This is a genomic window from Undibacterium sp. FT79W (assembly GCF_014284215.1).
GTDB classification, from domain to species: Bacteria; Pseudomonadota; Gammaproteobacteria; order Burkholderiales; family Burkholderiaceae_D; genus Undibacterium; species Undibacterium aquatile.
This window is the reverse complement of sequence record NZ_JACOGB010000006.1, coordinates 230,686-288,356: the sequence shown is the minus strand read 5'-3', so window position 1 is coordinate 288,356 and position 57,671 is coordinate 230,686. Positions and strand designations below refer to the sequence as shown.

Genomic DNA, 57,671 nt, shown 5'->3' with positions numbered 1-57,671 from the left:
CATGCTGCCCGTTCGTGCCCGCTTCGCCGAACAAAATCGGCGAGGTCGTGTAATCGACACGCTGACCTTCACGCGTCACAGATTTGCCATTACTTTCCATTTCCAACTGTTGCAGATAGGCCGGTACGCGTGTCATGCGCTGGTGATAAGGCGCAATCGACAAGGCATGCAAACCGAGGAAATTAATATTCCAGACGCCGATCAACGCCATCAGCACCGGCAGATTCTGCTCCAGCGGCGCCTGCGCAAAATGCAGATCCATTTCATGCGCGCCAGCCAGCATTTCTTCGAACTTGTCCATACCAACATACAAGGCAATCGACAGCCCGATCGCACTCCACATCGAATAACGCCCACCTGCCCAGTTCCAGAACGGAAAGACGTTTTCTTCGGCAATCCCGAAATCGGCTGCGGCTTTTACGTTCGTACTCAAGGCAACGAAATGCTGACGAATCTGCTCTGCCGGGCAACCATGCGCCAGCATCCATTCACGTGCGGTGCGGGCATTGGTCAGGGTTTCCATGGTTGAGAAAGTCTTTGAGGCGACCACGAACAAAGTCGTTTCCGGATCGGCATTGGCCAGCGCATCAGCGACATGCCGCCCATCGACATTCGAGACAAAATGCAGCGACAGATTTTTCTGCGACCACGGCGCCAGTGCGATACACGCCATCTGTGGCCCGAGATCAGAACCGCCTATGCCGATATTCACTATCGTGCGGATCGCCTTGCCGCTATAGCCCAGCCAACGCCCTTCGCGTACGGCATCGCTGAAACTGCGCATCTGCGCCAGCACTTTATGCACGTCGGCAGCAATATTGTCGCCATGCAGATAAAAACTTTCACCTTTCGGCAAACGCAAGACCGTGTGCAGCACGGCGCGGTTTTCGGTCAGATTAATCGCCTCGCCGCGCAGCATGGCATCGCGCCGCGCCTCGACATCCTGCTGCCGCGCCAGTGCCAGCAGATTCAGTTTTGCCGTGGTGTCGATGCGTTGCTTGGAATAGTCGAGCAGAATGCCGCAGGCGGAAGCGGAAAAATGGCTGAAGCGTTGCGGATCAGCGCGGAACAATTCTTTCAGGCTGGGCAGATTCGTTGCGCGTTGCTGCAACAGACACCAGATCGGCGTGCGGGAAACAGAAGTGGCCATGAGCGTGCTTTTTTACCTTACCGGATACCGAAAAAACAAAGAAATGAGGGGGTATGCCTCATTTTCACCTTCATCTCCTTGAAAACAAAGGCGCTTAAAAAATACTCCCCCCAGTATATTTTGACCAAATGCAGCCCAAATTCAGCGCTACAGCCACATCTGATCTCACCTTCTGCGGCACAGCAACGTGGCAGAATGTGACGGAGCAATCACTAGCTGCCAGACTTTCCAGCCCCGGCAGCTTTCGCCGCGGCTGCCGCAAGCTGCGCAATCGCCGCCCAGTCACCGCTCTGAATCAGATTCGCCGGACACATCCAGGAACCACCGACGCATAAAACATTCGGCTGCTGCAACAGCACCGGTGTGGTTTCCAGCGTGACGCCACCAGTCAGGCAGAAGCGGACATCGGGAAACGGGCCGCCGAGTGCTTTCGCCATTTTGGTGCTGCCGACGACATCTGACGGAAACAGTTTGACGACATCAAAACCATGTTCCAGCGCCAGCATCACATCACTGGCACCACCAGTACCGGGAAAGTATGGCAGGCCGGATTCTGCTGCGGCTTTTGCCAGTGCCGGTGTAATGCCAGGGCTGATGCCAAAGGCTGCACCTGCCTCTTTCACGGCATCGAGTTGCGCTGCTGTCAGTATCGTGCCAGCACCGACGGTGACTTGCGGGCAGGCTTGCACCACTTCGCGCAATACATTCAGCGCATTCGGCGTGCGCAAGGTAATTTCAACGGCAGGCAAACCGTTTTCTGCCAACGTCGTCACGCAACGAATCGCCTGTTCCACATCATCGGCAACCAGTATCGGTAAGACGCGCACCTGGGCGAGTTGGGTAATGATGTTTTGTCTGGTTAAACTCATGTTGTCCTCTGCTGAATGTCATTGGCGCTGATGCAGCGCTAGTGTGTTGATGTTGTCCGGATGGTGTGTAATGCATACCGCTATACACACCGCGATGCACACCACTATGTATTACTGCTCATACGTGGCGTACTGAGTTCTACCAATATCAGTCGATGAATAAGGTCGATGCACCGTGCTCTGGTGCCGTCACCACACGGCGTTGTGCAGCGAACAGGTCGCGACCATAGCCCGCCATATTTTCTTTGCTCAAGCCACGTGCAGAACGTTGCGACCACTCGTCTTCGCTCACCAGTGCACGCAATTCGCCGGTATGCACATTCAGCTCGATCAGATCACCATCGCGCACTTTACCCAATGGCCCGCCCTGCGCCACTTCCGGACTGACATGCAATGCTGCCGGAACTTTGCCGGAAGCGCCCGACATGCGGCCATCCGTCACCAGCGCCACTTTATAACCGGCCGACATCAGGCTGCCCAGCACAGGCGTGAAATGATGCAGCTCAGGCATACCATTGGCCTGCGGCCCCTGGAAAATCACGACGGCCACGAAATCCATATTCAACTCGCCCGCCTTATACGCACTGACCAGCGCCTCTTGCGATTCAAATACTTTGGCTGGCGCTGTGGTAATCCAGGCGTCTTCAGGTACCGCTGAGGCTTTGACGATCGCACGTCCTAAATTTCCTTGCAGCAGGCGCAGGCCGCCGGTTGTGGCAAACGGCTCTGTGACATTTCTGACCGCCGATGTATCGGTTGATAATGCAGGCTGCGCCTGCCATGCGAGTTGCCCCGCATCGTTCAGCACCGGGCGCACGGTATGCGAATGCAAACCCTCATCGCCATAGACTGTCATCACGTCGCCATGCATCAGACCCGCCGATAATAATTCGCGGATCACAAACGTCGGGCCACCGGCATCTTCAAATGCATTCACATCTGCCGTGCCGTTCGGATAGACCCGCGTCAACAAAGGAATCACGGAAGACAACTCATCAAAATCCTGCCAGTTGATCAGGATGCCAGCGGCGCGTGCCACCGCGATCCAGTGGATGGTGTGATTCGTCGAACCACCGGTCGCCAGCAAAGCAATGACGGCATTGACGATGGTTTTTTCATTGACCAGCTGGCCGATAGGTTTGTAGTTGCCGCTTTGTTCGGTCAGTTGCAGTACACGCTCCACCGCCGCTTCGGTCAGCGCGCTGCGCAAAAGGTCGGACGGATGAACAAAAGCCGCCCCTGGCAGATGCAAGCCCATCGCTTCGAGCAGCATCTGATTGCTGTTCGCCGTGCCATAAAATGTGCAGGTGCCAGCGCTATGATACGCGGCGCTTTCGGCAGCCAGCAATTCTTCTTTCGTTGCTTTGCCCTGCGCATAACGTTCGCGCACAGCGGCTTTTTCTTTATTTGATAAGCCAGAACCCATAGGCCCGGCTGGCACAAAAATCGTCGGCAAGTGACCAAAAGCCAGCGCACCGATCAGCAGCCCCGGCACAATTTTGTCGCAGATACCGAGACACAAGGTCGCATCAAACGCATCGTGCGATAAGGCCACCGCTGTCGCCTGCGCGATCACATCACGCGAAAACAACGACAATTCCATACCCGGACGCCCCTGTGTCACGCCATCGCACATCGCAGGCACCGCACCCGCCACCTGCGCCGTGCCACCATAACGCAACGCGGCATCACGAATCTGCTGCGGGTAAGCTTCATACGGCTGATGCGCCGACAACATATCGTTGTATGCAGTCACGATACCGATGTTCGGCTTCTGCGCCTGATTCAGCCAGATCTTGGTGCCATTGCCCATCGCTGCATTCGCATGCGCCTGATTCGCACACGACAAACTGGCGCGGCGCGGACCACGTCCACGCATTTTCTCCAATTGTTCAAGATAGGCAGTGCGCAGAGGTTTGCTGCGTTCAATAATGCGTTGTGTCACCTGAGCGATAACCGGGTGCAACGCAATCGATGTTGATGAAGAGGATGTCGTCATTTAACTCACCTGATGCCCTGTGGGCGTAATAGTAAAGCGTCTGATCAGGCAGCGAGGCAGTGACACTGCAGATGTTCTGCATCTGCTTCAGCCCACATACAAGACCATCAGAAGGCCGCCTGAATACAATGAGCAGAAAGATACCATAAATCATAAATTTCTGTAACAAACTTTCATAATTTCATTTTTAACGCACTTTTCAATGAAAAATGTTCTTTATTAACGTAATGAAACTACATTTTTGTAGCTTTTCTGGCATAATCAGGCTGTCCATACTGCATTCATCAACTTATCAGCATCATCGGTAACAATGAGAACAACGAAGTATGCGTCAACACATTTCGGGCAATTAATTCAGGCAACTAATCAGAACACCTCACGGAGTCAGCATGACCACTTTTGTCTTATTTGGCGGCACCGGCGATCTCGCCAAACGCAAAATCATTCCGGCGCTGTACAGCGCTTTTGTGAATGGCCGGCTCGACAGCGAATTCAAATTTATCGGTGCGGCGCGTGAAGCCTTAACACATGAGGAATTCCGTCAGCGTGTCAGTGACAGCGTCAGCCAGTACGCCGGAAAAGTGATCGGTGGCAGCGCCGAAAAACTCGCCGCGTTCCTCGCTTGCACGGATTACGCCAAAATCGATGCGCGGGTGCCTGAAGATTTCGCCGTCCTGAAAAGCAGTTTGCACACCTCGGCAAGCAATGCCACGCTGTTCTATCTGGCAACCGGCCCGGACATTTTCATCCCGGTGGTTGAGCAATTATCAAAACACGGTCTGGTCAAGGGCAACGCCCGCGTCGTGGTCGAGAAACCGCTGGGGCGCGATGCGCAATCAGCCAAAGAAATTAACCAGTCGCTGCGTAATTATCTGGATGAACATCAGATTTACCGTATCGACCATTATCTCGGCAAAGAGATGGTGCAAAACCTGCTCGCGCTGCGTTTTGCCAATTCTTTCCTCGAACCTTTGTGGAACCGCAAGTGGATACAGGATGTACAGATTTCAATTTCAGAGCAAGTCGGCGTTGAATCGCGTGGTGATTTTTACGACCATACCGGCGCATTGCGTGACATGGTGCAAAACCATTTGCTGCAACTGGTGTCCATCGTCGCGATGGAGCCGCCAGTCAATGCGAATCCGGATGCGATCCGCGATGAAAAAGTTAAAGTCTTGCGCGCACTGCGTAAATTCACGAATGAAGAAGTCAGCAAAAAAACCGTACGCGGGCAATATCGCGCCGGTGCGGTCGATGGCAAACCTGTCATAGGCTATCAGGCCGAACCCGGCGTACCGCCTGCATCACGCACCGAAACTTTTGTCGCGATCCGCGCTGAAATTGATAACTGGCGTTGGGCCGGCGTGCCGTTTTATCTGCGCACCGGTAAGCGCATGGCGAGCCGCAGCGCTGAAATCACGATCAATTTCAAACCGATACCGTATTCAATTTTTGGTCAGTCGCAAGGGCCTATGCGCTCGAATCGTCTGGTAATTACCTTGCAGCCGGAAGAAAGCGTGCAGTTGTTCATGAAGGCCAAAGAACCCGGCGAAGGCATACGCTTATCTGATGTGGCACTGAATCTGGATTTTGCCGAAGCATCCAATTTACGCCGTGTTGAATCGTATGAACGTTTGCTGCTCGATGCCATGCATGGCGACCTGACGCTGTTTGTCCGCGATGATGAACTCAATGCCGCATGGTCTTGGATAGACCCGATTATGAACGCCTGGCAAAACGATAGCGAAGGCTTGAAATCGTATATCGCCGGTAGCTGGGGCCCCGCAGCGGCCAGTTATCTGCTAGCGCAGCACGGCGCTGCGTGGGGCGAAGAATACGTTGAAAGCTGACGCCATGAGCACTATCCGTTACCACGATTTTGATGACATCGATACGCTGAGCACCAGTCTGAGCCAGCAGTGGCTGGACATCATCCACAGCGCCACGGCACCCGTTAGTTTTGCGCTGGCCGGCGGCACCACGCCAGCACCGGTGTACCGGCGGCTTGATGCTTTGCTGAATGCAAGCACAACACCGAATCAGCCCGTCACGCTGGTCGCCACCGATGAACGCTGGGTCAATGACGACGATGCGCAAAGCAATGAAGGCTTGTTCCGGCGCTGTCTGCCTTTATCCGCAGCAAAGCAGCACTGGCAACTGTTGTCACTGAAAAATACAGCGCCGACTCCGACCGACGCTACCGCCGCGATTGATGCCCGCCTGCGCGAACAATTGCCACAGGCTTTCAGTGCGGTATTGCTGGGAATGGGTGCGGATGGTCATATCGCCTCGCTGTTTCCCGGTGCACCGGTACAGCAGGATCAACGCACCTGCCTCGCTGCCAACCATCCGCAAACCCAGCAAAGTCGCATGTCGTTATCGCTGCCCCGCCTGCTCAATACCGAGCGGATCTGGCTACTGATGACTGGCGCAGAAAAACGTCGCGTATTGGAAGACGCCGACCAACAGCAGTTACCGATCAGCGCATTATTACGCGATGCAGGCTGCCCGATTGATGTTTTCTGGTGTCCCTGAAAAATAAGAAACTATGGCAAATTCGCATTCCACTCCTTCCTCGATAACACCAACGGAAAAAGGTTTGCTGGCCCGCATCCGCGTCGCCAGCACCGCGCTGAGTCGCGCCGAGCGTCAGGTTGCCGAATTCTTACTACAAAAGCCGCATGATGCGCTGGAAATGTCGATACGCGTGCTGGCACAAGCCTGCGATGTCAGCGAACCGACAGTCGCCCGCTTCTCGCAAAGTCTGGGTTTCGATGGGTTCAAATCATTCAAACTGGCATTTGCAAAAAGCCTGGCCACCGGCATTCCGTATCTGCATCTGGATGTGAATCAGGCTGATCATGTGCGTGATGTGTTGCCAAAAGTGTTTGACCGCACCATCGCGGCGCTGATGGAAGCGAGAAATAATGCAAACGTCACCAGCTTTGAAGCCGCCGTACAATTACTTGCCAGAGCGCGCCGGATTGAGTGTTACGGACTCGGTTATTCGGGTGCGCTGGCAATTGATGCGCAACTGAAATTTTTCCGTTTCGGCATACCCACCACGGTTTTTTGCGATGCCCATCTGCAAGCGCAATCAGCAACATTATTGAATAGCGATTGTGTCGTCGTCGCTTTTTCCCGCACAGGCCGTACACGCGATCTGATCAATAGCGTGCAACTCGCCAAACAGGCGGGGGCAAAGATTTTGGTCTTGTGCGCCAGTGGTGGCCCGCTGGCAGAGCTGGCTGATGTGCACATCAGCGTGGACGTGGAAGAAGACCCAGATATCTATACGCCAATGACATCCCGCCTCGCCCATCTGACCTATATCGATGCGCTGGCGGTGGCTGTCACTTTGCTGCGCGGCCCCGCTGCGATCGACATGTTGGAACGGGCAAAAGCCAGCATCAGTGAAAAACGTCTGGTACCTAAAGCGGGCTGAATATAGCGGACTGAATAGCTTAGTAAGTCAGAAAAATGGGCTCGTTTCTGTTAAAGAAATGAGCCCTCTCTACGCTGACAACAGACGTTGCTGAGAACAGAAATGCCCAAATCGGCCTAATCAGCCCAATCAGTCCGATCAGTTCATACTCGCCACATCTTTTGAGATCGGCTTTGATATAGCGGCTGGCATAACTTTCTGAATATTATTTATCTTAATTTCCGCCGCCATTTTCGCTACCATTTTTGCCCGTCGCTTTCTGACCCAGATGATGATGCCGGTCACGCTCAGCATCGCCACCACCAGCCCCATCAATGAAATCAGTATGCGCCCGGTCAGGCCAAGGATACGTCCTGAATGCAGCGGGAACTGCGCTTGCAAAAAAATATCTCCCGCACTGCCAGTACCGGGAATTTTTCCACCAAGAGCGCGGCCATCTTTGCCATCAAAATACAGCCAGGCATTGCCAAGACCGACATCGCCATGATCATTACCGGCTTCAAAAAAGCCCACCCCATACACACCAAACGCAGACGAATAAAAGATACCGCCAGCAGGCAGACTCCAGCCCCGTTGCTGCGCTTCCTGCCTGGCCAGACTAACAATGCTCTCACGACTGATCGCCGGAATGATGGGTTGCTCCAGCGCTCGCGGCACACGGCTGGCAAACACATCCTCACTTAAAGGTGAAAACCATGCGACCACGGGGCGCACTATTTGTGTATTCAGGTTCATCGACACCGAGGTGACAGCCAACAACAGCATGAACAGCCATAGCCACACGGCGCTGGAACGATGCAGATCGAAATTCAGTTTGTGCCCGCCCTGTGTCCAGCGAAAAGCGAACGATTTGCGCCAGCTGCGCCAGTTGGGAAAGGAAATCCACAATGCGATAAAACAATCGAGTACCCACACCACGGCAATCAGCCCCATCAACCAGATACCCAGCTCGACGCCGGACACTTCGGGAAGATGCATGGTGTAATGCAGCTTGTACAAAAACGGCAGCAGATTTTCACGGCTCAGCGAGATTTCCCCCCATTGCCTTTTCCCCTGTATTTCGGCCGTCACCGGATCAACCGCGATCTGATTGAATCCCAGCGCATAAGGCTTCGCCGTGGCAGGATCGATCTTTCCCTCTACCGACATCTGTATGGTGTGACCGGGTTCCTCCTCGCTCAGAACATAAGTCACACGGATACGGGGATCATTTGCCTCGATTTTGTTTGCCAGCTCCAGACCAGACCAGACATGACGCCGGTCTGCATTTGCCTCGCCCGCATCCATCGCACTGCGGGCATGAAACAGTTGCGGATTCAGCCAGGCATCAAGTTCATGATCCCACGAGATGACCGCACCGGTCAGGCCGGAAACAAACAGGAAAACTGCCACCGCCAGCCCAAACCAGCGGTGCAACAACACGAAAACAGGTCGCATCTGCATATATCAAGCCGTCAGTTAATATTTCCAGTTGACCGTCACGCTGCCATTGCGTGGCGCGGCATAGTAAGCCTGGCTCCAGTACAGACTGGTCAGATATTTCTGGTCACTGACATTATTCAGATTCAACGCAACGCTGAGCTTAGGATTCACGTCATAGCGTGCCATCAGATTCAGCACGGCATAACTGCCCTGACGAATAATGTTGCCGGAACCTTCATCACGGAAAATATCCGACTGCCAGTTCAGGCTGCCGCCCACTTTTGCCTGCGGCAGAAACGGTAACTGATATGTCGTTGAAAGACGGAACAGTTTTCTTGGCACATAGGTTTTCACGTCTTTATCATTGCTGCCCTTGAGACTCAACTGAGTATATCCGGCGCTCAGATTCCAGCCCTTGGCAAGCTCGCCACTGGCATCGAATTCAAAGCCTTGCGACGTCGCATCGATACCCCTGTAGTAAGCCTTGGCACCGATATAACCCGCCTGCTCTGCTGCATTCTCTTGCCTGATCTTAAAGACAGCAGCCGAGAGATTCAGCTTGCGTTCAAACAGTTCCGCTTTCACGCCCAGCTCATCTCCTTTTCCCTTGACCGGGTCGAGCGTCTTGCCGCTGGCATCAATTTCACTTTGCGGATTAAATATTTCGGTATGGCTGGCATACGTTGAAACATACGGTGTCAGGTCATACACCAGGCCCAGATAAGGCGTGGTTTTGCTGGCATTCTTTGCGCTGCTGACGCCATACGAATTACCTTTGGTTTCGGCCTTCGTGCGATTTACACCGGCAATCAATTTGAACTCATCAGCAAGGTTAAAACGGGACGCGATAAAGATCGTCGTGCGTTTGTCTTCATAGTCGCTGCCATCAATCGAAGCGTTAAATGCTGGCTCTGGATAATTGCCCGTCCAGTTGCTGATATCCGGTAACGCGGTACCGATGCCCACGCCATAATGGGAAATATCATTCATATTCGATTTCGACCAGTTCGCACCAACGCTCAGATCATGCTTGCGTCCGGCCAATGTGAATTTGCCGCTCGCAGACAGATCGAACATCGTCTGTGTGTTGACACTGTTGTACAGCGAGGGGTAACTGTATAAGCCCAGACCCGTCGCACGGTCTGGTGTGCCATAGACATAAAATAGTTTAGAGTCCCATGCCGACCGGTTACGGCTGACGGTTGATTTCATTTGCCAGTCTTCATTGAGTTGATGACTCAATTCAATAAAACTACGTTCATTCCGCGTCTGCGCATTTGACCAGTCAGCGGCCGTGCTGGCAGATGTTTTGTAATTGGTCGGACTGCCATCGGTGTAATACAAAGGCAGCGCGCCCCACATGCCACCAGTGACATCATCTTTTTGATGGGAATGCCCAAGCGTCAGCAAGGTGGCGTCGCCCAGATTGGCTTCGATCACACCATAGACCACGGTTTTTCCCGGAGAATACCGGTCGAGGTAAGAATCCCCAGCCTGCTTTGCCACCACCAGACGCCCGGCGACCGTCCCAGCTTCATTGAGCGCACCCGACACATCGGCATCCAGCCTGCGCGTATTCCACGAGCCCAGCGTCAGCCCGGACGATGCCTGAAACTGATAGACCGGACGCTTACGAATAAAATTAACCGTGGCTGACGGGTTGCCAGTCGATGACATCAGGCCATTCGCACCACGTACGATATCCACGCGGTCGTAAATCGCCGTATCAATATCGCCATACAACAAGCCAGAGGTGAACGGCAAACCGATACCGTCGTACTGAAAATTGATGATGTCAAAACCACGCGCCATGTAATACGTGCGATCTGTTTCCACTTTTTCTACCGACACACCGGTCGTATTGGCCAGCACATCGTTGGCACTGAGCTGTCTGAAGTCATCCATTTTGGCGCGGGTCACCACCGACACCGATTGCGGCGTTTCCCGCAAGGACATATCCAGCCCCGTTGCCGAAGCGCTCTTACGCGTCGAATAAGCGCCACTCTTTTCTGTCGTAGGCTCATTCACCGCAGCGCCCTTCACCACCACTTCCGGCAACGCGACTTTGTCCTCGCCTGCTGGTGCAGCGTTATCTGCCAACACGGCGGCTGGCGACAGCAACGCAATCGATAATGCCCACGCCATTGGTCGCAGGCGGAAAGCGTTTTCGGGAGTCGAATCAGAGTCTTGCCGGACAGAATGTGAAATGCGCTGAATCATAAATAGCCTTGAAATTGATCTGAGTAGAAAAATGCCTGCAGGCCATGCCCGACAGCAAAATAGGCATGGAAGATGAATGGCAACATTGTACTCACGCAAACAAGTTAACGCAAATCATTCTCATTTGCGTTTTACATTAAATTCATTTCTATGTTTTTTCGGCGCGTGATCCTCAGCCATTGGAATCAAGGGTTCGTCATCGACATACGCAATACTCTGTTCCAGACACTAGCCACATACAAACTTGACGCAAGCCAAATCAAGCCGCATAGAATTTTGCAACGGCCACCCCACCTCTTGTCTTTTTGAGTAATATTAGGGTCTGTTAGCATTTAAATTACGTGTGCGAAAGGGGTAAAACAGTTGCAGGGCTAGGCGCAACCCGCGCCGCAGTGTGATCACTGTCAGCGGGATGCAACAAAGTCATGCGGCTGTTTTACCCCTTTCCCTTCGGGTTCAAACCAAAACGCGCGCTGGACTGCGTTGCGCGTCTTGTCAGGGGCACCAGCCCTGACTACACCGCACGCCTTGCCAGCCCACGTTTTGGTTTGAACGCATCCCGCCATTTAAATGTTAACAGACCCTCGAAGCAAAGGAGTGAGACATGAACCGAATAGCTATTCATCAGATTGTTGAAGAAGTCAAAGACTTGCCGACGCTGCCTGCGGTCGTTATGGAGATTTTGAATAACATCGACAAGGAAGATGTCGATACCCACGAATTAGCCGACAAAGTCACACGCGATATCGCCCTGACCGCAAAAACCCTGAGGCTGGCCAATTCCGCGTATTACGCCACGCAATTCAAAGTCACGACCATACAGCAGGCGATTACCCTGCTCGGGCTGACCACAGTTAAGCAAATTATCGTGACCGCGGCGCTGACCGGCTGCTTCCCCGAAAACAATTGTCAGGGCTTTAGTCACAAAGATTTCTGGCGCCATTCGAATGCCGTTGCCATCGTCGCAAAAATTCTCGCGCGACGCCTGAACCTGAGTCTGGATGTCGCCTTCACCGCAGGCCTGCTGCACGATATCGGCACACTGGTGCTGGTCACTTACCACAGCGCCGAATACGAACACGTCATCGCCTGGCAAACCGAACACCAATGCACACAGTTTGACGCCGAAAGAGAAATTCTCGGCATTGATCATGCCGCCGTCGGCGAAGAGCTGGCGATGTACTGGAATTTTTCTGATCAGATGAAAAACGCGATTGCCGGTCATCACCAACCGGACAAACCCGGGCTGGGTTTTCTGGCAACCATCGTCCACGTCGCCAACGGTATCGCCCATGTCCTGAATGTCACCGAAAGCGCCGATCACACCACCCCCGAAATCACCGCGCTATCGTGGCACAGCCTCGGGCTGGATCAGGAAGTGCTGGATCAGGTACTGCAGGAAGCCGGTGACGAATTTAACAAACTGAAACAGCAAATTGATGTTTGATAACACCAGCATCAGCGCACGAAACAGTCACAAAACAGCGACCCACAATATCACCGCCCGAACGCTGCGACACTCCTCTGAAAAAGGCATTTTCAGGGGAGTATGAGCCAAAAACGCCTTCATCTCCTTAGGAACAAAGGGCTTTTAAATATACTCCCGGGGGTATATTTAAAGCTTAAAAGCCCTCAAAACAGGCTTGGTGGTGAAACAGCAGCGATAAAGCATAGTAATTCAAGAATGAATCCGCTGCGCTTTGTAAAAGTCTCAAACCAAAAGCGCATTTAGCTCCGTCTTTTATTCTTTGCTGACACTTTTTGTCTTGCGTTGTTTGATTGATTTTTTTTACTTGTATCTTTGGGTTCTATTGCTTTTCTTGCCGCTTTCAAAGAACAATCTGTTGCTATGCTTTCTGATTTCAAACTACTTTCACATTTTGAATTGAGTCCGACGAGATATTCACGTAGAGCAGTATGCTTTTCATACAGCTTTTTTAATCTAGCGATGTCATAAATCCCGTATTTATCCACGTTAATATTTTGGCTGTAGGAGAATCGCTTGTGCTTAATGGCATTATTAACTTGTCTAAACTCATCAGCTAACGAATAGCTCACGATACTTGTATGAGTGATTTCGAATACTTTATTTAAGATGATGCCTATGCTTTTCGAGTCTGAAAGTTTCCCGATTAAATATTCAACATCGCGTTTATTTTTGTCATTAACTTTTTTTTGCAATTGCTTAGAAATGATTTCTTTTCGATTGTTTTCGAGTAGCGTGTAACAGTGAACTATTCCAAGCGCATATATGGAAAATAAAGCGTGAATAGCTCGGGGGGCATTGAGCAGCGAGTGCGAATCATATATCTGATGATTATTTAATTCATTGTTGAATTGATTTGCCGAATCTTCAAAGTCTTTATTCGCAAGATCTATAAATTTTTGAATTGATGACGTATCAATCGACAAGTGATTAATGTCGAAGCTAATTTCTTTTATATTAATTGCCATTGATACTTCCTCTTTTCTGTTTCATTAAGCGTAGCATGCGTACACAGTAGAGTGCTTCAAACATGCTGCTCTCACCGTTAAAAAAGGGATTTTACGGGAGTATGCGCCCAAAACACCTTGATCTCCTTAGAAACAAAGGGCTTTTAAATATACTCCCGGGGGTATATTTAAAAGCCCTCAAAAAAGGCGTGGCGCGATAACAGCAGCCATCAGGCAGTGATGCTGAACCCATCAGGATTCAGCTTTTTTAGGCAAGAACAACTCTGATGGTATGCCCTGGATTTGCTTCGGGCTAAATTGGTGGTAAGTCAGGTAGTCGTAATTTTTCGGCAGGCGAATACCAACGTGTGTCAGTTGAGTAGTTCTTTGCATAGGACTCATCCAACGCGTGCTAAATACTTAATCACATTTGGTTGTAGTGTAGATTCCGACTTTGACGGATTTACAAGTTATCTGCGGCGTATCGACTTGGATTACTTGATGCGACTGCTGTGATGGTTGAGGGTTGTTTTGATTGTAGTAATTTCCCTTACCAGCATAATTCAGCACGCCGATGAGAGCCGCAGCTCCTAATTCTGCATTTGCGTTGCTATTTTGAACAAGATCAGCTGGCGGAACTGGTAGTTTGTTTGTTGATAGGACTAGCTGCGCTCGTGGATGCCCATATCTAGCCGACATGGTATAGCAACGTATTGCGCGCTGGCTATCTCCCAGCTTCTCATACGAATAAGCAAGTATGTACCAATTCACAGGCAAATTCTCACCGTTTTGAATGGCTTTAAGAGAAAGTGCTTTTGATGCTTGAAAATTACCGGCCTGCGCTTGAGATAGTGCTTGGTCGCCAGTGGTGGCGCATGCAGCGAGGGCGACAGTAGCCATAGCGATAAATGCTGAATTTTTCATTCTTTCCTCTACCACTGCAAATTTGAAGATAATATTATCATTCAAATATAGCAAATAAGACAAAAGAATAAATATGTATTAGGTGGTGACGTAGCTTGCGCCATTCGCACCGCTCTCATCAGTCAAACAGCACTCACCTGTTCATTCGCCTCTCTGCCTGAAATCTGGCTACGACGCACATATGATTAAACATCTTATGCAGAACCGCTGACTAGCAACCAACAAAATCACCATCGCCTGAATTGGTAAGTATGACGCACCCTACGCTTGCGATGGTGCATCTTGGGACACACAGTGTGATCAGCAAATATGGACGGCCATCAGGGTGAGCAGCGCTACACTTTATTTGCTGGCGTACACCCTGAGGTTTACAAAGACGCCGGCACGAACTGTGCAAAATCCGGCTGGCTGATCACTGTCTATGCATGCTTATTTAAACTTGATCACCTTGTTGAGACGACTAATCACGCTATCCGGCACCTGATTGCTACACATAATGTAGCGAAATTCGCCATTTGGCATATCAGCGGCTTTCAATTGCTTCAAACTGTTGCTGGCAACGCCTGATTGTTCTATCAGATATTTTGATTCTTCTTCCGACGCAAACATGAAATCTGCAGTATGCGCATGGATTAACTGCAGCATTTGGCTCGGCGTGCCATTGGATTTAACTAAGGTGGGTTTGAGTGACTCCAGCTTGCCGTCTATGAAACCACCATAAGAAAAATTTTCTTTGACTAAAACGCGCACGCCTTTTGCGGTGAGCAAATCAGACAGCTTGCTGCCATCCTTGCCCTCAAACTTCGGGTTGGCCAGAATGATGGTCGGTTTGTCGCGATAAATAGGATTGGTGAATTTTGCAAATTGCGTACGCTCTGGCGTCTTAAACCAGCCTATCGCACAATTGTTGCCGCCTTCTTTCACCACGATCAATTGACGATTAGGAGGGACTTTACTCCATGTGACGTCAAGCCCGGCGGCCTTGAATGCCTCGCTGGCAGCAGTACCGATTAAGCCCGATGCCGCACCATCTGTACCTTGTGTTAAATACGGAGGACGCTCATTAAAACTGACCGTGATATTGTCATTTGCATGGGCAAAACCAGAAACCAAAGTACCAAACAAAATTACAGAGCGAAATAAGAAATTCATAATTTTTACAGAACACTTGCGTGTTCTCTCCTATAGAAAATTTATAAAAGTACGTTCTGAAACCGCCTCTCCACTTCGAAAAACAACAGCCTTCACATCCATTTAAAGCGTAATAACAAGTGCAGACAAACTAGAATAAACACAAGCAGCCCGTAACAAAAAACAGAAGCAATGTTTTTTTGTAGATATCGTTCAACACACATTTGCGCTGTTCGCTATTCCGCTGAATCAAGTCTATCGGTACAAAATTCCGTGAGCACTACTTTTCACATTTATTAACGACATGTGTAGTTTTTCTGTGCGTCCGTGGTATGAGGAGTTTGTTATCAGGCTTCACTATTTCATCAGACATAGAATTCAGTTTGCATGTCTGACTTTCCCTATGCATTTCAATCTAAGCAAGCGTAGCGTGCGTACCCCGTAGGGTGCGTCATACGCACTACGCCCCCCCCTCATCAATCAAACTGCACTCACCTGTTCATTCGCCTCTCAGCCTGAGCTGGCCACGACGCACATGATGATTGCGCGTCTTATGCCGGGCTGGATTCTGCGAGTCCACCAAATCATCATCGCCTGAATTGGTGCGTATGACGCACCCTACGCTTGCTATGATTCCTCTCTGAAACAAGCACTTTCAGGGGAGTATGTGGCGAAAACGCCTTCATCTCCTTAGAAACAAAGGGCTTTAAAATATACTCCCGGGGGTATATTTTTGGCTCCGGAAGCCATTTTTTGCGCACTACTGGCGTTACAGGTATAAAAAAAGCGGAACCTGTTGCGGTTCCGCTTGTAGTGGTGCGATGTTGGAGCACATCAAATCAGCGCAGATCAGTTGCTGCTTTTCAGCTGCTTCTTAGCTGCTTTTTAGCCGCCTTATCCACAGTATTTATCCGGCTGATCAGAGTTCCGGTGACAGCATGTGGCCGAGTTTGCTGACCTTGGTATTCAGGTAGCGGTCGTTGTAGGGGTTGCGTTCGATGATCAGCGGCACGTGTTCGGCGATCGTGACTTTTAATCCTTCCATCGCTGACAGTTTGCGTGGGTTGTTCGTCATCAGGCGCAGAGAATGGATGCCGAGATGTTGCAGCATCGGTTCGACCAGACTGTAATTGCGCAGATCGGCGGCAAAACCCAGGCGCTGGTTGGCTTCGACGGTATCGGCGCCATCGTCTTGCAGATGATAGGCACGGACTTTATTCAGCAAGCCTATGCCACGGCCTTCCTGACGCAGATAGAGCAAGGCACCACGGCCTTCGTCAGCGATTTTTTTGAGTGCCATTTCGAGTTGCGGGCCGCAATCACAGCGCAGGCTGAATAAGGCGTCACCGGTCAGGCATTCGGAATGGATACGCGCCAGCACTGGCTTGCCATCGGCGACGTCGCCCAACGTCAGCGCGATATGTTCTTTGCCCGTCGCAGGTTCGACAAACGCATGCATGCGGAAGTTTGCCCATGTCGTCGGTAAGTTGCAGGAATCGACGTATTCCAGCGCCAGCTTTTCTTGTTCTACAGGCGGATTGTTGCTTGACATACAGTGCTCGCGAATTCTGTTGAGTGGATTCCCGTCTTGCGGGGCAACGCAATAGCCGTCTATTGCGCTTATCCTGTTGCGGTAAATGCGTCTGCCGATCAGTTGAGAAATTGAATACAGCTGATACAGCGAAGACCAAGAGTATAAACGACCTGAGGCGGATACGTCCGCTATGCCTGCTATGTGGATCTGAGGCTCTGCGGCGACGTTCTTTGCTTGCCCGAATAAATAGGGATGATGTGGAAAAATTCAAGTTATGCAAAGCTGACAGCACATGGCAAAAAAAAATCAGGAATACGCAACGATAAGATCATCGTCATGCATTCCTGATAGTGGCAATCTGGACGCGATGCCCAGAGCGCCGCCTTTTCTAGTTTTTATTACTCTTTATCGCCCAGCAATAAGCGTTTCAGCTTGTTATCGGCGACGTTATCGCCTAACCAGATTTTCAGAATCGCGTGCATGGTCAGATCGTCTTTCAGCGTTTCGCCGATTTGCCGGTTGTTCGAGCGAAAGACGGTGCCCTTGCCCTGGCTCCAGTCTATCGTCATCACATCGCCGACTTTCCAATCCCCCATTCTGGCGAAGCCTTCGCCAAGCGCCATCAGTTGATAAACCAGTTGATTGCGTTCTTCCTTGGTAGTGCTGGAACGGATATCGGCGAGAAAACGCCGGCTCATCAATTCACTGTCGACCTCTTTCACCATCACCAGTTTCAGACGCACCGGCCCCGGCGACGCCAGCAGATCCGGCGTGTTATTTCTCGGCTTGGTGGTGTACAGACCGATATTGAAAATTTTAACGCGCTTGATGATGTGCGTGCCGCTGCCATTCAGGTTTAAACGTTGCCCCTCAACCTGTACTGTGTCTTCCAATACTTGCGACACCGCTTCATTTGCCGCCTGTGCTGGCGATAAACTGCCAGCCAGACCAACAACGATCAACATCATGCGCACCATCTGCATTATGTGCGTCATCTGCCTTGTGTGCTTTACTGTCTTCATGCGTATCTCCTCAGATTTTTTTATTTGTTATCAGCTGCAATGTCCTGCGATCAGAACATCCGGCTCAGCGTCAGCAGAAACAAATCGCCCTGCGGACGTGAACGTGCTGAAAACTCTTTCAGATACTTGAATTCCACCTGTGTTTTCAGATCATCAGTCTGATAGCTGATCACCGGCCCCAGCGACGCCGCACGTGCTTTATTGCCGTTGATCAGTGGCAGCGCACTGGTGCCGTTCGGATCTTTATCGTAGGTCGTTTGCTTCAGGTAATAACCGTGCAAACCTGCTTTGACGTTATTTGAAAACTGGTAGCTGCCGACATATTCAAGATGCAGATACTGGCCGGATTTATAGTCAGTATCGCGATTCGCGGTGCTAATGTTGTAGGCCAGCGATGCCGCAAAATCAAAGCCAGATTCAGTTGACCATGCAGCCGATACCAAAGGACGGAATGAATAAGAATTCATACCCAGATTCACCTGGCTGTTTCTGTCAAATGAACCGGTCGGCAAATCGACATTCATCGCCGCCACAATCGACAGGCTTTCATATTTCCAGCCGATGAAGCCAGCGAGCTCGATATCACCCAGACCGCTGGTGCTGCCACTGGCCGCTGCGGATGCCTGCGCACCGATTTTTTGCTGAAGTGCAGCAGGCAGCGGCGTTGTTACCGACACCACCACATCGCGCGATTTTTTCAGCAAAGGAATCGCGATGTAGCCGCCATAACGGCCGCCAAGTATTGCTTCTTCGCTGATGTAATTGAGCTTGGGAATAATGCCGTCAACTTTGATTTTTGCATTAACTGTGCCATTCACGGTAACCGGAATGCCGCTGATATTTTTGTGGAAAGCGATGTCATTGCCGTCGCTGCCTTTCACACTGTCAGCGCGATAATTCGCCAACAACACTTGTCCGTATGTGCCGGATAAAGGCAGAATTGCCGAGTCCAGATTCCAGAACCCCATAGGCACGGCCACTTCATTGTTTTCTGCCGCCTGCGCAAACGAAGCAAAGCCTGACGCGCCAAACAAGACGGTGCTGAGCACAACACGGCGCATAGTGGACTGAGGAAATTTCATTTTTTCTCCTGATGATGACGACCGATCACCAATGCGCTGCCTCAGAGTGGTCTGAAGTCAGCCATCACGATCGATCGGAATTTATTATGGGAATACCAAACACGACATGCAGAAAAACTATTTCGGTGAACTGAACCTGATGTCATGACAATGCAAGCGCGGATCAGGTCGCCGATGCGGATCGGCTCAATTGCAGAAGTTGGTGTAATCGCGGGAAATCGCGATTATTCGTTCGTGCTTTTCCACAAAAGAAAAGCAGATGCAAATGATGTAAAAAATAGTTCAGACAAACAGGCGTGCTGCCTGAAGCGAATCATAACGTGAACGCGCAAACTGCCGTAGCAGCTTGATTTATCAAAGAAATATCAGATGTAGACATTGCGTTATCTTCTGCATAATGTCGATCAGACAAAGAAACCTGCGGTTTATCTGCTGCTTCATAGAGCAGAGAGAATTGACTCTGTTTCCAGCTTGTTATCGATTAACATTTTTTAAAACATTTGGGGCGATTCTTCTAATCGCCTATGCCTGTAGCGATCTGAGGAAAATTTACAACGATGGTGCACTATCAACGATGCCTATCCGAACCCGAAACAAACAGAGAGAAAAACAGACACACGATGACGGCCTTTTTTTGTTCCGTCATCATCAACGAATAAAAGCCTTATCCGGAATAAAAAACAGGGTGCAGCTGACGCTATCACCCTGTTGGCATTCCGGCTCATATCAGGCAAAACCCGCATCCGCCGACAGATGTCTGGCGAATGTCCGTTTCAGTTTATTTGCGCTTTAACTGCGACAAATCACGCACGGCACCGCGATCCGCTGACGTTGCCAACGCTGCATACGCCTGCAATGCCTGCGAGACATAACGGTCGCGATTAACTGGCAACCATGCTGCATCGCCACGCGCTTCCATTGCGCTGCGACGGGCGGCGAGATCCGCATCGCTGACACGCAGATGGATGGTGCGTTCAGGAATATTGATCTCGATGATATCGCCCTCTTCCACCAGACCTATCGCGCCGCCTTCTGCCGCTTCCGGCGATGCATGACCGATCACCAAGCCAGACGAGCCACCAGAGAAGCGGCCATCGGTAAACAAGGCGCAGGCCTTGCCCAGACCTTTAGATTTGATATACGAGGTCGGATACAGCATTTCCTGCATACCAGGTCCGCCTTTCGGCCCTTCGTAACGAATGACGACCACATCGCCTTCATGCACGGTGTCACCGAGGATCGCTTCGACCGCCGCATCCTGACTTTCAAAGACGCGCGCTTTACCGGTGAATTTCAGAATACTTTCATCAACACCCGCCGTTTTGACGATGCAGCCTTTTTCAGCCAGATTGCCGTACAACACCGCGAGACCGCCATCTTGCGAATACGCATGCGCTTTATCCCGGATACAACCTGTGCTGCGGTCGGTATCGTTCTGACCGAAACGTTCCGATTGCGAAAACGCGACCTGCGTCGGCACGCCACCCGGCGCAGCGCGGAACAACTGCTGAACGGCAGCATCATTGCTGACCGCGATATCGTATTTCGCAATCGCCTCGCCCATGGTTTTGCTGTGTATCGTCGGTAACGAAGTATCGAGCAAACCGGCACGCGCCAATTCCCCCAGAATACTGATGATGCCACCAGCACGATGCACGTCTTCGATGTGGAATTTATCCGTCATCGGCGCCACTTTGCACAGGCAAGGCACTTTGCGCGAAATGCGGTCGATATCCGCCATGGTGAATTCAACCCCAGCCTCATTCGCTGCCGCCAGCAAATGCAACACCGTGTTGGTGGAGCCACCCATAGACACATCGAGCGCCATCGCGTTTTCAAATGCGGCTTTCGACGCGATATTGCGTGGCAAGACCGATGCATCATCCTGCTCGTAATAGCGTTTTGCCAGATCAACGATCAGGCGACCTGCATGTAAAAACAAATCTTTACGATCAGAATGCGTTGCAACGATGGTGCCATTGCCCGGCAATGCCAACCCCAGCGCTTCAGTCAGACAGTTCATCGAATTCGCGGTAAACATGCCGGAACAGGAACCGCAAGTCGGGCAGGCAGAGCGTTCGATCTCTGCCACGTCGGCGTCGCTGACAGAGCTGTCACCGGCTTTGATCATGGCATCAATCAGATCGAGCTTGATCACTTTTTTCGCGCCATCCACCACCTTCAGCACCTTGCCCGCTTCCATCGGGCCGCCGGAAATAAACACCACAGGAATATTGATGCGCATCGCTGCCATCAACATGCCCGGCGTAATTTTGTCGCAATTGGAAATGCAAACCATCGCATCGGCACAATGCGCGTTCACCATATATTCGACGGAATCGGCAATCAGATCGCGCGACGGCAATGAATACAGCATACCGCCGTGACCCATCGCAATACCGTCATCGACGGCAATCGTATTGAATTCTTTGGCGACACCGCCAGCCGCTTCAATTTCACGCGCAACGAGTTGTCCCAGATCTTTCAGATGCACATGCCCAGGCACGAACTGTGTAAATGAATTGACGACAGCGATGATAGGTTTATCGAAATCGCCGTCTTTCATGCCAGTCGCGCGCCAGAGTGCGCGGGCGCCCGCCATGTTGCGGCCATGTGTGGTGGTGCGTGAACGGTATTGCGGCATAGCTTTCTCCTGCAGAATCAGATGTGGAACAGCGAGAGTGCACTTCAACGTTATATATGTCAAATATCAAATTTAATTCATATTCATACTTTAAATATATTAATTGACAGGAAAAACTGAAAAGTCAGTTGATTCACGCAGCGCCCCGGCGCTGGACTGTCTTGACCAGTTTAAATGAATTCACCAGCGAAATTAAGGTAAGCGATTGCCCTTTTAAGCCATCGGCAGATGCCGCCGCCTGCTCGACTAACGCCGCATTTTTTTGCGTCATATCATCCATTTGCGTCACCGCATCATTAATCTGATGAATCCCGGCACTCTGTTCCTGACTGGCGCTGGTAATTTCATGCATGATGTCGGCGGCACGCTTCACGCTGCTGACGATTTCCTCCATCGTATGCCCGGCTTCATCCACCAAACGTGCGCCTTGTTCTATTTGCGTGACGGACTCTTGTATCAGGTCTTTGATTTCTTTCGCAGCGTCAGCGCTACGATGTGCAAGCTGCCGCACTTCATTGGCAACTACGGCAAAACCACGCCCTTGCTCCCCGGCACGGGCAGCTTCGACGGCAGCATTCAATGCCAGAATATTTGTCTGAAACGCGATGCCGTCAATCACAGTGATGATGTCCGCAATTTTGCCCGAACTCTGTTTAATCGCACCCATCGTGTTAACCACATTCGCCACCGCAACACCGCCCTTTTCCGCCACTTGCGCAGCAGACATCACGATGTGACTGGCTTGTTTTGAATTGTCGGCGTTTTGTCGGACGGTGGAAGTCAGCTCTTCCATGGACGACGCGGTCTCTTCCAACGAACTTGCCTGTGTTTCAGTGCGGGAAGACAAATCAGCGTTACCGGCCGCCACCTGGCTGGCACCGTTGCGGACATGCTCGGTGGTTTGCTTGATCTGCCCGATCAGCAATTTGATATTCGTTTGTAACACGCGTAATGACTGCGTCACGCGTCCGACTTCATTTGCGCCGCCGGCGCGGATCGTGACGGATAAATCGCCAGACGTCATCGTTTGTATGCAGTCATCCAGCATCAGCAAAGGCTGCACCACTTGCCGCCGCAGACGCTGCAATACCAGTAAGGTCGCCGCGCCTGCCGACAAACTTAAACCAGCGATCACATAATCCGTACCGGTAAAATCCGGCCCCAGACTCAGAACGGTAATCACACTCAGCAAGACCAGCATCGCGATCGCATACAAATTCAGCAAGGCACACACACTGAGGCCGGAGAAATAAGCCGCTCCTTTAAACAAAGGAACCGGAACCACTGCACCATCACTGATGCGTACAGATTTGTCGCCAGTCTTTATCGCCAGATAGGCAGATTCTGCCGCGCGAACCTGCTCGCGATCCGGCTTCACACGTATTGAGGTAAAACCGACGATCTGACCGTTGTGCATCAGTGGCGCAGCCGTCGCCTCAACCCAGTAATAATCACCGTTTTTACAACGGTTTTTGACCAGCCCGGACCAGGCGCGCCCACTTTTAACCGTCGCCCATAAATCGGCAAAAGCGGCGGGAGGCATATCGGGATGGCGAACAATATTATGCGGAGCACCGATTAATTCTTCGGCAGAAAATCCGCTGATGCGGACAAAATCATCACTCACATAGGTAATCCGGCCTTTGATGTCTGTTTTGGAAACGATGGTTTCATGATCTTGCAAAACATACTCTTTACCAATAGCCGCAACATTGTCAGACATAAGCAAACCTTTAAACGCAATAAAAACTGGAAGACGGAAAAAATAGCCCGCCATCATGGCATTGCGTAAATTGGTCACCATTGATCATTCGCAAGCTTATGCTGCGACGCTGTTTGCACAGAACAATTTACAACAGCGGTCGAATGTCATCCGTTGATTACTAGATCTGGATCAAGATTTGTACTGGTAAAAAAAACTGATCTGAGATAGGCGACATGTTGGCGGCGAGTTGGAGGCGAAGATGTTCAGTAGCATGAAGACTGCGTCACCAATCAGCCTGAGAGACTCAGGACTGATGCGAAATTGTTACGACCAGCAGCCACAACGCTGCTGGAGCCGTTTTGCATCAGTCTTAATTAAAAGAAAAAGTGTAAGTCACATCCACTGCCGACTCATTGCCTGCGCGCCCAATCACCGTGATGCGGCGGGTTAATTGCCAGCTCAGACGAATCGCACCGCTGGCGTCGCCAAGACCACGCTCCACAGAAAGCACAAGCCCCGGCATCAGTCTTTTTCCAACGCTAACGACCTTATCACTGCCGGAAGAACTACTGGTGCCAGTAGCGCCAGCCACCGTCTGTACCGGAACATGTGACGACGAATTCTGTCCGGCAGCACCAATTGAGAATTCATCAAAGCCCAACCCTTGCACAATATCGCGCGGAATATTCCGGCTGCCATCGCCGCCGAAGATCGCGGTCGCAGCCGACATCAGTAAAGAAGCATCGCCACCGGCTAACTGATCGGAACCACGTCCCAATACCAGCCAGGATAATTTCTCAGCATCAGGCACGGCAGGCTCTGATACCAGGCGAACTTGCGGTGCGGCGACACTGCCCACCACTTCAACGCCAGCCTCCACTGCCAAGCCCTGACGCAAGGCGCGGATATTCAGTCCGGGGTTCGCCGGTGGCCCCTGAAAATTCAGGATGCCGCGCTCTATCGCGAGCTGTTGCCCGTAACCTTCGTACACACCTCTGACCGTATTGATCGTGCCGGTTGCCTGCAAGGGACTGCCATCAATCGAGCGCATGCGCAAACTACCCGCCAGCCCGGTATCGAGTCCGCGACCAACAAAAACAAAACGGGGTCCCATGTCAAAGCTGACATCAACACGGGTTTTCAGGCCCTTCTTCGCTGGCGCTGCATCTGCCGTTCTGGATTCACGTTTATCCGATTTTCGCGTGACGTGAACGTCGCTGGATAAACTTGGTGGCGGCATTTTAGGCAATTTAAAATAGGCGCCATCCGCCATCACTTTTCCGGTCAGACTCCAGATATTTTTCGACTCAATAATACTGGCCTGCCCAGATACCACCAGCCAGCGATCTTTACGCTGCAACATCGGGAACTGCTGCCATTGCGCCTGTATCGAACCGGTTTCTTTACCGATATCAATTTCGCCGCTGGCATTGAATTCCCCGCGTTTGCCAAGCATGTCCACACCTTTAAACTGCGCATGTGGTGGCAACATGGTCACCGTATTTGAAAACTGCAATTGACTGAGTGTCAGTCGATCGTCTTCAACATGCGCTTCCAATATGCCGTTTGGCAGTAACAAGCCCTCAGACGCAAATGCAAGTTCCAGCTCACGACCGCTGACATCCGCACGATAACGTGGCTTGCCTATCGTTCCCATCAGCATACCATCCACATTTAATTTTCCCTTCAGTACAACGCCGGGATTAATCAATGGGCCCAGCCATTCAAGATCAGGAATCAATGCCTTGATGCGTCCGTTTAATCCGGCACCGGACAAGATCGTCCATCGACCGTCTTGTTTGCTCAGAACAGAATCGGCATTCACCTGCCACTGCCCCAGACGAGAGCCATCGGCTGTTGCCGTCAGTTGCATACGTTCGCCATCGGTACCAGCAACCAGACCGCCCATGCGTAATTGCATCAGCACATTACGTATGCCAAGGGGCACTGGGGTACCGGTACCGTCAGGATCATTGAAGCGCAGATCTCCGCTTTGCCGCTCGATACGGATATCGCCGCGCACACTGTCTTTCAGTTGCAGATCCCATTTGGCATTGAGTTTCAGATTTCCGGTGACCGTGTATTGTGGCCGGAACAGGTTGACCACATCCAACAGACGCACGTCGCTCATACTGCCCTTGGTTGTCAGCGTTCCCGGCAACCATTCAAAATGATCCAAGGTCAGCTTCGCCAGTTCACTTTGCAATTGCAGACTGCCAAGGCGCAATGAATCTGGTGTTATCTGCAAACTGGCAGGACTCACTAAACGCAAGTCAGGCTTCCCCGTCAGCGTCAGTGACTGCAATTGTCCTTTCCATTCCCAATGACTCAGATCATTTTTAGCACCGGCATTAAGCGCGCCATTCGCGGCAAGATTCAATTGCTGTTTGCCGCTGAATGCGACCTCAGCCTGCAAGGTATGCGCCGCTTTTTTACCTTTGAGCTGCACATGCAGTTGCCGTATTTTTTCTTTCTGTACGACGCCAGACAGATCGGCATCATTCAAGACAGGAAAATCGCCACCTAGTTGCTGCGCACTGATGTCGCCATCAATCTGACCATCCAGACCTTTACTCAGGCTGAGCTTGCCGGATAATTTTGCAATGGTGTAGGTTTTATTATTTTGCGAGAAACTGAGTTGTTCCGCCTCCGTCGTCAGGCTACCCGCCATGTCATTAAAGCGCCCCTGCAACTGCACATCGGCTTTCAACTTGCCGCCGAAGGCCAGTGAGCCGCTGCCGAACAAGGTATTTAATTCGGATAATTCCGGCGCATCGAGATTCAACGTCAGCACGTCGCCCACAGCGCCCCATGCCCCCTTCCCTTTCAGCACATTTTTACCCCAGCGCAGATCTAGCTGCCGCAATGTTAATTGCTGATCCTGACGCCACAGCAAATCAACATTCCCCTGCACCGGCTGCCCCGCATATTGCCCCTGCAACGCAGGCAGCTTCACCTGCAATTGCAAACGTGGCTGCAATTGTCCATCGGTACTGAAGTCCGCCTGCAAGCGTCCGCCTGGTGTCGCCATCCAACGGGCAGGATCAAAATTACTGAGATTGCCTTTGAAATGAAATACCTGATTGCCGCTGAAAGCTATCTCCCCCTTCGCATCCAGCCGGGAGTCTTCCGCCTGTAATTCAAATTTGCTTAAGCTCAGCAATACTTTATTCAGATCGTAGCTGAGTTCGGTATTGAGGCGTGCTTTACCGTCACTCAGTTGTGCCTGTGTCAGGATGGTCTGATTTGCCGCCGTCTGCACTTTGGCACTGCCATTAATGTGTGTGCTGTGCAAGCGCTGATCGATCTGCTTCAGATCAATATTCGTTAGGCTCAGCTGGGCTTGCGCCCGGGTCGCGGCTCCCTGCAGATCAAGGCTCGCATCACCACGAATCTGGCCTTTACTTTCGACTTGCACGACCAGATTGCTGAAATCCAGATGCGTCGCTTGCCAGTTCAGGCTCGCACTGACTGAACGAAGCGGTATCGCATTTCTGTTGAGTGGGCCGGATGCAGCATTCGTGACAGAAATTTCGCCTTCAACATAGTTGGCTGAGGCTGGCTGAATGATATTTTTCGCAGTACTTTTTGTAATATTTTTTTCGATATTCTGAGGCGCTTTTTGCTGTACTTTTTGCGCTGATTTTGGTCGCAAATCTGCCAGCAGCCGCAGATCGGCTTGCGGTGCGGCGCTGGCCCAGGCAGCCGGATTGAAATGTTGAATATCGACATGGGCGCTTTTGAATATCTGTGCGTCGAATGGTGCAATCAACGCGCTGGCCGTGCCATTAAGGTCTGCTGTTTTTTTATTCGTCAGTGCTTTTTTTTCGGCATCGGCAGCAAGCGCTGGTGCGCCAGATTTTTCCTGCAATTGCGCCTGCAAAGCGAGTTGCAGTTCCTGCAGGCTGCCAGCAACCTGAAGTTGTGCTGCGACTGGCGGCACATCGGCCCTAACTTGCCCCTGCAACAGCGCATTGCCCTTGATAGCAAATGGACGCTGACTCGCCATCGTTGCCGATGTTACGTTGGCATTTCCCCACGGTGAGCTTAACGCCAGTTGCGCACGATATTGCTGTGCGACGAATTCTAATGAGCCCTTCAGCGCGGTCAGCATCACGACTTCTTTTTGTTTACCACCAGCGAGAATATCGGCCACCACCAGCCGTCCCAGCGCCAACTCACGCGCCTGCAATGCAAACGGTAACCCCAGATCGGTGGGCAAACTTGCAGGCGTGTTGCTGGATGCGGTCGCCACCAGCAAAGAGCTGGCCTGCAAGCGATCAACCAGCACTTGCTTGCGCCATAAAGCAGCAGGATGCCAGCTTAACTGCACGCCGCTGGCTTTGATTTCCAGCGTTGGCGTTTTCAGCAGCAACTCATCAATCTGAATGTCATCGCCGATACTGCCCCGGATGCCACTCGCTTTGAGACTACCCAAACTCACATAATCAATCAGGGCAAATAAACTCCGGCTGCCACTCTCGGTTTTCACAATCCAGGTCAGCAGCAGTCCGCAGCAAAGTAACAGCAAAACCAGTACACAGAAAAAATGAAATAGCCACGAGCGCCGCTGACGTGCAGGCGGAATACTTGCAGTCGTCTGTTCAGGGTTGGCCGGTGTCTCTGTTTTTTCGATGTCGGTCATATCAGAAGGCAATCGCGATAGAAAAATCCAGGCGCGCTTTTCTGGTTTGCAAACCATAAGCAAGATCAAGCGCAATCGGCCCCGCCGGTGTGTGATAACGGCCACCGACACCCAGCGATTTATGCAAACTGAATTTCTTCCAACTGTCGGCGGCATCACCGGCATCAACAAAACTGGCGACACCCCAGGTGCTGTTGAGCCAGTGTACATATTCAGCGCTGGCAACGCCCATCACACGCCCACCAGTAACGGCGCTCGGATGCTGAACACCCAGACTTTGGTAAGCATAACCACGCACCGTTGAACTGCCGCCGGTACGGAATAAATAATCTTCAGGAATGCCTTCATTTTTCGGAGAAAAAACCTGACCGGCTTCGGCTCGCAGAATAACGCTATCGGTGCGCCCGACCGGTATCCAGCGCTGATATTTACCGTAACTACGGATGAAACGCTGATCGGATAACAAGGCTTTTTCGGAAATATCCAGATCGAATTGGTAAATCTCACCACGGCGCGGCGCAAACGCATTATCCACGTCACGCCAGGTCCAGCCTACGCTTGCAACCAGCGCCTTGCTGACGGAATCAGCTTCGCCCTCAACCTCTTTTCGTTCGCGTATCAGTTTCAGCGCCAGCCTTTGTTCGATATGGCCGTGGGTATTCGTGCGTTTGATCCCGACGGCATTGCGTAAGGACTTCACACCGGAAACGTCCTGCCTGTCCATGATCACACCGAACGAATCGAGTTTATTGTCGTGCGGCGGTAAATAAATATCGGCATAGCCCAGCTGACGCTTTTGTTCTATCCGTATCGCGCTGCGCAGATCCCATGCTTTTTCAAGGATGTCGCGGTCGCGATAAGCGATCTCGCCGCGAAAACCGGTATTGCTGCTGTAACCGACACCGAAACTGAGATCACGCGCTTTGCGCTCGATCAGGTTCACCTCAACCGGTACTGCGGCGGCTTTTTCAGGATCAGGATCTATCGATACCGCCACTGTTCCAAAATAAGGCGAGTTTTGTAAATTGCGCTGAAATTCGAGTAAGCGACTGCGTGAATAGGCTTCGCCGCGCACCGGTGGCTGATAGCGATCGAGCAACCATTGCGGATAGCGTTGCAAACCGGTGACGCGTAATTCGCCCAGAAAAAATGGTGGCCCGCTATCGACTTCGACCTGTAAATCGGCGCGATAATTATCGGCGTCGACGTTCGCTGCACTGTCCGTAATCCGCGCAGCGGCATAGACGTCGGAACGCAGTGTTTCGGTCAGCTGTGTTTTGGCATCGCGCCAGTCAGACTCACGGAAAAATTGCCCGACACCGAGCCCCCAGTCTTCGATCAGACCAATACGCCGCTGTTTTGCGATCGCATCATCCGCTGCAAGTGCATCGGCAAACGGGCCCTGAAAAGTCAGCGTGACATTTTCTATGCCGGTGCGTTGCCCGGCATCGACCACAACCTCAATCACTTTTTCGGCGACATTTGCATTGGCTGAATTTGAATTGGCCGTAGTAGCGACGTCGTCGAGATTACGAAATTCTATCTGCGGTGAGAAATAACCCTCTGTGGCGAGAATACCGCTGATGTCCTGGCGTAAGCGGCGGATCAAGCCCGGTGTGACATTCTGCGCTTCGCTGCTGCCGGAAAATTCAGCGATATGCTCGCGCAGCAGACTGGCCCAGTCAGTGTTCGCTGCCTGCAAACGGAAACGTCCACTGGTACTTCGAATGACGACGTCCGCATCACCATCAGTGACACTCTCCGATTCTGGTGCTGCCTGTGTCTGCGCCAGCGGCACAGCTGGCGGCAACACTGGTTTTTCCTGTGCAAAAACAGGTATTACCGCTGCGTATATTACCGCTGCGTATAACAGCCAGCTGGAAAAACCCAGGCATTTGCGAATGGGCATCATGCTGATTTATTTTGTCGCCAACCCGACGCGATTGATACCCAGTTTTTTGGCTTCAGAAATCACCTGCACCACATCGTCATAAATGATGCCTTTATCCGCAGAAACCAGCACCGACAGATCGGGCTTTGCTTCGTGATATTCACGCAGTTTCGACATCAACTGCTGACGATTTTTCGCCTCTTCTTTGCTTTCCTGGCGGTTATTACCATTGCTGCCATTTTTGCTATTGACGCTGATGGTTGCAAGCTCATTCGGTCGCAAAGTGACTTCAATATATTCTGACGGCGGCTGTGTCGATTGACCAGCCGTCGGCAAATTGATCACGCTGGGATTGGTCATCGGTGCGCACACCATGAAAATCACCAGCAATACCAGCATCACGTCGATGTAGGGAACAACGTTAATTTCGGCCTTGAATTTGCGTTTACGTTCGCCACGCAGATAACTCATGCTGACTCACTTTGCATTAACGTGACTGACGCTGAAGAATGTTGGAGAACTCTTCAATAAAAGTTTCAAAACGAATCGCCAGACGATCAATGTCATGCGAATAATGGTTGTACGCCAGCACCGCCGGAATCGCGGCAAACAAACCGATCGCAGTCGCAATCAACGCCTCTGCAATACCCGGCGCCACCGCAGCCAGCGTCGCTTGCTGCACATTTGCCAGACCACGGAAAGAATTCATAATTCCCCAGACGGTACCGAACAAACCGATATAAGGCGACACTGAACCGACCGAAGCGAGGAAAGATAAATGCGCTTCCAGCATATCCATTTCACGCTGATACGCGGCGCGCATCGCACGGCGGGCACCATCGAGCATCGCGCTGGCATCGAGCGAGGCTTTATTCGCGTTTTTGACTTTATGGTATTCGCTCATACCGGCTTCAAAAATACGTTCCATCGAACCGGTTTTATCGCGACCGCGACGGTTGCTGGTGGCATCCTGATACAGCTCGACCAGATTGCCGCCGGACCAGAAATTCCGTTCAAAGATTTCGGTCTGCGCACGTGCCTTTTTGATCGCAAACATTTTGCTGAAGATATAGGTCCAGCTGGTCAGGGACACGCCCAGCAGAATCAACATGACCAGTTTCACCAGTACTGAGGCATTACTGATCAGGCTTAAAAAAGAAAGGTCTTGAGTAACGTTCATATTGAATCAGAGTTGAGAACAACAAATAACAAAGGGTAAAAAGTACATTCTGATCGCCTGGCAAGCGCCAGCCACATCAGGCAGATCAGGCAGAAATTTTTTCCGCGACCACATCCGGGATGACTGCCGGGCGCAAGCTTTCCGTGCCGACGCAGCCGACTTTAATCTTGCCGCTGGCCAGCAGGCGCTCGCCGCACCAGGCTTCCTGGGCAAACACGATCGACGCCCGTCCGAGCTTTTCGACCACGGCGGTGATACGGAGTTCATCGTCGAGTCTGGCGGGTGCATGATACTCGACTGTGCTTGCTTTGACGACAAACATTACCTGATGCGCCTGCGTCATTTCCTGCTGATGGATGCCGGTGGCGCGCAGCCATTCAGTGCGGGCACGTTCAAAGAACTTCAGGTAATTCGCATAAAAGACGATGCCGCCTGCGTCCGTGTCTTCGTAATACACACGCACATTCCAGTTGAAATTATTCATGATGAGCAGCTGATTTTCGCTTTTTTAACTAGGTGTTTTTCATAAACAGGGGGAGTATCTGCCTGTTTCGCCTTAATGTCAGCATAAACAAAGGGCTTTTAAATATACTCCCCCCAGTATTATTTCAGCAAAAATCTGCTCAAACGACGTTTCGTTTGATGTTCAGCGGCCCGAAACCCTGGCAGGTCGGCATCATCTCGATATAGTTGATGTTGACATGCGCGGGTAAAGTCGCAATCCAGTAGGCGGTTTCAGCGATATCGACCGAAGTCAATGGCACCGTGCCTTCATAGACTTTCGCGGCAGCATCGTCATTGCCACGGAAACGCACATTTGAAAATTCAGTGCCACCACATAAGCCCGGTGCAATATTCGTCGTGCGCACGCCGGTACCTGCCATATCCGCCCGTAGATTCTTGGTGAACTGGTCGACAAAGGCTTTCGTCGCACCATACACATTGCCGCCCGGATAAGCGGTTGAGCCAGCAATTGAGCCGATATTAATGATCATGCCGCTGTTACGCGCCACCATGTCAGGCAGAACCGCCCGCGTCACGGTCACCAGACCTTTGGTGTTGGTGTCTATCATGGTTTCCCACTCTTCCTGCGAGGCCAGATGGGCGGGTTCGGTTCCCAATGCCAGACCGGCATTATTGATCAGCACATCGATTTTCTTCCAGTCCGCAGGCAAATCTGCCAACGCCTGCAGTATCGAAGACTTTTGCGTCACATCCATCGTAACCGGCAATAACTTGTCGCCCAGCTCTGCGTGCAAAGCAGACAAACGTTCGAGCCGACGGGCGGCAGCGATGACCTGATGACCTTCGCGTACAAATTTACGCGCCATTTCTTCGCCGAAACCTGAGCTTGCACCAGTAATTAATACGATCATGCTGAAATCCTTTATGCCGTTGAATAAAAAAATGCGCTTGTTTGCCGTGTTTGCCGTAGCCGGAAACAAATATCTGTCAGATATCTATTCTAAGGGCTTTTACGATACAGGTCAGGGCAGACAGACTGCGATTAAAACGAAAGCAGTCATTTTTTAGCAAAACAACCATATCTTTCATGTGCTGATGAGTGGCTTGCCCATTCAAAGCGCATCACGTAAAATCTCAGCACCATTTTGTCTCACGTGACTGGCGAAATTGTGGCTGATCCCGATCAGGGCGGCTGCAAAAGATGGAGATCCATCGGGAAGCGTGAGATGTCGGGGTTACTGTGTTCCGTGATCCCAGCCGTGCGCCTGGGTAGCCTGATGGTAAAAGTAGTGAGGCTGCCTCTCTTCGTCCGCGTCAGACTGACACCTCATTGAAGTCAATCACCAATCTCGTTTACTTAAACAGTTTAATGCGCTTGTTGAATTCACTTATTTAACTCACTCTCACGATAGTCAGGAAAACCATGTTTGCAAAAAACCATACTCTCGCCAATATCGATCCCGAATTGTTCGCGACGATACAATTAGAAAACCAGCGTCAGGAAGATCACATTGAGCTGATCGCTTCTGAAAACTACACTTCGCCAGCCGTGATGGAAGCACAAGGCTCACAACTGACGAACAAATATGCCGAAGGTTATCCGGGTAAACGTTATTACGGCGGCTGCGAACACGTTGACGTGGTCGAACAACTGGCGATTGATCGTCTGAAACAATTGTTCGGCGCTAACTTTGCGAACGTACAGCCAAACTCAGGCTCGCAAGCGAATCAGGGCGTATTTTTTGCGCTGCTGAATCCGGGCGACACCATCATGGGCATGAGCCTCGCTGAAGGTGGTCATCTGACCCACGGCATGCCACTGAATATGTCAGGCAAATGGTTCAATGTCGTTTCTTACGGCCTGAACGCACAGGAAGACATCGATTACGATGCGATGGAAAAACTGGCGCGCGAAACCAAACCGAAACTGATCATCGCTGGTGCATCTGCATTTGCACTGCGTATTGATTTTGAACGTTTCGGCAAAATCGCCAAAGAAGTCGGCGCGTATTTTATGGTCGATATGGCGCATTATGCCGGCCTGATCGCAGCGGGCGTGTATCCGAATCCGGTGCCGTTTGCTGACGTCGTCACTTCCACCACGCATAAGAGCCTGCGCGGTCCACGCGGCGGTATCATACTGAGCAATGACGAAGCGATCGCTAAGAAAATCAATTCATCGATTTTCCCTGGTATTCAGGGCGGCCCGCTGATGCATGTGATCGCCGGTAAAGCGGTTGCATTCAAAGAAGCGCTGTCTCCTGAATTCAAAGAATATCAGCAACAAGTCATCAAAAATGCAGCGGCTCTGGCGCAGACACTGACAGAACGCGGTCTGCGCATCGTTTCCGGCCATACTGAATCTCATGTGATGCTGGTGGATCTGCGTCCTAAAGGTCTGACAGGCAAAGAAGCCGAAGCAATCCTCGGTTCCGCACACATGACTTGCAACAAAAACGGCATCCCTAACGATCCGCAAAAACCGATGGTCACTTCTGGTATCCGTCTGGGCAGCCCGGCATTTACCACCCGTGGTTTCAAAGAAGCAGAAGCAATCAAAGTCGGTCATCTGATTGCTGACGTACTGGATAATCCTAACGATGCGGCAACCATAGAACGCGTCAAAGCAGAAGTAAAAAAACTGACCAGCGCTTTCCCTGTGTACGCGAAGTAATTTCTGGTCACCATCAAAACGCCACTCAGCCGAGTGGCGTTTTTTTAATTGTCGCTGTCTGACAGACAAACTCACCCACTACGGCTCTATTCATGAAATGTCCTTACTGCCATCATATTGATACTCAGGTCATCGATACGCGTGTTTCCGAAGAAGGCAATGTTATCCGTCGTCGCCGTCGCTGCGCAGATTGTGATAAGCGCTTCACCACGTATGAACGGGTGGAACTGGTGATGCCTGTCATCGTCAAGAAAAATGGCAGCCGCACTGAATATGAATCGAATAAACTGCGCGCCAGCTTCATGCTTGCGCTGCGCAAACGCCCTGTGTCTGCCGAAGCCATCGACAGTGCCATTCAACGCATAGAAGAAAAATTGCTCTCCAGCGGCGAACGGGAAATCATGTCCGTCCATCTGGGCGAACTGGTCATGCACGAATTAAAACGTCTCGACAAAATCGCCTACATCCGTTTTGCTTCGGTGTACAAAAGCTTTAAAGACATCTCTGAATTCGCCGAGGCGATACAAGAAGTGAATGTCGACAACAAAACTTCAAAAAATAAATAAGCAACATGGAGCACATGAACACCGCCGGCTGGCTGGTTGCCGCCTTTGCGGTTCTGATTACCGGGATTTCTAAATCAGGGCTGGGTGGTGCATTGGGCGGCCTGGCCGTTCCCTTTCTTTCGCTGTGGATTTCACCGCGTAACGCAGCAGCAGTGATGCTGCCTATCCTGATCGCGATGGATATGGTCGGCATCCGCGCCTGGAGCGGCAAAGCCGACTGGCGTGATCTGAAAGTGCTGATACCGGGCGCCATCGTCGGCATCGTGCTGGGAACGCTGGCCTTTGGTGTCATGTCCGACCAACTGGTGAAAGGCCTGATAGGACTGATCGCCGTCGGTTTCACTCTCGACCGGCTGCTGCGTCATCGCGGTCAGGCAACGACAGAACAACGTCCGCCACGTATTTTCGGCTGGCTCAGCGGCGTTGGTGCTGGCTTTACCAGCACACTGGCGCATGCCGGCGGGCCACCGGTGATGATCTATCTGCTGTCATGGCGGCAGCCGCGTGAAACCTTCGTCGCAACCACGGTCTTTTTCTTTTCCGTCATCAACCTGGCGAAACTGCCTTTTTACATCGCACTGGGTCTGTTCAGCATCGACACACTGACAATGTCAGCCTTACTGCTGCCGCTGGTACCAGTGGGCGTGTGGATAGGCATGCGTCTTTTACAGCGCATCCCGGAACGTCCGTTTTATCTGTTCGCAACCGCAGCGCTCGGGCTTTCTGGTGTCAAACTATTGTGGGATGGATTGATGGCGTAAGTTTATGCCGTGCTTAGGTCGCGAGAGCAATGGCATGCTCCACATTCTGTGTCTGACATCTCTTCACAACAATGTTTTGCTGTGTACTGTGCCCCAATTCGGGTACGGGTCATCTAAGTAATGTGGTTCCTCACCGTAGGCTTATTCTTCTGAGCATTCCAACTTCATGCTAGCATTCCAGTTTTGTTGCGGCGATAGAGTAATGGGAACATTTACACAAGCTGCCTCCACACAGATGAACGCACGCCCTTCATCATCTGCGAGATCCGCAATTTGCCGCGCGCCCTCATCCCAGGGAGTCCATACGACCGTATCGGGAAAACCATGCTTGTCAATTTGCAGCTCGCCAAAACCGGTCTGTAAAATCAGATGATCTGGCGTTTGCGCATAAATACTGTCGATCGCATTTTTCACAATCAGTTGATTCGCTCCGTTTGCCGCTGCATTTGCCTGCGTGAGCTTGTCGTAACTGGGGCTATTTGCCAGCCCCAGTATCGTCGCAAATTGCCCTTCTGCGACGCGGAAATAGGTATGCAACGCAGCCTGAAACGACATTGTTTGCACTCCCTCATTCCGCACTTGCCAATCGACCTGTAAGGCCTGGTCGGTTAAGGTGATGCGTATCGTTGCAGTAAATGAATGCGGCCAAAGCTGCATACTTTCAGGGGTATCCGTCAGCACCAGTGTCGCGCTTGCCGCATCGTCGCTCTGCTGCACATCCTCAAGCCACCAAATTGCCGTGCGGGCAAATCCATGCTTGGGTAATGGCCCCAAGTCAGCAAACTGAGGAAAGATGACAGGAATGCCGCCACGCAAAGGCTGACTCTGATCTGGGGAGGAAAGACGACTCATAAATAACTGTTCATCGCGACCGGCCGGTAACCAGGAGGCGATATGTGCGCCTTGAACACGGATATTGCATCGCGCATGATTTTTGGTATGCAACGCTATCCAGTCTGCATTTGTTTTTTTATTGTTGTTCATCATCGATTAATTTTGATTAATTTTGATCAATTCACTTACAACGTCGCCATTTATACGACATCGTATAACATTTAACAGACGTTTTCCTATACAATCGCGCCAAAATCATCTCTACGGCGAATAGATACTGCGATGGAAAAATCAGCCTTATTTCCCAATAACACCAGAAGAAAACATAAGAGCCTCTCGCAAAGTCTGGCAGAAAATATCACCGAAAAAATTCGTAGCGGCGCCTTGAAACCTGGGGATAAATTACCGACCGAATCCGCCATCATGGAATTATACGAGGTCAGCCGCACTGTGGTCCGGGAAGCGATTTCCCACTTACAGGCCGGAGGCTTAGTACAGACACGTCACGGTATCGGCACCTTCATTCAGGAACCGCCAAGTAATCCGCTGAGCCTGCATAAAGAAGCCATCGTTACTGTGCGTGACGTTCTCGACGTTCTGGAGTTGCGTATCAGCCTTGAAACCGAAGCGGCATGGCTGGCAGCATTACGGCGTACCGACGCGCAAATGGCAGAACTCAGTCTGGCATTAAAAGATATTCTGGGACATGTACAACGGGATACAGAATCCGTGAACGCAGATATGCGTTTTCACCAGTTGATTGCGCAAGCAACCGGCAACCGCTATTTCGTCGATATTCTTTCTGACCTCGGCAGCACACTGATTCCCCGTGCACGCCTGGACTCCGCAGCGCTGAGCGATGAAGCCAGCAACAGTTATCTGGAACGAGTCAATCGCGAGCATGAAGATATACACGATGCGATCTTACGCAAAGACTCGGAAGCTGCCCGCGCCGCTATGCGCACTCACCTCAGCAATAGCCGCGAACGTTTGCGCCTCGCGCAACAGAAGTTTGAGACTGATCAGCAGTAAATCCTTCGCAATACAAAAACCCCGGTCTGCCATGCATCGACAATAAAGGCCGGTCAAAGTGACCGACCTACGCTGGTCGTATCTTTGCGCACGGTCAATCAGTGACGCTAACGATAAAACTCCGATATTCTGCGCTCTGACCTAGCGCTGCACCTGCCCCCTCAAAAAACCACCTGACAAACCACCTGACCAACAGCTGAATTGAATTTATGAATATTCAGTGTTGCATCAACACAAAATCAGTTGTACGATGTCGTACATGTATTTTTGAATTTAAATTTCCAGACTTTTATTTACCTTAATGATTCTGGTGAAACCGATCACCAGACGCTTACTTTTGGAGACATCATGCACCCACAAGAACTGAAAAAAATCCTCTCTTCCGGCCTTCTGTCTTTTCCGCTGACAGACTTTGACGCCAATGGCGACTTCAACGCAAAAACCTATGCGGATCGTCTGGACTGGCTGGCCCCTTATGGCGCGAGTGCATTATTTGCCGCTGGTGGTACTGGCGAATTTTTCTCACTTACTTCATCCGAATACAGCAGCATCATTAAGGTCGCGGTTGACACATGCCGTGGCAAAGTACCTATTCTGGCAGGTGCCGGCGGCCCTACCCGCGTTGCTATCGCTTACGCACAAGAAGCAGAACGTCTGGGTGCAGACGGCATCTTGTTATTGCCACATTACCTGACTGAAGCCAGCCAGGATGGTCTGATTGCGCATATTGAAGAAGTTTGTAAATCGGTCAGCTTCGGTGTCGTGGTGTACAACCGTGGCATCTGTCGCTTAACGGCGAACTCGCTTGAAATTCTGGCGGCACGCTGCCCTAACCTGATTGGTTTCAAAGACGGTATCGGCGATATCGAACTGATGGTTTCTATCTGGCGCCGTCTTGGTGATCGCCTGACCTATCTGGGCGGTTTGCCAACAGCCGAAGTTTACGCAGCCGCCTATAAAGCATTGGGCGTGCCAGTGTATTCTTCTGCCGTCTTTAACTTTGTACCGAAACTGGCGATGGACTTCTACCATGCTGTCGCCAAAGATGATCACGCGACAACCAATCGTCTGATCGACGAATTCTTCCTGCCTTATCTGGATATCCGTAACCGTAAATCAGGTTATGCAGTCAGTATCGTTAAAGCAGGTGCGCGTCTGGTCGGTCATAGCGCAGGCCCAGTCCGCGCACCACTGACTGACCTGACGGCAGCCGAAGATGAAATGTTGCGCGAACTGATACTCAAGCAAGGCGCGCAATAAACGGCGATCGTTAAGATCACCCGTATTGTCAACGTAACGTTTTCAGGTGGTTATTGCGGTAAACGACCACCTGCACCGGAGAAATAAAGATGGAAATTTCAGGACAAATGCTGATAGGAAGTCAGCGCATCATGGGCCAATCTGGCGGCACCCGTGCAATCAACCCAGCCACCAACGAACAATTGGAACCATTGTTCGGTTACGCCTCAGAAGCTGAGGTCAACCGGGCATGCGAATTGGCTGAACAAGCATTTGACGCCTATCGCCTGACATCGCTGGAACAACGCGCCGCATTTCTGGAGGCAATCGCCGATGGCATTATGGCGCTGGGTTCAACGCTGATTGAAAGAGCGCATGCCGAAACTGGTCTGCCAGTCGCACGCCTCGAAGGTGAACGTGGTCGCACCGTGAATCAGTTGAAGCTGTTTGCAAAAGTTTTGCGTGATGGTCACTACCTGCAAGCAACGCTGGACTCGGCATTGCCAGAACGGACACCGCCGCGCCCAGACCTGCGTATGCAGAAAATCGCATTGGGTCCGGTTGCAGTCTTTGGCGCCAGCAATTTTCCTTTAGCCTTCTCCGTTGCCGGTGGCGACACAGCGTCAGCACTGGCTGCCGGTTGCCCGGTCATCGTTAAAGCACACAATGCACATCTGGGCACATCAGAACTCGTAGGCTCAGCAATCCAGCAAGCAGCGATCAGCTCACAAATGCCGGAAGGCGTGTTCTCCATGCTGATTGGCGCGGGTGCGGCAGTCGGGCAAAAACTGGTTGCACATCCTGTCATTCAGGCGGTCGGTTTTACCGGCTCGCGTAGTGGCGGCCTCGCATTAGTGAAAACAGCCAACGAACGCAAAGAGCCTATTCCGGTCTATGCAGAGATGAGCAGTATCAATCCTGTGTATCTGTTACCTGCCGTATTGGAAGAAAAAGCCAGCGCACTGGCGAGTCAGTTTGTCGATTCACTGGTGATGGGCGCAGGCCAATTCTGCACTAACCCTGGGCTGGTGCTGATGCAAAAATCAGCGGCAGCAGAACAATTTATCGCAGCGGCAAAACTGGCACTCGAAGGGAAGCCAGCGACAACCATGCTGACGCCTGGTATTCACGGTGCATATCAGAGCGGCTGCGCGAAAATTACAGATTTGAAAAACGTGCAGATCGCAGCCAAAGGTCAGCCAGCAGCCACTCCAAATGCCGCGCAAGCGATGTTATCGGTGTGCGAAGCCAGCGATTTTCTGCAGACTCCGGCATTGCAGGAAGAAGTATTTGGCCCGTCTTCTGTGGTCATCCTGTGTGATGATTTGCCGCAAATGCTGGCCGTCACAAAAGAACTGGAAGGCCAGTTAACTGCAACCGTACATACGGCACCAGACGATCATGTCGCAGCCCGTGCATTATTGACGAGTCTGGAAAAGAAAGCCGGCCGTATCCTGTTCAATGGTTTCCCAACCGGTGTCGAAGTCGCACACTCCATGGTGCATGGCGGCCCATTCCCTTCAACATCGAACAGTCGCAGTACGTCTGTCGGTGCCACGGCAATTGATCGCTTCCTGCGCCCCGTCTGCTATCAAGCGATTCCATCTGATCTCTTGCCGCCGGCATTAAGTGATGAAAATCCTTGGAAGCTCACAAGAATGGTCGACGGCAGTCTGAAAAATTAATATGATCGCTCCCCTTTGCTGCAACGCTGCCAAGGGGAGTTTGCGGTATACCAAGCACACGAAACAGATGTGCGTAGACATACAGTAACAAGGAGACACTCAGATGAGTTCTAATCAAATCGGCAAATACCGATGGACTATTTGCGCACTGCTGTTTTTTGCGACAACAGTGAATTACCTGGATCGTCAGGTGCTCAGCCTGCTGGCACCGGATTTATCAAAAGAGTTCGGCTGGTCAAATACTGACTACGCCAATATCACCGCTGTATTTCAGTTCGTCTATGCGATTTCCATGCTTTTTGCGGGCCGCCTGATTGATAAAATCGGCACAAAAGCAGCCTATACGCTGGCAATCGCGATCTGGTCAATTGGCGCGATATTGCATGCTTACGCCATTCCCGCCGGTGAAGCTACATCAAACTTACTGGCAACGCTTGGCTTAGCAGTCGTGCCAGTGTCGGTTGCTGGCTTCATGTTGTCACGCGCAGTTCTCGCCTTCGGTGAAGCAGGTAATTTTCCCGCTGCAATCAAAGCGACCGCTGAATATTTCCCCAAACATGAACGTTCATTCGCAACCGGTATTTTTAATTCCGGCGCGAATATCGGTGCGATTCTGGCGCCGCTGACCGTACCCTGGATTGCCGAAAAATTCGGCTGGCAAACAGCCTTCATCGTCATCGGCGCAATCGGCTTTGCATGGATGGTTGCCTGGGAAATTCTGTATGACAAACCTGAGAAACAAAAACGACTCAGCAAAGCAGAACTGGACTACATCCAGCAACATGATGCGCCGGTCAGTGATGCGGTCACGACTGAAAAAACTTCCTGGCTGAAGTTGTTAAGCTATCGCCAGACATGGGCATTCGTCTTCGGTAAATTCATGACGGATGGCGTGTGGTGGTTTTTCCTGTTCTGGCTGCCAAAATATCTGGAAGTCCAGTACAAAATGCAGAAGACAGAAATCGTCATTCCTCTTGCAGTACTGTATAGCATGACGATGGTAGGCAGTATTGGTGGCGGCTGGTTACCAAGCTATTTCATGAAGCAAGGCATGGCTCCGTACACAGGCCGGATGCGAGCGATGTTGCTGATCGCCGTATTTCCGCTCGTCGTATTGCTGGCACAACCATTCGGCTATATCAGCTCCTGGGTGCCGGTATTACTGATAGGGATAGGTGCTTCTGCGCATCAGGCATGGTCGGCAAATATCTTCACCACTGTTTCTGATATGTTCCCGAAAAAAGCCGTGGCCTCGGTGGTCGGTATCGGCGGCATGGCTGGCGGTCTGGGCGGTGTGTTGATTTCAAAATCAGGCGGCTGGTTATTTGATTACTACAAAGCAGCCGGACACATACAGACAGGCTACACCATCATGTTTTCATTCTGTGCGGTCGCCTATCTGCTGGCGTGGGCAGTGATGAAAGCCTTAGTCCCAGCACACAAAGACATCACTGACCTGTAACGCCGGAGTATTGACATGCAAGCATCTGCAAACCTTGAAGTTATCGGCAACGAATCCTGCGTGGTAGGCGAAAGCCCGCTCTGGTGCGAAAGCCAGCAGTCCTGGTTCTGGGTTGATATCCCCCAGAAACGTGTCTGGAAATACGACACCAGCAAGCAGCAGAGCCGTTACTGGAACACATCAGAAATGGTTGCCAATATTGCGTTCTCAGCACAAGGTGATCTGATCGCTGGCATGGAAACCGGGTTATTCCGTTTATCACTGAATGCTGAAATACATGCATTGGAAACGCGGCTGGTCGCGCTGCCAGAAGCGCAACCGGGATTACGCTTCAACGATGGCAGATGTGATCGTCAGGGACGTTACTGGAGCGGCACCATGTGGATGGACATGGCTGCCGCCAGAAATATCGGCAAGCTGTATCGCTACACCAGCCACGACGGATTGTCTGCGCCCGTCATAGCTGGATTACTGACGCAAAATGGCCTGGCATGGTCGCCTGATGGCAGAACAATGTATTTGTCAGATTCTCACCCGCAAAGTCAGCTCGTCTGGGCGTTTGATTACGATACTGATAGCGGAACACCGTCAAACCGGCGTCTCTTTGCAGATATGAAAGAATTGCCGGGGCGCCCCGATGGAGCCGCAGTCGATACTGATGGTTGCTACTGGATTTGCGCCAACGATGGCGGCGCTATTTTGCGTTTCACACCGCAAGGCATAGTTGATCGGCAGATTGCATTACCGATGAAAAAACCGGCGATGTGCAGCTTTGGCGGTCCGAATTATGAATGGATGCTGGTGACTTCGATCAACCCGACGCCGGGTCAAAACGATGAGTGGGCGGGAAAAACTATCCTGCTAAAACCGGGAGCGCAAGGAATTGCTGAAACAGGTTTTCAGTTTTAACTACCGCCAAACCTGACAGATATTTCAGCGCATCGGATACAAAACTAAAGTTTCCAAAAAGCATGAGATACGATAACATACAACAAATCTTACATTATTTCACATAAAAACATTATCTTTTTACTACATTTAATTAGAAATTTGAAAGTTTAGCCAAGAACACCAGATTTAGTTATCTTTATTGCAAATAGTTGTCCGATGTCGTAACTCTGAATTCAACATCCCTCCTTTTTCCGGGAAATACAGATTCGATCCATCTCTGTATTGCCCCCGTAAAGTCCGTTGTATTTTCAAACACGCTTGGCTTCCCTCCGCTGATCAGCTGCGCAACTGCGCCTGCACTTCCGCAATAAGACAGCAAATCTGTTCTGACGAACCCGAATCAATTCACTTTACCTACTTTGCGTAATCACCTGGAGAACAAGATGCAAAAAGCTGTACTAACACGAAACACTCTGGCGGCAGCGCTGGCAATTGCCTGCACCGCGCCTACTGCATTTGCAACGGAAATCAATAACTTCGTCAGTATTTATGGTTTTATCAACGGACAAATTGAGTCGGTTGAAGCCAAAGGTGGTGCCACACCGTATGAGCGTCGTGGTCGTATTTCTGATGGCAACTCGCGCATCGGTTTCACAGGCAACGTTGAAGTCAACAGCGACATCAAAGGTATCTGGCAAATTGAAGGCGGTCTGAATAACTTTGAACAAGCAGGAACCAACGATAACGGACAAACCGCGACACTCGAATCGCGCAATACCTTCGTTGGCTTACAAAGTGAAAAATTCGGTCGTTTTGTGATCGGTAACAGTGACTCTGTTTATCGCAGCCTGGTTGGCTCCGGCAGCGCACTGGGCGGTAATATGGGTATGACCGTACATGGTGTGGACGTGTTCAACAACACATCCGCCCAACTGACCGGTAATCAGGACAGCATTTTCAGCCGTGGTGAATCACGTATGAAAAATTCTGCACATTATTTATCTCCGGAATTGTTTGGCTTTCAGGCGGGTGCATCGTATGGCTTCGATGAAGCACGCGCCAGTCGCAGTGATCGCAGCCGTTATTCATTAGCGCTGAAATACCAATATGAAGGACTGGCGATCGGTGTTGCTTATGATCGTCAGAACAATACTGGTATCGATTCCACGATGCTGCAACGCGGCTACGGTGTGATTCTGAATGCACAGGAAGGACTCAGCACATCTTACGCAAAAGCCGTCATCAGCTACACGCTGCCAACAAAAACGACGGTTGGCTTTGGCTATGAACGCAGCAGCCTTGGCAACTCTCAATTTATCAATCCATCGGTCGGCTCAATCTACACTGGCAACCGCGACAAAACGCTGAAGCAGGATGCAGTCATTCTGACGCTGGCGCAAGATTACGGTGACGCATCGTTCCTGTTCGGATACGGAAAATTAAACGGCCTCAAAGGCATCAACAGTTTTGCTGAGGATGATTTCCAATCCAAACAACTGTCTTTAGCAGCGACCTACAGGCTCAATAAATTCCTGACGCCATACATCTATCTGACGCGTATCAACAATAACGCTCAAGCCAGTACTAATTTAGGTCAGTCTTCACTGCGCAGTAACAATCTGGGAACCAGTACTGCCTTCTTTGCACCAGGCAACAGCCCACGTGCAATCGGTGTTGGTTTGTTAGCGCGCTTCTGATAAATCACTTCCGGAGACCAAATAATGAAAAAATTAAATCAAGAAACAACATCTGGCCGCATCTTTAAAACGACGGCACTGTTATCGGCACTCACTTCAGCTCTTCTTCTGACAGCATGCGGTGGTGGCGGTGGCAGCGATAACACAGCAACCGCAGTCAGCTACACACCCGGCGCTGTCTTTAAAGTAGGCACGACGACCTTTGATCCAGACTTACCGGCAGAACCACAATTGCCAACGGATGCCCAGGTTTGCGCGACTCTGGAAGCGAGCAATAATCTGGTGCGTCGTCCTGATGGTTCCTTGCCGCCAGAAGCAGATCCATCCAAAACCGGTGTTGGTGTTGCGGTTGATCCTGCAGTCGCTAATCCCGACCAGGCGCGGATTCAGAGCGCACTTGATGCCTGCGGCGCTGCCGTGGACAAAGAAGTCGGTGGTGCGATTGCTGCGGCTGATGCCGCCGCGGTAGCACAACAAACGGCGGCTGCTGTTCCCAATAAAAACATCGCCGGTATCAGCGGTGAGGAACTGGCTAAACCACAATATCGCGGCAGTAAATTTGCAGTACGACTGGTCGTCAACAGTAAAGGCCCGGGTAACGGCTTCATTTCAGGCCCATTGACATTGCCGTCTGGCGTGACATTGTGGATCGATAAAGGGGCCACGCTGTATGCAACACGCGACGTCAAAGCTTACGCACCAAATGTGGCAGGCCCTTACTGCGGCAATACTGCGGTCAGCTCGAGCAAAGCCGGTAGCTCCAGCAATTGTCTTGCGTTGATCAATGGTAATAATCTGATCAACTCAGCAGTTGTCGGTGATGGCTCAATTGATAGCCGTGCTTATGCAGAGATCGTCACAACAGACAAACTGTATCCGATCATGAAGGTCGATATGAGCTGCTCCAATACCTATGCAAACTATGCAAAAGGTACACAAGCGGCGGATGGCACAGCGTGTGACAACGGTGGCACGACGGTCAATTCGAAAACCACAGCCCGGAATATGACATGGTGGGATCTGGCGTATCTCGGCAATATGGTGCAAAACGGCACAACTGGTACAGGTTCGCAATCGAACTTCCGCATGATGGTGTTCAACTATGCGAAGAATCTGACCTTGTATCGCATCACACTCAATAACAGCGCGAACTTCCACGTTGTACCAAGTGGCGTTGACGGCTTTACCGTATGGGGTGTGAAAGTACAGACACCATCGCTGGCGGCATTTGCCAATCCGGCAGGTAACGGCAATCCTTTGTACACGGGCGACACCTATACCAAAGACAATGTTAAAAATACAGATGCCTTTGATCCGGGTGCAGCAACCAGTCCGACGATCGTCGCATTGACAACAGGAAAATCAACAACATCCAGTGCAAAGCATGCATTTGATGGTTATCTGAAAAACTTCGTCTTCGTCTACAACTATGTCAGTACAGGTGACGACGACGTTGCAATCAAAGGATCATCTAACCCAAGCCCAGCCGGCAGCAATCTGGCAGCGGTTGATGGTAGTCGTGATGTCCGTAGCGACCGTAAATCTGGCGCAGTCATCGCACATAACCACATTTACTGGGGTCATGGTATTTCCATTGGCAGTGAAACCAATGCAGGCGTAAAAAATGTCGAGGTGTACGACAATTCCTTCCAGCATTCTGAAGAAGGTCTGCGCATCAAATCCGATTACGCACGCGGCGGTGAAGTCAGCAATATTAATTACAAAAACATCTGTATTAAAGACGCCGACAACGCACTGCTGTTCACTACTTACTACAGTACAAAAGGCCTTCCAGCAACGGGTCCTAAGGTGCCGAATTTCCATGACATCCGTCTTGAAAATGTACGCATTATGGGTGACTCCGCAATTAAACTGCAGGGCTTCCAGGCGAACACCGGTGGCTTTAATCTGCCAGCTTTCCCGTTGGTGATGAGCATGAACAACGTCGTTGCAGATACACCATCTGCAATGCGTATGACGATGTCCGATGCGCAACTCACAATCAAAGGTGTGAATCTGCCTATCGTGGCATCAACAGATAATCGCGTCACAGTCAATGGTGTTGCGACATGGGCGGTTGACGGTGATTTGGTGCTCGATTGCAGCAAGGCTTTTGTCGACTTCCCGACCATCGGCCAGTCGAATATTTTTGGTTCGGGATGGGACAAATAAATCCGATTGAACAACAGGCAGCCCGCAGGCAAGCGGTGCTGCCATAAATCAGGCTGACGCAGGCATCACACGATGCATGCGTCAGCCTTTGTCGTTTTTCAGCATTGCCATTCTTGCAGTCTATCCAACTTTTTTGAGGGATATCCCATATGAAAATCTCCACGCGTTTATTAATGTTGGTGGGCGCCGCCATTGTCGCTATCGCCGCCATCGGTGCCAGCAGTCTCAGCACGCTATATTCTGCCCTGATGCATGACAGAGAAATGCAAATCGAGACCATGCTGGCAATGGGTGAAAACCTCGTCAAGCATTACCATGGCTTGCAACTGAATGGCACACTGACGCAAGATGAAGCACAAAAGCAAGCAAAAGCCGCGTTGACGCAACTCCGCTACGGCAGCAGTTATTATTGGGTCAGGCAACCGGATGGCTTGAATCTGGTACATCCTGACACTAAGAAAGTCGGCACGATTTCCCAAGGGCAGACCATGGATGGTCGCCCCGATGCAAGTGCTTATCGCGAGGAGCTGGCGAAATCCCATATCGCACTGGTCAGCATGAAATCGCAACGACCAGATGGCAGCCTGGCTCCGAAATTAAATGGACTGGTTGAATTCACGCCATGGAACTGGTGGATAGGAACCGGTTTTTTCAGCGATGATATTAACCAAACCTATTGGCAATCAGCGACCACACAAACGATCATTTTTGTGATCGCGCTGATTATTCTGATCGGCTCAGGCTGGCGCATCATCCGCTCCATCAGCGCCATCCTTGGTGGAGAGCCAGCTTATGCCGCCAATATCACACGTCAGATCGCAAATAATGATCTGTCTGTCGACGTCGCTCTGGAAAAAAATCAATCTGGCAGCCTGCTTGGTGCCATCGTCGCCATGCAGGAACAGTTAGCGACAACCGTGCGCAGCATACGTCAAAGCTCCGAAAACATTGCCACCGCATCTTCTGAAATTGCTGCAGGCAACCTCGATTTATCGTCCCGCACGGAAGAACAGGCCAGCGCACTGGAAGAAACATCGGCGACGATACATGAGCTGGAAAGCACCGTCAGAAAAAATACCGAAAATGCCAGAAATGCGAATCAGCTGACAATCGATGCAACGATGCTGGCGAATCGTGGCGGCGCGGTCATGAAGGACATGCTGACAACTATGGATGCGATCAATCAATCATCAAAAGCGGTGGTGGATATTGTCAGTCTGATTGACGGCATTTCATTTCAGACGAATATTCTGGCGTTGAACGCAGCGGTTGAAGCAGCACGCGCCGGTGAACAAGGACGTGGCTTTGCCGTGGTGGCAGCGGAAGTACGAAATCTCGCGCAACGCTCGGCTTCAGCCGCAAAAGAAATCAAGAGTTTGATTGACGCCTCACAATCACATATGAATAGCGGTAACCAACTGGCACAAGAGGCAGGAAACTCGATGACGCAAATTGTCGGCGGTATCGAAAAAGTCGCCTCTATCATGCGTGATATCACGATGGCCAGTGAAGAACAGCACACCGGCATCATACAAATTACTGAAGCGATTCGTCAGATGGACAGTGTGACGCAACAAAATGCAGCACTGGTAGAACAAGCTGCCGCAGCTGCAGATAGTATGCAATTGCAGGCGGCGGATATGGCAGGACTGGTCAGAGTGTTTAAACTCAAGGATGACGAAGTCACTGATATTCGAAAAATCAAGACGATACACCCGGCAAAAGAAGCGATGAACTTGAAAGCTATCCGCCGTTAAGCCAACAACAAAAAAATAGCGGCAAAACAAATGCCGCTACCATTCTTAAAAGCGCATCCGGGAAATAACCAGATGTGCTTTTTTTATGCAGAATACTCGCGCGTGATCACTTCTTTACCAATCTTCACATTACGCAACTTCAATCCTTTGACGTTATACAGATACATTGCCTGCGTGCCCGCTGCTGGCGTACCAAAATCACAATCAGTAATCGTCACATCGCGAACAGGAAACACTTCCGGCATCGGTGCACTACCGTTATAGTCGGAGGCAACCGGCCCCAGAATAACGATCGACTGGTAACAGGAATACTCACCTTTTGCCGTCTTCACGTTCCCCACCCGGACATTGGAAATATGCACATCCTCAACCACAGGTGGGCGTATCCTCACGTTATCGCTGACGGGTGTGTAATCGCAGTCAAAAGTGACTATCGCACCGGCGGCCGTGGCAACCGTCTTCGATGCGATAGGTGAGCCCGGTAAGGATGTATAAAATGATGGCGACGTCTGCACGCCATTGGGAATCTTGATATTACGCACGTAGAAGTGTTTCAGATATCCGCCCCGATTCAGATTCGTTTTCAGCCGAATCGCTGTATTTAAAGGGTTGGTTTGCCAGTGTACGTTTTCAAACAATAAATTCTGCGCATAAACATGCTCGATGCCACCCGCCATTTCACTGCCAAGCGTGACGGCGCCATGCCCACTCTGCATCGTACAATTCTGAATCACGATATGGCGCGATGGTCCATATTGTGTATCCAGATTTTTCCCGGCCTTAATCGCAATGCAGTCATCACCAGAATCAAAAGTACAGCCATCCACCAGAACATGGTCACATGCCTCCGGATCAAAACCATCGCTGTTAGGTCCGTGACTTTTTGCATGAACACGGCGAATCACGACATGCTGACAATTCACCGGATGATGCTGCCAGAATGGCGTGTTCCTGACCTCATACCCCTCCATCAATACTTTACGACAACCGATAAACTGTATCATTGGCGGACGCAGGAAATGTCCTTTACCAAATACACGCTGGGATAAGGGAACACCAGCCTCTGACAATGCAGGCAGGTAGCTGGCGTCAGCACGCCATTTATCGTCGTTGCCTTGTATCAGTGCCTGCAGTTCCGGGCTGATCTGCGGCGCTACTTCTTTTAAAGTTTTAGCGTTGAGTGGATTGACCGCATTTTCGGATGGCTTACCGGGGCGATAATTCGGCACGGAACTCTGTGCAACTGCATTCAGCGTTTTCAGCTTGCCTTTCCAGGTCCACCAGCAATCGCCGAATTCATTAAATGGCACGCCACCCTGCCCGTCTAATACCGCAGTCCAGTCTTCACCCGTCAATGCAATATTTTCTTGTCCTATCGCATAGATCATGGGCGAATAGTTCAGACAGTCATTGCTCTGCCAGCGCGAAATACTTAACTTGCCGTTTTTTCCGCAATCAACGTCGCCGTATTTCGCATAGTCGTCGGGCTGATGACTGAAATAAACATGTGCTCCGGCCTGCAAGTGAACGTTAACATTCGATAACAAGACGATAGGCCCGGCACAAAACCAGTCACCAGCAGGAATCAGCACGCGGCCGCCGCCTTCGCGGTGACAAGTTTCTATCGCATTACGAATTGCTGAATAACAGTCAAAAGACGATGCCGCTGGAGTCTGTAACAAACCCTGATCCTCAAACGAACTCCATGCCTGTACTTTTTGCAGCTCACATGTTTTTGCACCGTATCGTGTGATCGGATAATCCACTTCGCGAAAATGGAATGGAACACTCAGCTTCGTAATAATTTCTGCAGCTCTTTTCCATGGATCGGCAGGCGTTTGTCGCTGTGCCGCACTGGCCGCCGCCCAAGGCATACTGCTACCGATACCGATTGCCGCGAGTTGCTTCAGTAAGCGGCGTCGCCCCTGATACTGCTGGTCAGCAAGGGATTCCGATGATGTCTTCAAGGTCATGTCGTACTTCCTTTTTTTGTCTCAAATTATTCGTATTGATTATTGAATTCGCCCAGAAATTGCATGGGTGCAGGTGCAGTCTGATAGCCAAAAGCCGTAGGGCTGATGGTGCTCGCAGATAAATTTCGCCAGAAGTCGTCACTGTTAAATTGCGCAGGACGGTACGGCAAGGTGCCATTTTTATTCCAGTCGGACCAAGGCGTAAGCGGATGTATATGGGCACCGATCACAGAATTGAGCACAATCATTTTCCCTACAGTTTCTATAGTCTGACGGGTAATCGTGCCAGATGGACTGACAAACTGATCTGTCGTTCCGGCCTCGCAACGATAGCCATCGATAGGTACTTTGCCGTACGGCGTGCAACGCTGATTATGAAACCATTGACGGACCAGATAAAATTTCCCAGCCATCGCATTGCTGCTCTGATCATGGGTAAAGCGGCAGCGGTTAAATACAAATCCGTAACGTGAATTCAGATTCGTACTTGGTGCCGCGACGTAAGAACTGGTGCGAGGACCTAATGAGCGTATCTCCGTCTCAAGAAAATACGCGGTCGCATCACCGAAAATGTAATCAACGTCACCTTCGATATAAGAATGATAGAAGAAGTGACGAGCGGTCTGCCCTGATTTGCCGGCGCGCATATACAAGGTATCTTGCAATCCCAGCAGACGCACTTGTTCAAACTGTGCTTTGTCGACACCATCAGTCATCATCGCTAAGGCCTGATGATGCACCATCAGACTTTTCCCATACACGCCATTTCCGGGGCAATCAGCTCCTTCACACGCCTGCGGTGCCGGTGCGCCATTTTTGTTATAGCTGTTTTCAATGGTGATATCACGCATCTGGAATGCCTGACTTTTCACCCACAGCACGGCCGTACCAAATGTCCCGATAATCGGGCGGATACGAATGCTGTCAAACATGTTAGCAATGGCCGCCGGAGCCTGCGCAAACTGCGCCCCGAAACGCTCCTGATATTGTGTTCCGGTGATCGCGGCATCCAGATTGGCACGGATACGTGTCGTAGCAGCATCTCTGCCAATCACGCTGATAGGGATAGATGTTTCAGGGATATATACCAGTCCATCATAGACTCCGGGCTCCACCAGAACAGTAATGCGGCGGGATGCCGGTAAGCGATGCGCCAGATCGTCTGTCACGATCTGATTGATCGCATCCTGTAAGCGCTGAAAACGGAGCTTACCATCAGCTGGCTCACTGGCATTGACAATATAGTCGGGTGTTATCTGCTGCGCATGAACAACTGGCGAAGACAAAGGGTCCCATATATCACGTTGCTCTTTTCCTGGCAAACCTGCATAACCAAGAACTTCGTCATAAGGAAAATGAGCAGCCTGTGCTTCATTTAACTGCGGGCGTTTATCTGTCGGAGATGGCGAAGGATAGGCCGCAAATGCGTTGGCGCAGGCAGTGTTTTTTGTCGCTGATTGCAGCGGCTGCCATTTAAAATTCTGGTTCAGCGTCGATTGCACAACGGCAGATGACCACAGTGCGTTTTCTCTGACGATCGTACTTTGTTCAGGAACGATTAAATCATTGGCGCTCATTCTGAGCGGTCTTGTTGCGTCGTAGCCATGAAATATCAGTTTCCCCGGCGTCAGCACTTGCACACGTTCGAGATGAATATCACGATATTCCGGTATCAGATCACCCGATGCGCGCTTACCGTAATGCGTGTCAAAATCCAGCGGTGCTTTACTGTTCTGTATGCAGATATCCCTATAAGTCACGTCCTGCACCAGCCCCCCACGCGACACGTCACTCTTAATGCGCAAACCCGAAGTAGCGCCATCAATACTCAGTTTTTCGACCAGCACATGTTGGATATTACCGTTGGTTTCACTACCGATGGACATACCGTGTCCAGAGTAAAAGTGATTATCACTGATGGTTATGTTTTCGGTCGGCCCCTGATTACCCGCCTTAATCGCGACGTTATCGTCACCAGTGCGAATGTAACTTTTGGTGATCGTGATATTGCGTGAAGAAATGGGATCGATACCGTCCGTGTTTCTGGCAGTGGCTGGAGTATCAATATGGATTCCCCACGCGGTAAAACCATCCACCTGATTCAGGGTGACATGAAAATTAGCCGAATTCTTCAGCCATATTCTGTGCAATGCCATCTCGCGCGACTGCGTTATTTCCAACATACGCGGTACGTTCTGATGTAAGTCTTCACGCTGGGCGCGACGTGCTATTTCCCACCAGCTCTCGGATCCGCCGAGAATGTTCTTTCCGCCCTGACCATCAATCACACCATCACCAAATAATCCGGCGTTCTGTGACTGAACAATGCTGATCAGCGGGCGGCAACCACGCCCCTTCTGATCGACTGTGCCACAACTTTTCTCACCTTTATCATAATCGGCAGGTAAGCGTGATCCCGCCAGCACCACACCAGCATCAATCACCAGAGAGACGCCCGCCTTCATCTGCAATGCGCCGGTAAGAAAATAATTTTTATCGCTATGTCTGACCAGACGCAACGCTTTACCCGATGGACACTGATTGATCGCTTGCTGCAGGCGCTGCGTGTCAGGTGCTGCCAATGTCTGCGCATCAACCTCGTTCATGTTCAGTTGCGCTGGTAACAATTGACAGATGGACGGCGCAAGCGGTTCTTTCAACGGCCTGCTATCCTGCGCGCAAACATCCGCAGCAAACAGGCTGGACATCATCAGCAACACACTGGCATAGCGGGAAACTACTGTGAATTGTGGCTGCCGCTGTTTCATGTTGTATCTCATCTTGAACTCCCTTTGGCCATACCATTACCGATTTCAGGATCTACAGCCACGAGAGCCTGTACGACCATCGCAGAAAAAATCGCTGCGCCTTTTTTACCGACATGGGTACGGTCAAACGCACTTTTCGCGGCGCCCTGACGCTCTACTGTTGCCAGTGTGCTGCCACTGGTCGGAGCAACAATTTCGGATGGCGGCGGCGCCATTGCCAGCGTATCAGCTTCGCTTTGCCCCATCGCGGCAACCAGCGCGTGGCTTTGCTGATTCAGGTCTATCGCTGGCACCTGCTTTTCGCTGGCGACACGCAAACTGGCTTCCGCCCACGGACGCAAATCGTTTGGCAGTACGCCATCTTTGAAGGTTCTGCGCGTGAGAGGTGTCAGCAAAATAATTTCAGCACCAGCAGTTCTGACCTCGTCGACATAACGCGCGAGGTTAACCGGAAACTCTGTCGCCAGATCGGTAGAGCGTCCGGGCTTACCAGGCTGATCGTTATGCCCGAACTGCATCAAAACGACGCGGCGTTTATCTGTATCACGGCGCAATTGTTGCATCACTATCTCCCAGGAACCCTCCGCCCTGTAACTACCTGAACTGCGTCCCCCCTTCGCAAGATTCAGGCACGTGACTTCTTTCAAAAAACGTTCGCACAATGCATTGCCATAGCCGCTGTTCGGTGCCATGGTCGAGTCGCCGACAAGAATAATTTCGAGTGGGCGGGTATCTTTCATGACTGGCACCGGCCCCTGGCAGGCCATCCATAGCGGAGCAGAACAAGCGAGCAAAACGACACGAAGTAATGTCTTCATGATGTCATCCAATTTAAAAAAAGAGCCTCACGAGGAGGCTCCAAACTGACTACAGGGAAGTGGTCAGACAGACAATGTTTTGTTGTAGACTGTGCCGCCGACACGGACATTTTTCAGTACCAGGTCTTTGACATTAAAGAGATACATAGGATTCTCTTTATTCACCGGATTACCGAGATCACAGTCAGAAATAGTGACATTCTTTACCGGTACAATTTTGGGTGCAGGTGATGCGGGCCCGTTGTAATCGCTGGGTACAGGCCCCAGAATAACGATAGCCTGATAGCTGGAGAATTGCCCTGCACCGGTGTCAACGTTACCTACATTAACGTTAGAAATGTGAATATCGGAAACCACAGGTGGACGTGTACGGACATTGTCGTTGATCGGATCGTAACCGCAGTCGATGGTAATAACCGCACCGGCAGAAGTTGCCACCGATTTCGTCGGAATCACTGAACCGGGCAAGGTCGAATAAAACGCCGGTGTCGTACGAATACCATTCGGAATACTGATATTCCTGATGTGCAGATTTTTCAGGAAACCACCGCGACTCATATTGCACTTAAAACGAATCGCAATATTCAATGGATCAGTTTTCCAATGGCTATTTTCAAATACCAGATTCTGCGCAAACACATTCTGAATACCTGCCGACATAATGCTGCCAAATGTCATCGCGCCATGCCCGCTGTGCATCTTGCAGTTTTGCACGACGATATTTTGTGACGGACCATATTGCACATCCGGCCCCTTACCTGCATCGACAGCAATACAATCGTCGCCGGTATCAAAAGTCGAATCTTCGATCAGGACATAGTTGCAGGATTCAGGATCGAAGCCATCGCTGTTAGGGCCCACGCTATTGGCGTAAATGTTTTTCACATGAACATTGCGGCATCCGACCGGATTATGTTGCCAGAATGGCGTATTCGTTACCTGATAACCCTGAAACAAAACATTGCTGCAATTGATGAACTGCACCATGTGTGGACGGAGGAAATGGCCTAAACCGAAAACACGTTTATCAGCGGCGACTCCGGCTTCCGCCAGCGCCCGCAGATAATTCGAGTCACGACGCCATTTATCACCCTCGCCCTGAATGAACAGGCGTTTTTCTTCCGTCAGATGCGGCGCAACTTCCGCCAGCGATACAGGATTCCGCGGATTCAGAGATACTTCTGTCTCGCCTTTCTGATGCTTGATCCAGTCGCCACTGCCAGGTGCGATATCACCGACAGAGCTTGGTTTTTCGCGCCCTTTCCAGGACCACCAGCAATACGGGCTGTCGGTAAAATTAACACCGGCCTGTCCATCCAGAATCGACGTCCAGTCATCACCCGTCAACGCAATATTTCTCTGGCCGTACGCATACACCATAGACGAGAAATTCAGACAATCATTGCCTTCCCAGCGTGTCATGGAGAGCTTGCCGTTTTTGCCGCAGTCATACTTACCGTATTTGGCGTAATCCGCCGGATTATTACTAAAATAAATATGTGCTCCGGCATTCAGATGCACATTCACATTGGAGAGCAAAACGATAGGTCCGGCACAGTACCAATTTCCCGCCGGGATCACCACACGCCCGCCTCCGGCCGCATGGCAGGCAGCAATCGCAGCCGCAATGGCTGGATAGCAATCGGTCGCTTCAGCAACAGGCGTCTGTAAGGTTTTGCGTTCGACGAAAGAAACCCATGCTTCTACCGGTTTTACTTCACAGGTTTTGGCACCATAACTGGTGACCAGAAAATCTTCTTTGCGAAAATGGATAGGTTTGGCAAAGCGATCAATAATCGCCTGCGCCTGTTTCCATGGATCTTGTTTCGTTGTCGCAGCGATCGCTTCGCTGGCCAGGCCACTGCCCATCAACAGTCCGACACTGGATGCGGCTTGCAACAGGCTTCTGCGTTTTTCGTTAATCACAACACTCATAATTTTTCCATCTTTAAAAATGTCCCTGACCTGCAAGGCCAGGGACTAAGCACTATCAGAAGTCGTAAGACAAGCGAACATTTAAAGCACGGCCAACAGGGCTCGCGGCGCTGCTCAGATAACCGTAGGTGTAAGCGTTATGATTAGTGACAGGAGGACGGGCATTCAGAAGATTCGAAATGCCTGCGGAAATTGCCATGTTTTTAAAGCCACGGTAATTCACTGTCCAGTTCCAGATGGAATACGACTCGATATCACGGAAATACTCTGGTGCAACCAGGTTCTGATCGTGATAACCAGTGTTGAAGTTTTGCGTCAACTGTGATGCCCAGTCGCCACGATCCCAGGATAAACTCAGTGTGTGCTTCCAACGGAAAGTGATGATAGGCATACTGGAAGTGGTGCCATTGCTTGCTGCACCAAAACGACCGATATTCGACACATACGGGCTATCTTTTTCCAGTTGATTATCAAACTGCGTCAGATAAGTACCGTCAAGTTTCACCTTAAAATTGCCTGCGGATGTTTTCGGGAAAGCATATGCCAGTGAAACGTCGATACCAGACGCTTTTTGACCACCCAGATTCATCGTCACATTTTTGATGAACGCCAGTGAACCATCTGCATTACGCACAAACAGATCAGCATATTTTTGCGGATTCGTGAAATAAACCTGTTCTGGTAAGTTCGCCAGCATGTCGGTCATTTCTATGTGCCAGTAATCAGCCGATACCGTCAGATTTTTCAACGGTTCAACCACGAGACCGAAGGTATAACCTTTGGATTTTTCTGGCTGCAAATCAGCGTTGCTACCGGTTTGCTTAGGCAAGGTCGTATTACAGACCGTGGAAGCAACCAGACCAGGTAAGGCTTTACCCGTGCCAGCGACGCCTGGCGTGCCGCCCGGACATTGCACAGGATCATCCCATTTCGCTGCTGTTTTTGTCGTTGCACCTGGCAAACGGTAACCGTAGCGGTCGAACAAAGTCGGTGCACGGAAACCCGTGTTAGCAGAACCACGGAACATCAGCTCTTTAGTTGGCTGATAACGGAAACTGGCTTTAGGGTTGATCGTATTACCGAAATCGCTGAAATGATCGTCACGTACAGCAAAGTTCAGATTCAGTTCTTTGGTCAGCGGTACTTCTAACTCAGCGTAGGCCGCAGCGACATTCCGGCTGGATTTCGCAAACGATGGCGAAGCGCCTGCATATGTTGCAATATTAGTGATGTCCGTCTTTTGATCTTCAGTCGTATCACGGTGATAGTCCGTACCCAGCGCCAGCATCATCGGGCCGCCAGCCAGATTTGACAACTCACGCGACACCGTCAGATCGACGCCAGTAAATGTACTGACAGAATGCCGGTTCAAGGCGCCATCGACTGAGATACTTTTCAGATATGCCAGCCCGGCCGAATCTTGTAAACCAAATGGATTCAGGGTGCCGTTGCTGATACCTTTCAGTAAATCAGCCCCGCTCACATAGCCAGAGTCATAGTAATTTTCACGCAGACTGTGCCCATAAACAAAACCAAGTTTGTAATCCCATGAGGAGATACGCCCTTCGTCGTTCACGGCGATACGCTGGTTCACTTGTTTATCTTTGGTTGTTGCCAGCCCCAGATCAGCAACACTCCAGGTGACA

General features: G+C 50.9%; 41 protein-coding genes and 1 riboswitch (2 of these 42 only partly in view). Of the genes, 15 read left to right on the top strand and 26 right to left on the bottom strand.

Translation table 11 applies throughout. The features are described from left to right. The 3 genes from pgi to edd all read right to left on the bottom strand — a co-directional run. Nucleotides 1–1,150, bottom strand: the 5' portion of a protein-coding gene (pgi, locus tag H8K38_RS12710; protein WP_186885193.1) for a glucose-6-phosphate isomerase. Its footprint begins 485 nt before the window's first position; only the first 1,150 of its 1,635 coding nucleotides appear in the window; its start codon is at nucleotides 1,148–1,150; its stop codon lies beyond the left edge, outside the window. A 212-nt stretch (nucleotides 1,151–1,362) separates the two neighbouring features. Further along, entirely contained in the window at nucleotides 1,363–2,019 is a 657-nt protein-coding gene (eda, locus tag H8K38_RS12705; protein WP_186885192.1) for a bifunctional 4-hydroxy-2-oxoglutarate aldolase/2-dehydro-3-deoxy-phosphogluconate aldolase, read from the bottom strand. A 148-nt stretch (nucleotides 2,020–2,167) separates the two neighbouring features. Further along, nucleotides 2,168–4,018 carry a phosphogluconate dehydratase gene (edd, locus tag H8K38_RS12700; protein ID WP_222610842.1) on the bottom strand — a complete coding sequence of 617 codons (1,851 nt, stop codon included), beginning with the start codon at nucleotides 4,016–4,018 and terminating at the stop codon, nucleotides 2,168–2,170. Between the two features lie 389 nt (nucleotides 4,019–4,407). Here edd and zwf point away from each other — a divergent pair, with 389 nt between their 5' ends. From zwf to H8K38_RS12685, 3 genes are read left to right on the top strand one after another with little or no spacing between them, the layout of a single operon-like run. Further along, a complete protein-coding gene (zwf, locus tag H8K38_RS12695) occupies nucleotides 4,408–5,868 on the top strand; it encodes a glucose-6-phosphate dehydrogenase (RefSeq protein WP_186885191.1) in 1,461 nt (486 codons plus the stop codon). A 4-nt stretch (nucleotides 5,869–5,872) separates the two neighbouring features. Continuing rightward, on the top strand, nucleotides 5,873–6,553 hold the full coding sequence (locus H8K38_RS12690) for a 6-phosphogluconolactonase (RefSeq protein ID WP_186885190.1): 681 nt from the start codon (nucleotides 5,873–5,875) through the stop codon (nucleotides 6,551–6,553). A gap of 13 nt (nucleotides 6,554–6,566) precedes the next feature. Next, nucleotides 6,567–7,463, top strand: a complete 897-nt coding sequence (locus H8K38_RS12685; protein ID WP_186885189.1) for an SIS domain-containing protein — start codon at nucleotides 6,567–6,569, stop codon at nucleotides 7,461–7,463. 138 nt (nucleotides 7,464–7,601) lie between these two features. Here the strand turns inward: H8K38_RS12685 and H8K38_RS12680 are convergent, their stop codons facing one another. Next, nucleotides 7,602–8,900 carry a PepSY domain-containing protein gene (locus H8K38_RS12680; RefSeq protein ID WP_186885299.1) on the bottom strand — a complete coding sequence of 433 codons (1,299 nt, stop codon included), beginning with the start codon at nucleotides 8,898–8,900 and terminating at the stop codon, nucleotides 7,602–7,604. Nucleotides 8,901–8,921: 21 nt separating this feature from the next. Continuing rightward, nucleotides 8,922–11,105, bottom strand: coding sequence for a TonB-dependent siderophore receptor (locus H8K38_RS12675; protein ID WP_255422952.1), 2,184 nt, complete (start codon nucleotides 11,103–11,105; stop codon nucleotides 8,922–8,924). Nucleotides 11,106–11,709: 604 nt separating this feature from the next. Here H8K38_RS12675 and H8K38_RS12670 point away from each other — a divergent pair. After that, nucleotides 11,710–12,552: an HDOD domain-containing protein gene (locus H8K38_RS12670; RefSeq protein WP_186885188.1), complete on the top strand. Its 843-nt coding sequence runs from the start codon at nucleotides 11,710–11,712 to the stop codon at nucleotides 12,550–12,552. Between the two features lie 281 nt (nucleotides 12,553–12,833). Here the strand turns inward: H8K38_RS12670 and H8K38_RS12665 are convergent, their stop codons facing one another. The 15 genes from H8K38_RS12665 to H8K38_RS12595 form a co-directional block, all read right to left on the bottom strand. After that, the gene (locus tag H8K38_RS12665; protein ID WP_186885187.1) at nucleotides 12,834–13,559 is read right to left on the bottom strand and encodes a hypothetical protein; all 726 of its coding nucleotides are present in this window, start codon (nucleotides 13,557–13,559) and stop codon (nucleotides 12,834–12,836) included. A 231-nt stretch (nucleotides 13,560–13,790) separates the two neighbouring features. Beyond that, nucleotides 13,791–13,931 carry a hypothetical protein gene (locus H8K38_RS12660; protein ID WP_186885186.1) on the bottom strand — a complete coding sequence of 47 codons (141 nt, stop codon included), beginning with the start codon at nucleotides 13,929–13,931 and terminating at the stop codon, nucleotides 13,791–13,793. A 27-nt stretch (nucleotides 13,932–13,958) separates the two neighbouring features. Next, nucleotides 13,959–14,462 carry a hypothetical protein gene (locus H8K38_RS12655; protein WP_186885185.1) on the bottom strand — a complete coding sequence of 168 codons (504 nt, stop codon included), beginning with the start codon at nucleotides 14,460–14,462 and terminating at the stop codon, nucleotides 13,959–13,961. 429 nt (nucleotides 14,463–14,891) lie between these two features. Continuing rightward, a complete protein-coding gene (locus tag H8K38_RS12650; protein WP_186885184.1) occupies nucleotides 14,892–15,614 on the bottom strand; it encodes an ABC transporter substrate-binding protein in 723 nt (240 codons plus the stop codon). Between the two features lie 898 nt (nucleotides 15,615–16,512). Then, complete coding sequence (gene ribA, locus H8K38_RS12645; RefSeq protein ID WP_186885183.1) at nucleotides 16,513–17,145, bottom strand: GTP cyclohydrolase II; 633 nt, start codon at nucleotides 17,143–17,145, stop codon at nucleotides 16,513–16,515. Nucleotides 17,146–17,525: 380 nt separating this feature from the next. Then, nucleotides 17,526–18,149 carry a chalcone isomerase family protein gene (locus H8K38_RS12640; RefSeq protein WP_186885182.1) on the bottom strand — a complete coding sequence of 208 codons (624 nt, stop codon included), beginning with the start codon at nucleotides 18,147–18,149 and terminating at the stop codon, nucleotides 17,526–17,528. A gap of 50 nt (nucleotides 18,150–18,199) precedes the next feature. After that, complete coding sequence (locus H8K38_RS12635; RefSeq protein WP_186885181.1) at nucleotides 18,200–19,231, bottom strand: transporter; 1,032 nt, start codon at nucleotides 19,229–19,231, stop codon at nucleotides 18,200–18,202. 778 nt (nucleotides 19,232–20,009) lie between these two features. Beyond that, nucleotides 20,010–21,875: a dihydroxy-acid dehydratase gene (gene ilvD / locus H8K38_RS12630; protein ID WP_186885180.1), complete on the bottom strand. Its 1,866-nt coding sequence runs from the start codon at nucleotides 21,873–21,875 to the stop codon at nucleotides 20,010–20,012. Between the two features lie 133 nt (nucleotides 21,876–22,008). Then, on the bottom strand, nucleotides 22,009–23,679 hold the full coding sequence (locus tag H8K38_RS18635) for a PAS domain-containing methyl-accepting chemotaxis protein (protein ID WP_304941548.1): 1,671 nt from the start codon (nucleotides 23,677–23,679) through the stop codon (nucleotides 22,009–22,011). A gap of 271 nt (nucleotides 23,680–23,950) precedes the next feature. Then, nucleotides 23,951–28,225 (bottom strand): translocation/assembly module TamB domain-containing protein, encoded by a 4,275-nt coding sequence (locus H8K38_RS12620; RefSeq protein WP_186885178.1) that lies wholly within the window; start codon nucleotides 28,223–28,225, stop codon nucleotides 23,951–23,953. Between the two features lies 1 nt (nucleotide 28,226). Next, nucleotides 28,227–30,137, bottom strand: coding sequence for an autotransporter assembly complex family protein (locus tag H8K38_RS12615; RefSeq protein ID WP_186885177.1), 1,911 nt, complete (start codon nucleotides 30,135–30,137; stop codon nucleotides 28,227–28,229). A 6-nt stretch (nucleotides 30,138–30,143) separates the two neighbouring features. Next, nucleotides 30,144–30,587, bottom strand: coding sequence for a biopolymer transporter ExbD (locus H8K38_RS12610; protein WP_186885176.1), 444 nt, complete (start codon nucleotides 30,585–30,587; stop codon nucleotides 30,144–30,146). A gap of 16 nt (nucleotides 30,588–30,603) precedes the next feature. Beyond that, nucleotides 30,604–31,296 carry a protein TolQ gene (gene tolQ / locus H8K38_RS12605; protein ID WP_186885175.1) on the bottom strand — a complete coding sequence of 231 codons (693 nt, stop codon included), beginning with the start codon at nucleotides 31,294–31,296 and terminating at the stop codon, nucleotides 30,604–30,606. Between the two features lie 85 nt (nucleotides 31,297–31,381). Beyond that, on the bottom strand, nucleotides 31,382–31,783 hold the full coding sequence (gene ybgC / locus H8K38_RS12600; RefSeq protein ID WP_186885297.1) for a tol-pal system-associated acyl-CoA thioesterase: 402 nt from the start codon (nucleotides 31,781–31,783) through the stop codon (nucleotides 31,382–31,384). Nucleotides 31,784–31,919: 136 nt separating this feature from the next. After that, the gene (locus tag H8K38_RS12595) at nucleotides 31,920–32,672 is read right to left on the bottom strand and encodes an SDR family NAD(P)-dependent oxidoreductase (RefSeq protein ID WP_186885174.1); all 753 of its coding nucleotides are present in this window, start codon (nucleotides 32,670–32,672) and stop codon (nucleotides 31,920–31,922) included. A 233-nt stretch (nucleotides 32,673–32,905) separates the two neighbouring features. Next, nucleotides 32,906–33,039, top strand: a riboswitch (ZMP/ZTP riboswitch). A 145-nt stretch (nucleotides 33,040–33,184) separates the two neighbouring features. On the opposite strand from H8K38_RS12595, the gene glyA reads away from it, so the two are divergent. The 3 genes from glyA (at nucleotide 33,185) to H8K38_RS12580 (ending at nucleotide 35,762) form a co-directional block, all read left to right on the top strand. Beyond that, nucleotides 33,185–34,435 carry a serine hydroxymethyltransferase gene (glyA, locus tag H8K38_RS12590; protein WP_186885173.1) on the top strand — a complete coding sequence of 417 codons (1,251 nt, stop codon included), beginning with the start codon at nucleotides 33,185–33,187 and terminating at the stop codon, nucleotides 34,433–34,435. A 92-nt stretch (nucleotides 34,436–34,527) separates the two neighbouring features. Beyond that, nucleotides 34,528–35,001, top strand: coding sequence for a transcriptional regulator NrdR (gene nrdR, locus H8K38_RS12585; RefSeq protein ID WP_186885172.1), 474 nt, complete (start codon nucleotides 34,528–34,530; stop codon nucleotides 34,999–35,001). Nucleotides 35,002–35,015: 14 nt separating this feature from the next. Then, complete coding sequence (locus H8K38_RS12580) at nucleotides 35,016–35,762, top strand: sulfite exporter TauE/SafE family protein (RefSeq protein WP_222610840.1); 747 nt, start codon at nucleotides 35,016–35,018, stop codon at nucleotides 35,760–35,762. Between the two features lie 141 nt (nucleotides 35,763–35,903). On the opposite strand, the gene H8K38_RS12575 is transcribed toward H8K38_RS12580, so the two are convergent. Next, a complete protein-coding gene (locus H8K38_RS12575) occupies nucleotides 35,904–36,749 on the bottom strand; it encodes a D-hexose-6-phosphate mutarotase (protein ID WP_186885170.1) in 846 nt (281 codons plus the stop codon). A gap of 129 nt (nucleotides 36,750–36,878) precedes the next feature. On the opposite strand from H8K38_RS12575, the gene H8K38_RS12570 reads away from it, so the two are divergent. The 8 genes from H8K38_RS12570 (at nucleotide 36,879) to H8K38_RS12535 (ending at nucleotide 48,531) form a co-directional block, all read left to right on the top strand. Further along, nucleotides 36,879–37,628, top strand: a complete 750-nt coding sequence (locus H8K38_RS12570) for a FadR/GntR family transcriptional regulator (RefSeq protein ID WP_186885169.1) — start codon at nucleotides 36,879–36,881, stop codon at nucleotides 37,626–37,628. Nucleotides 37,629–37,976: 348 nt separating this feature from the next. Continuing rightward, entirely contained in the window at nucleotides 37,977–38,888 is a 912-nt protein-coding gene (gene kdgD, locus H8K38_RS12565; protein ID WP_186885168.1) for a 5-dehydro-4-deoxyglucarate dehydratase, read from the top strand. Nucleotides 38,889–38,977: 89 nt separating this feature from the next. Next, the gene (locus H8K38_RS12560; protein ID WP_186885167.1) at nucleotides 38,978–40,552 is read left to right on the top strand and encodes an aldehyde dehydrogenase (NADP(+)); all 1,575 of its coding nucleotides are present in this window, start codon (nucleotides 38,978–38,980) and stop codon (nucleotides 40,550–40,552) included. Nucleotides 40,553–40,655: 103 nt separating this feature from the next. Further along, the gene (locus H8K38_RS12555) at nucleotides 40,656–42,014 is read left to right on the top strand and encodes an MFS transporter (protein WP_186885166.1); all 1,359 of its coding nucleotides are present in this window, start codon (nucleotides 40,656–40,658) and stop codon (nucleotides 42,012–42,014) included. A gap of 15 nt (nucleotides 42,015–42,029) precedes the next feature. Further along, on the top strand, nucleotides 42,030–42,923 hold the full coding sequence (locus H8K38_RS12550) for an SMP-30/gluconolactonase/LRE family protein (RefSeq protein ID WP_186885165.1): 894 nt from the start codon (nucleotides 42,030–42,032) through the stop codon (nucleotides 42,921–42,923). Nucleotides 42,924–43,348: 425 nt separating this feature from the next. Then, nucleotides 43,349–44,602 (top strand): porin, encoded by a 1,254-nt coding sequence (locus tag H8K38_RS12545; protein WP_186885164.1) that lies wholly within the window; start codon nucleotides 43,349–43,351, stop codon nucleotides 44,600–44,602. A gap of 24 nt (nucleotides 44,603–44,626) precedes the next feature. Beyond that, nucleotides 44,627–46,774: a glycoside hydrolase family 28 protein gene (locus H8K38_RS12540; RefSeq protein WP_186885163.1), complete on the top strand. Its 2,148-nt coding sequence runs from the start codon at nucleotides 44,627–44,629 to the stop codon at nucleotides 46,772–46,774. Between the two features lie 149 nt (nucleotides 46,775–46,923). After that, on the top strand, nucleotides 46,924–48,531 hold the full coding sequence (locus H8K38_RS12535) for a methyl-accepting chemotaxis protein (protein ID WP_186885162.1): 1,608 nt from the start codon (nucleotides 46,924–46,926) through the stop codon (nucleotides 48,529–48,531). 83 nt (nucleotides 48,532–48,614) lie between these two features. Here the strand turns inward: H8K38_RS12535 and H8K38_RS12530 are convergent, their stop codons facing one another. From H8K38_RS12530 to H8K38_RS12510, 5 genes are all read right to left on the bottom strand, one after another. Beyond that, complete coding sequence (locus tag H8K38_RS12530; protein ID WP_186885161.1) at nucleotides 48,615–50,504, bottom strand: glycoside hydrolase family 28 protein; 1,890 nt, start codon at nucleotides 50,502–50,504, stop codon at nucleotides 48,615–48,617. A 26-nt stretch (nucleotides 50,505–50,530) separates the two neighbouring features. After that, the gene (locus tag H8K38_RS12525) at nucleotides 50,531–53,272 is read right to left on the bottom strand and encodes a pectinesterase family protein (RefSeq protein WP_255422951.1); all 2,742 of its coding nucleotides are present in this window, start codon (nucleotides 53,270–53,272) and stop codon (nucleotides 50,531–50,533) included. A gap of 8 nt (nucleotides 53,273–53,280) precedes the next feature. Next, the gene (locus H8K38_RS12520; RefSeq protein WP_255422950.1) at nucleotides 53,281–54,090 is read right to left on the bottom strand and encodes a rhamnogalacturonan acetylesterase; all 810 of its coding nucleotides are present in this window, start codon (nucleotides 54,088–54,090) and stop codon (nucleotides 53,281–53,283) included. Between the two features lie 63 nt (nucleotides 54,091–54,153). Beyond that, a complete protein-coding gene (locus tag H8K38_RS12515) occupies nucleotides 54,154–56,025 on the bottom strand; it encodes a glycoside hydrolase family 28 protein (RefSeq protein ID WP_186885160.1) in 1,872 nt (623 codons plus the stop codon). Between the two features lie 55 nt (nucleotides 56,026–56,080). Continuing rightward, nucleotides 56,081–57,671 carry the 3' portion of a TonB-dependent siderophore receptor gene (locus H8K38_RS12510; RefSeq protein WP_186885159.1) on the bottom strand. It continues 1,100 nt past the right edge of the window, so only the last 1,591 of its 2,691 coding nucleotides appear in the window; its start codon lies beyond the right edge, outside the window; the stop codon is at nucleotides 56,081–56,083.

Excerpts from the sequence above, each read along its gene's own strand:
- kdgD (WP_186885168.1), top strand. The coding sequence starts at position 37,977 with ATGCACCCACAAGAACTGAAAAAAATCCTCTCTTCCGGCCTTCTGTCT.
- H8K38_RS12650 (WP_186885184.1), bottom strand. The coding sequence starts at position 15,614 with ATGAATTTCTTATTTCGCTCTGTAATTTTGTTTGGTACTTTGGTTTCT.
- H8K38_RS12640 (WP_186885182.1), bottom strand. The coding sequence starts at position 18,149 with ATGAAGACAGTAAAGCACACAAGGCAGATGACGCACATAATGCAGATG.
- H8K38_RS12690 (WP_186885190.1), top strand. The coding sequence starts at position 5,873 with ATGAGCACTATCCGTTACCACGATTTTGATGACATCGATACGCTGAGC.
- H8K38_RS12580 (WP_222610840.1), top strand. The coding sequence starts at position 35,016 with ATGAACACCGCCGGCTGGCTGGTTGCCGCCTTTGCGGTTCTGATTACC.
- H8K38_RS12560 (WP_186885167.1), top strand. The coding sequence starts at position 38,978 with ATGGAAATTTCAGGACAAATGCTGATAGGAAGTCAGCGCATCATGGGC.
- H8K38_RS12635 (WP_186885181.1), bottom strand. The coding sequence starts at position 19,231 with ATGAAATTTCCTCAGTCCACTATGCGCCGTGTTGTGCTCAGCACCGTC.
- tolQ (WP_186885175.1), bottom strand. The coding sequence starts at position 31,296 with ATGAACGTTACTCAAGACCTTTCTTTTTTAAGCCTGATCAGTAATGCC.
- zwf (WP_186885191.1), top strand. The coding sequence starts at position 4,408 with ATGACCACTTTTGTCTTATTTGGCGGCACCGGCGATCTCGCCAAACGC.
- H8K38_RS12575 (WP_186885170.1), bottom strand. The coding sequence starts at position 36,749 with ATGATGAACAACAATAAAAAAACAAATGCAGACTGGATAGCGTTGCAT.
- H8K38_RS12545 (WP_186885164.1), top strand. The coding sequence starts at position 43,349 with ATGCAAAAAGCTGTACTAACACGAAACACTCTGGCGGCAGCGCTGGCA.
- H8K38_RS12685 (WP_186885189.1), top strand. The coding sequence starts at position 6,567 with ATGGCAAATTCGCATTCCACTCCTTCCTCGATAACACCAACGGAAAAA.
- eda (WP_186885192.1), bottom strand. The coding sequence starts at position 2,019 with ATGAGTTTAACCAGACAAAACATCATTACCCAACTCGCCCAGGTGCGC.
- H8K38_RS12670 (WP_186885188.1), top strand. The coding sequence starts at position 11,710 with ATGAACCGAATAGCTATTCATCAGATTGTTGAAGAAGTCAAAGACTTG.
- nrdR (WP_186885172.1), top strand. The coding sequence starts at position 34,528 with ATGAAATGTCCTTACTGCCATCATATTGATACTCAGGTCATCGATACG.
- H8K38_RS12520 (WP_255422950.1), bottom strand. The coding sequence starts at position 54,090 with ATGAAGACATTACTTCGTGTCGTTTTGCTCGCTTGTTCTGCTCCGCTA.
- H8K38_RS12570 (WP_186885169.1), top strand. The coding sequence starts at position 36,879 with ATGGAAAAATCAGCCTTATTTCCCAATAACACCAGAAGAAAACATAAG.
- ribA (WP_186885183.1), bottom strand. The coding sequence starts at position 17,145 with ATGTCAAGCAACAATCCGCCTGTAGAACAAGAAAAGCTGGCGCTGGAA.
- H8K38_RS12655 (WP_186885185.1), bottom strand. The coding sequence starts at position 14,462 with ATGAAAAATTCAGCATTTATCGCTATGGCTACTGTCGCCCTCGCTGCA.
- glyA (WP_186885173.1), top strand. The coding sequence starts at position 33,185 with ATGTTTGCAAAAAACCATACTCTCGCCAATATCGATCCCGAATTGTTC.
- H8K38_RS12525 (WP_255422951.1), bottom strand. The coding sequence starts at position 53,272 with ATGAAACAGCGGCAGCCACAATTCACAGTAGTTTCCCGCTATGCCAGT.
- H8K38_RS12515 (WP_186885160.1), bottom strand. The coding sequence starts at position 56,025 with ATGAGTGTTGTGATTAACGAAAAACGCAGAAGCCTGTTGCAAGCCGCA.
- H8K38_RS12680 (WP_186885299.1), bottom strand. The coding sequence starts at position 8,900 with ATGCGACCTGTTTTCGTGTTGTTGCACCGCTGGTTTGGGCTGGCGGTG.
- H8K38_RS12555 (WP_186885166.1), top strand. The coding sequence starts at position 40,656 with ATGAGTTCTAATCAAATCGGCAAATACCGATGGACTATTTGCGCACTG.
- H8K38_RS12595 (WP_186885174.1), bottom strand. The coding sequence starts at position 32,672 with ATGATCGTATTAATTACTGGTGCAAGCTCAGGTTTCGGCGAAGAAATG.
- H8K38_RS18635 (WP_304941548.1), bottom strand. The coding sequence starts at position 23,679 with ATGGTGACCAATTTACGCAATGCCATGATGGCGGGCTATTTTTTCCGT.
- H8K38_RS12535 (WP_186885162.1), top strand. The coding sequence starts at position 46,924 with ATGAAAATCTCCACGCGTTTATTAATGTTGGTGGGCGCCGCCATTGTC.
- H8K38_RS12620 (WP_186885178.1), bottom strand. The coding sequence starts at position 28,225 with ATGACCGACATCGAAAAAACAGAGACACCGGCCAACCCTGAACAGACG.
- edd (WP_222610842.1), bottom strand. The coding sequence starts at position 4,018 with ATGACGACATCCTCTTCATCAACATCGATTGCGTTGCACCCGGTTATC.
- H8K38_RS12540 (WP_186885163.1), top strand. The coding sequence starts at position 44,627 with ATGAAAAAATTAAATCAAGAAACAACATCTGGCCGCATCTTTAAAACG.
- H8K38_RS12550 (WP_186885165.1), top strand. The coding sequence starts at position 42,030 with ATGCAAGCATCTGCAAACCTTGAAGTTATCGGCAACGAATCCTGCGTG.
- H8K38_RS12530 (WP_186885161.1), bottom strand. The coding sequence starts at position 50,504 with ATGACCTTGAAGACATCATCGGAATCCCTTGCTGACCAGCAGTATCAG.
- H8K38_RS12615 (WP_186885177.1), bottom strand. The coding sequence starts at position 30,137 with ATGATGCCCATTCGCAAATGCCTGGGTTTTTCCAGCTGGCTGTTATAC.
- H8K38_RS12665 (WP_186885187.1), bottom strand. The coding sequence starts at position 13,559 with ATGGCAATTAATATAAAAGAAATTAGCTTCGACATTAATCACTTGTCG.
- H8K38_RS12675 (WP_255422952.1), bottom strand. The coding sequence starts at position 11,105 with ATGATTCAGCGCATTTCACATTCTGTCCGGCAAGACTCTGATTCGACT.
- H8K38_RS12660 (WP_186885186.1), bottom strand. The coding sequence starts at position 13,931 with ATGCAAAGAACTACTCAACTGACACACGTTGGTATTCGCCTGCCGAAA.
- ilvD (WP_186885180.1), bottom strand. The coding sequence starts at position 21,875 with ATGCCGCAATACCGTTCACGCACCACCACACATGGCCGCAACATGGCG.
- H8K38_RS12610 (WP_186885176.1), bottom strand. The coding sequence starts at position 30,587 with ATGAGTTATCTGCGTGGCGAACGTAAACGCAAATTCAAGGCCGAAATT.